46 protein-coding genes, 1 tRNA gene and 1 pseudogene (1 of these 48 running past the window's edge) are annotated in these 57,671 nt (G+C 61.7%); 21 read left to right on the forward strand and 27 right to left on the reverse strand.

Going from position 1 to position 57,671, the window contains the following annotated elements; translation table 11 throughout:
* Position 1: 1 nt before the first annotated feature.
* Positions 2-802, reverse strand: a pseudogene (locus tag H2509_RS21335) (IS5 family transposase).
* 79 nt (positions 803-881) lie between these two features.
* Between H2509_RS21335 and H2509_RS19485 the strand changes: the two are divergent.
* Positions 882-1,277 carry a DDE-type integrase/transposase/recombinase gene (locus H2509_RS19485; RefSeq protein ID WP_182168146.1) on the forward strand — a complete coding sequence of 132 codons (396 nt, stop codon included), beginning with the start codon at positions 882-884 and terminating at the stop codon, positions 1,275-1,277.
* A gap of 170 nt (positions 1,278-1,447) precedes the next feature.
* Here H2509_RS19485 and H2509_RS19490 read toward each other — a convergent pair whose 3' ends face one another.
* Positions 1,448-2,461 (reverse strand): glycosyltransferase, encoded by a 1,014-nt coding sequence (locus H2509_RS19490; RefSeq protein WP_209002093.1) that lies wholly within the window; start codon positions 2,459-2,461, stop codon positions 1,448-1,450.
* Positions 2,462-2,704: 243 nt separating this feature from the next.
* Positions 2,705-3,127, reverse strand: coding sequence for an Lrp/AsnC family transcriptional regulator (locus H2509_RS19495; RefSeq protein ID WP_182168148.1), 423 nt, complete (start codon positions 3,125-3,127; stop codon positions 2,705-2,707).
* Between the two features lie 137 nt (positions 3,128-3,264).
* Here H2509_RS19495 and rocF point away from each other — a divergent pair, with 137 nt between their 5' ends.
* From rocF to speB, 3 genes are all read left to right on the forward strand, one after another.
* Entirely contained in the window at positions 3,265-4,221 is a 957-nt protein-coding gene (rocF, locus tag H2509_RS19500; RefSeq protein WP_408022691.1) for an arginase, read from the forward strand.
* A 17-nt stretch (positions 4,222-4,238) separates the two neighbouring features.
* The gene (gene rocD, locus H2509_RS19505) at positions 4,239-5,450 is read left to right on the forward strand and encodes an ornithine--oxo-acid transaminase (protein WP_182168149.1); all 1,212 of its coding nucleotides are present in this window, start codon (positions 4,239-4,241) and stop codon (positions 5,448-5,450) included.
* Between the two features lie 88 nt (positions 5,451-5,538).
* Positions 5,539-6,495, forward strand: a complete 957-nt coding sequence (speB, locus tag H2509_RS19510; protein WP_182168150.1) for an agmatinase — start codon at positions 5,539-5,541, stop codon at positions 6,493-6,495.
* A 1-nt stretch (position 6,496) separates the two neighbouring features.
* On the opposite strand, the gene H2509_RS19515 is transcribed toward speB, so the two are convergent.
* Both H2509_RS19515 and H2509_RS19520 read right to left on the reverse strand, forming a co-directional pair.
* Positions 6,497-7,075 (reverse strand): DUF6653 family protein, encoded by a 579-nt coding sequence (locus H2509_RS19515; protein WP_209002095.1) that lies wholly within the window; start codon positions 7,073-7,075, stop codon positions 6,497-6,499.
* Positions 7,076-7,282: 207 nt separating this feature from the next.
* Positions 7,283-9,088, reverse strand: coding sequence for a PHA/PHB synthase family protein (locus tag H2509_RS19520; protein ID WP_182168151.1), 1,806 nt, complete (start codon positions 9,086-9,088; stop codon positions 7,283-7,285).
* Between the two features lie 297 nt (positions 9,089-9,385).
* On the opposite strand from H2509_RS19520, the gene H2509_RS19525 reads away from it, so the two are divergent.
* The 5 genes from H2509_RS19525 (at position 9,386) to recJ (ending at position 15,484) form a co-directional block, all read left to right on the forward strand.
* Positions 9,386-9,790: a hypothetical protein gene (locus tag H2509_RS19525; RefSeq protein WP_182168152.1), complete on the forward strand. Its 405-nt coding sequence runs from the start codon at positions 9,386-9,388 to the stop codon at positions 9,788-9,790.
* Positions 9,791-10,008: 218 nt separating this feature from the next.
* The gene (locus H2509_RS19530) at positions 10,009-11,226 is read left to right on the forward strand and encodes an LL-diaminopimelate aminotransferase (protein WP_182168153.1); all 1,218 of its coding nucleotides are present in this window, start codon (positions 10,009-10,011) and stop codon (positions 11,224-11,226) included.
* Between the two features lie 27 nt (positions 11,227-11,253).
* Complete coding sequence (locus H2509_RS19535) at positions 11,254-12,579, forward strand: homoserine dehydrogenase (RefSeq protein WP_182168154.1); 1,326 nt, start codon at positions 11,254-11,256, stop codon at positions 12,577-12,579.
* Positions 12,580-12,656: 77 nt separating this feature from the next.
* Positions 12,657-13,652, forward strand: coding sequence for a class II fructose-bisphosphatase (gene glpX / locus H2509_RS19540; RefSeq protein ID WP_182168155.1), 996 nt, complete (start codon positions 12,657-12,659; stop codon positions 13,650-13,652).
* A 14-nt stretch (positions 13,653-13,666) separates the two neighbouring features.
* Entirely contained in the window at positions 13,667-15,484 is a 1,818-nt protein-coding gene (recJ, locus tag H2509_RS19545) for a single-stranded-DNA-specific exonuclease RecJ (protein WP_182168156.1), read from the forward strand.
* Here the strand turns inward: recJ and glmU are convergent.
* Entirely contained in the window at positions 15,471-16,832 is a 1,362-nt protein-coding gene (gene glmU / locus H2509_RS19550; RefSeq protein ID WP_182168157.1) for a bifunctional UDP-N-acetylglucosamine diphosphorylase/glucosamine-1-phosphate N-acetyltransferase GlmU, read from the reverse strand. The genes recJ and glmU overlap by 14 nt on opposite strands.
* Before the next feature lie 246 nt (positions 16,833-17,078).
* On the opposite strand from glmU, the gene H2509_RS19555 reads away from it, so the two are divergent.
* The gene (locus H2509_RS19555; protein ID WP_182168158.1) at positions 17,079-17,888 is read left to right on the forward strand and encodes a DUF2793 domain-containing protein; all 810 of its coding nucleotides are present in this window, start codon (positions 17,079-17,081) and stop codon (positions 17,886-17,888) included.
* Positions 17,889-17,945: 57 nt separating this feature from the next.
* Here H2509_RS19555 and H2509_RS19560 read toward each other — a convergent pair whose 3' ends face one another.
* Both H2509_RS19560 and H2509_RS19565 read right to left on the reverse strand, forming a co-directional pair.
* Positions 17,946-19,664, reverse strand: coding sequence for a methyl-accepting chemotaxis protein (locus H2509_RS19560; protein ID WP_182168159.1), 1,719 nt, complete (start codon positions 19,662-19,664; stop codon positions 17,946-17,948).
* A 194-nt stretch (positions 19,665-19,858) separates the two neighbouring features.
* Positions 19,859-20,602: a PAS domain-containing protein gene (locus tag H2509_RS19565; RefSeq protein WP_182168160.1), complete on the reverse strand. Its 744-nt coding sequence runs from the start codon at positions 20,600-20,602 to the stop codon at positions 19,859-19,861.
* 413 nt (positions 20,603-21,015) lie between these two features.
* Here H2509_RS19565 and H2509_RS19570 point away from each other — a divergent pair, with 413 nt between their 5' ends.
* The 4 genes from H2509_RS19570 (at position 21,016) to H2509_RS19585 (ending at position 25,355) form a co-directional block, all read left to right on the forward strand.
* Positions 21,016-22,350 carry a nucleotide sugar dehydrogenase gene (locus tag H2509_RS19570; RefSeq protein ID WP_328805133.1) on the forward strand — a complete coding sequence of 445 codons (1,335 nt, stop codon included), beginning with the start codon at positions 21,016-21,018 and terminating at the stop codon, positions 22,348-22,350.
* Positions 22,351-22,402: 52 nt separating this feature from the next.
* Positions 22,403-23,227 (forward strand): GNAT family N-acetyltransferase, encoded by an 825-nt coding sequence (locus H2509_RS19575; RefSeq protein ID WP_235975121.1) that lies wholly within the window; start codon positions 22,403-22,405, stop codon positions 23,225-23,227.
* Between the two features lie 12 nt (positions 23,228-23,239).
* Entirely contained in the window at positions 23,240-24,427 is a 1,188-nt protein-coding gene (locus H2509_RS19580) for an amidase (RefSeq protein ID WP_182168162.1), read from the forward strand.
* Positions 24,428-24,617: 190 nt separating this feature from the next.
* Positions 24,618-25,355: a hypothetical protein gene (locus H2509_RS19585; protein ID WP_182168163.1), complete on the forward strand. Its 738-nt coding sequence runs from the start codon at positions 24,618-24,620 to the stop codon at positions 25,353-25,355.
* Positions 25,356-25,426: 71 nt separating this feature from the next.
* Here H2509_RS19585 and H2509_RS19590 read toward each other — a convergent pair whose 3' ends face one another.
* From H2509_RS19590 to H2509_RS19610, 5 genes are all read right to left on the reverse strand, one after another.
* Positions 25,427-26,281, reverse strand: coding sequence for an ABC transporter permease (locus H2509_RS19590; protein WP_182168164.1), 855 nt, complete (start codon positions 26,279-26,281; stop codon positions 25,427-25,429).
* A gap of 9 nt (positions 26,282-26,290) precedes the next feature.
* Positions 26,291-27,556, reverse strand: coding sequence for an ABC transporter permease (locus H2509_RS19595; RefSeq protein ID WP_182168165.1), 1,266 nt, complete (start codon positions 27,554-27,556; stop codon positions 26,291-26,293).
* Between the two features lie 69 nt (positions 27,557-27,625).
* The gene (locus tag H2509_RS19600) at positions 27,626-28,726 is read right to left on the reverse strand and encodes an extracellular solute-binding protein (protein ID WP_182168166.1); all 1,101 of its coding nucleotides are present in this window, start codon (positions 28,724-28,726) and stop codon (positions 27,626-27,628) included.
* Positions 28,727-28,899: 173 nt separating this feature from the next.
* On the reverse strand, positions 28,900-29,991 hold the full coding sequence (locus tag H2509_RS19605; protein WP_182168167.1) for an ABC transporter ATP-binding protein: 1,092 nt from the start codon (positions 29,989-29,991) through the stop codon (positions 28,900-28,902).
* Between the two features lie 235 nt (positions 29,992-30,226).
* Complete coding sequence (locus H2509_RS19610; protein ID WP_182168168.1) at positions 30,227-31,768, reverse strand: trimethylamine methyltransferase family protein; 1,542 nt, start codon at positions 31,766-31,768, stop codon at positions 30,227-30,229.
* Positions 31,769-32,027: 259 nt separating this feature from the next.
* Between H2509_RS19610 and H2509_RS19615 the strand changes: the two genes are divergently transcribed.
* From H2509_RS19615 to H2509_RS19625, 3 genes are all read left to right on the forward strand, one after another.
* Positions 32,028-34,538, forward strand: a complete 2,511-nt coding sequence (locus tag H2509_RS19615) for a GcvT family protein (protein WP_182168169.1) — start codon at positions 32,028-32,030, stop codon at positions 34,536-34,538.
* Between the two features lie 187 nt (positions 34,539-34,725).
* A complete protein-coding gene (gene bmt, locus H2509_RS19620; protein WP_182168170.1) occupies positions 34,726-35,730 on the forward strand; it encodes a betaine--homocysteine S-methyltransferase in 1,005 nt (334 codons plus the stop codon).
* Positions 35,731-35,933: 203 nt separating this feature from the next.
* Positions 35,934-37,418 (forward strand): SulP family inorganic anion transporter, encoded by a 1,485-nt coding sequence (locus H2509_RS19625; RefSeq protein ID WP_182168171.1) that lies wholly within the window; start codon positions 35,934-35,936, stop codon positions 37,416-37,418.
* A gap of 59 nt (positions 37,419-37,477) precedes the next feature.
* Here the strand turns inward: H2509_RS19625 and H2509_RS19630 are convergent, their stop codons facing one another.
* The 10 genes from H2509_RS19630 to H2509_RS19675 form a co-directional block, all read right to left on the reverse strand.
* Entirely contained in the window at positions 37,478-39,517 is a 2,040-nt protein-coding gene (locus H2509_RS19630; protein ID WP_182168172.1) for an ASKHA domain-containing protein, read from the reverse strand.
* Between the two features lie 15 nt (positions 39,518-39,532).
* Complete coding sequence (locus H2509_RS19635; RefSeq protein ID WP_182168173.1) at positions 39,533-40,483, reverse strand: methyltetrahydrofolate cobalamin methyltransferase; 951 nt, start codon at positions 40,481-40,483, stop codon at positions 39,533-39,535.
* Positions 40,480-41,388: a methylenetetrahydrofolate reductase gene (locus tag H2509_RS19640; RefSeq protein WP_182168174.1), complete on the reverse strand. Its 909-nt coding sequence runs from the start codon at positions 41,386-41,388 to the stop codon at positions 40,480-40,482. The genes H2509_RS19635 and H2509_RS19640 overlap by 4 nt, the downstream gene beginning before the upstream one ends.
* Positions 41,381-41,683, reverse strand: coding sequence for a virulence factor (locus H2509_RS19645; RefSeq protein ID WP_182168175.1), 303 nt, complete (start codon positions 41,681-41,683; stop codon positions 41,381-41,383). Before H2509_RS19645 ends, H2509_RS19640 begins: the two co-directional genes overlap by 8 nt.
* A 202-nt stretch (positions 41,684-41,885) precedes the next feature.
* Positions 41,886-42,539, reverse strand: a complete 654-nt coding sequence (locus tag H2509_RS19650) for a DUF1638 domain-containing protein (protein WP_182168176.1) — start codon at positions 42,537-42,539, stop codon at positions 41,886-41,888.
* 6 nt (positions 42,540-42,545) lie between these two features.
* Positions 42,546-43,247 carry a corrinoid protein gene (locus H2509_RS19655; protein WP_182168177.1) on the reverse strand — a complete coding sequence of 234 codons (702 nt, stop codon included), beginning with the start codon at positions 43,245-43,247 and terminating at the stop codon, positions 42,546-42,548.
* Positions 43,248-43,496: 249 nt separating this feature from the next.
* On the reverse strand, positions 43,497-45,167 hold the full coding sequence (locus tag H2509_RS19660) for a formate--tetrahydrofolate ligase (protein WP_182168178.1): 1,671 nt from the start codon (positions 45,165-45,167) through the stop codon (positions 43,497-43,499).
* A gap of 158 nt (positions 45,168-45,325) precedes the next feature.
* Entirely contained in the window at positions 45,326-46,348 is a 1,023-nt protein-coding gene (locus H2509_RS19665; protein ID WP_182168179.1) for a GlxA family transcriptional regulator, read from the reverse strand.
* A gap of 435 nt (positions 46,349-46,783) precedes the next feature.
* On the reverse strand, positions 46,784-48,109 hold the full coding sequence (locus H2509_RS19670; protein ID WP_182168180.1) for an adenylate/guanylate cyclase domain-containing protein: 1,326 nt from the start codon (positions 48,107-48,109) through the stop codon (positions 46,784-46,786).
* A gap of 80 nt (positions 48,110-48,189) precedes the next feature.
* A tRNA-Val gene (locus H2509_RS19675) sits at positions 48,190-48,264 on the reverse strand.
* 562 nt (positions 48,265-48,826) lie between these two features.
* On the opposite strand from H2509_RS19675, the gene H2509_RS19680 reads away from it, so the two are divergent.
* Both H2509_RS19680 and H2509_RS19685 read left to right on the forward strand, forming a co-directional pair.
* Positions 48,827-49,285 carry a cache domain-containing protein gene (locus H2509_RS19680; protein WP_182168181.1) on the forward strand — a complete coding sequence of 153 codons (459 nt, stop codon included), beginning with the start codon at positions 48,827-48,829 and terminating at the stop codon, positions 49,283-49,285.
* 233 nt (positions 49,286-49,518) lie between these two features.
* Positions 49,519-51,219, forward strand: a complete 1,701-nt coding sequence (locus tag H2509_RS19685; protein WP_182168182.1) for a methyl-accepting chemotaxis protein — start codon at positions 49,519-49,521, stop codon at positions 51,217-51,219.
* Positions 51,220-51,360: 141 nt separating this feature from the next.
* On the opposite strand, the gene H2509_RS19690 is transcribed toward H2509_RS19685, so the two are convergent.
* The 4 genes from H2509_RS19690 to H2509_RS19705 form a co-directional block, all read right to left on the reverse strand.
* Positions 51,361-51,894: a type VI secretion system-associated protein TagO gene (locus tag H2509_RS19690; protein ID WP_182168183.1), complete on the reverse strand. Its 534-nt coding sequence runs from the start codon at positions 51,892-51,894 to the stop codon at positions 51,361-51,363.
* 52 nt (positions 51,895-51,946) lie between these two features.
* Entirely contained in the window at positions 51,947-52,627 is a 681-nt protein-coding gene (gene gph / locus H2509_RS19695) for a phosphoglycolate phosphatase (RefSeq protein WP_235975125.1), read from the reverse strand.
* A 64-nt stretch (positions 52,628-52,691) separates the two neighbouring features.
* Positions 52,692-54,473 (reverse strand): methyl-accepting chemotaxis protein, encoded by a 1,782-nt coding sequence (locus tag H2509_RS19700; RefSeq protein WP_182168184.1) that lies wholly within the window; start codon positions 54,471-54,473, stop codon positions 52,692-52,694.
* Positions 54,474-54,627: 154 nt separating this feature from the next.
* On the reverse strand, positions 54,628-56,181 hold the full coding sequence (locus tag H2509_RS19705; RefSeq protein ID WP_235975127.1) for a methyl-accepting chemotaxis protein: 1,554 nt from the start codon (positions 56,179-56,181) through the stop codon (positions 54,628-54,630).
* Positions 56,182-56,642: 461 nt separating this feature from the next.
* Here H2509_RS19705 and rpiA point away from each other — a divergent pair, with 461 nt between their 5' ends.
* Positions 56,643-57,338, forward strand: a complete 696-nt coding sequence (gene rpiA, locus H2509_RS19710) for a ribose-5-phosphate isomerase RpiA (protein ID WP_182168186.1) — start codon at positions 56,643-56,645, stop codon at positions 57,336-57,338.
* A gap of 181 nt (positions 57,339-57,519) precedes the next feature.
* Positions 57,520-57,671: the beginning of a DUF2059 domain-containing protein gene (locus H2509_RS19715; RefSeq protein ID WP_182168187.1), read on the forward strand. Its footprint extends 376 nt past the window's final position; 152 of the gene's 528 nt are visible here — the first part of the coding sequence; it begins with the start codon at positions 57,520-57,522; its stop codon lies beyond the right edge, outside the window.

A 57,671-nucleotide genomic window follows, 5' to 3' on the forward strand; every position in this document is an offset into this window, starting at 1 on the left:
GCTATGGCCAATTGACAAAAGAAGGCAACCAGAGCCTTGCGGCGGCGAGGCATAGGAAGCCGAGGAAGGATCTGGCGGTTTTGTCGTAGCGGGTGGCGATGCGGCGGAGCTGTTTGAGCCGATTGAACATGCGCTCGATGCGGTTGCGGTCCTTGTGGGCGCGATCGTCGCATTTCGCAGGCGCCAGGTGGTTCGACCTGGGCGGGATGACCGGCAGGATACCCTGAGGAAGTAGCGCTTCGCGGATGGTGTCGCCGTCATACCCCTTGTCGGCCAGCATCAGGCGCGGTCCGCCAACCGGCATCTCCAACAGGGACTTGAAGGCGTTGTGGCCGGAAGGCCCCTCCGCCGGTCAGGACGATATCAAGAGGGCGTCCCTGACCGTCTGATCGGGCGTGGATCTTGCTCGCAAAGCCGCCGCGGCTTCGACTAAAGCCCTCCTTATGAGTCCCGTCCTGCGGACTGCGCCGGCTGTCTGCGAATGGCCCCGGACGGATGTGCTATCGACCATGTGCTGCCAATCGTCCGTCAGCCCCATCTCGACAAGCGTTTCCAAAAGAGCATCCCACACGCCTTGTTCCGCCCACCGCCGGAAGCGAACATAGATCGAATTCCATTTGCCGTATCGTTCATGCATGTCGCGCCACGGGCAGCCCACCCGCAACACATGCAGCATGCCGTTGAGATAACGCCGGTTGTCCTGGGCAGGTCGCGCCCACCGTCCGCGCTCGGACGGCAGAAGCGGTTCGATGACGGCACATTCCATGTCCGTAAGATCGCCGCGAAACTCTACTCTGGCCAAGAATGCCTCCTGAAAAGCAGTCTTGAATCAGAACCCGCCTGATTTGGAAATCCCTTTTGTCAACAGGTCCTAGGATTTCGTGCCGGATGCCTTTACGAACGGGCGCCGCTCCCGGGTTCTGGCCGTCGTCGACAATTACAGCCGTGAATGCCTGGCGCTGGTGGCTGATACCTCTTTGTCCGGCCTGCAGGTCACCCGTGAACGCGATGCGCTCATTCGTCTGCGCGGCAAACCGTCCACCGTGGCCTCCGACAACGGAACCGAATTGATCAGTATGACCCTTCTCAAACTGAGTCAGGAGACCGGTGTCGACTGGTATTCCATCCAGCCTGGCAAACCGACGCAGGACAGGTTTGTCGAAAGCTTCAACGGCAGCTTCAGGGACGAGTGTCTGAATGAAATGCTGTTTTCGTGGTCACCGCGTGGAGGGAAGACTACAATCGCAACAGCCCCCAATCGTCCCAGGGCAATCTAACGTCCTACAAATTCGCCATGAAAGTGACGCCGCAAACACGCGCCGCATGAGGCAAAAAATCAAACAAAGGGCTCCGTGCCGAACTGAACGGCAATCAAGACTCAGGCAAAAACGAAATTGAATACATATTAATGGATGCATTTTCTTCGAAAAGACAATAGATAATTTTTTTATCTTAATAGGTCGTCGAAATGCATGCTGCAAACTAAATCTGAGAAATTTTCATCTACGTATTGTTTTATTGTTGATTTTTTTATATCAAATAAAGCTTCCATATTATTAACATTCCACTTGTTATGTCTGTCTTCGGCAATTGAAACTTGCTCAATACCTTCTGGGAAGCCAGAAAGACTATGCTTTGTCCCAAATACAGGTTTTCCGTGAGCGATAGCCTCGATAGCCTTAATTTTCAAGCCTCCTCCGAACCTGACCGGCGCGAGAGATATATCGACTTTTTTATAAAACTCGACAACATTCCTCACTACGCCCAGCAATGATATATTTTTTGAAGAGTAGCCGACTTTACCAATATTTGAAGAAAGTGCTCCCGCAATAACGACCTGTTCGAGGTTCAAGATCTGTGTTTTATAAAACTCAAAGCCATCAATATTCGGTTTTGCTGCAGAGCCAATAATTCCAAAGGACTTGGAATTAGGGCCAGAGACATTCGCATTGAAGCTGAAATTTGGCGGTATATACTTAACGTTCGTTAAAGAGTTCTCCTTGAGATATTTTTCCTCGTTTGTGTTAATGCAGATTATTGCATCGTATGCCGAAAGTGAAGCTATCTCATCAGCTTTTGTGGTCTGATAAGGAGCAGAATAGCCCATTTCTTCGAATGCTTGCTGCCTTAAATGCATTACATCATGAATTTCGCAAATCTTAAATGCTCGCACTCCCTCTAATATTTTGTCGAATAAATTGTAGCTGCTGTAAATGAACTTAAAATTTTGCTTGTTAAGAAAGTCTTGAATTTCATTGATCGCGCTATTAGTAAGCCCTGCGCCCAACGTCACCGTCGTCCCGGGTAATGGGCTTTTTTTGTTGCTCCTTGTGATGAAAATAACGTGGATATCATCCACGATTTTCCGGAGCAGTGTATATCTATTACGAATTAGGGAACCGCAGCCTAGGGGCTCTTCCCAAAACGGATGGTGGCACAGAAAACAGAGTTTGCTTCCCATTTATTATGATCCGCTAATTTTCTGCTCAGATTTATTTCTGTTCTTCATCGTTGGGCGGCCTCAACTCCATAATACTTAGATGTAGACCTATGGGAGTCATCAAATTTTCGGCCAAGTGGACATCGGCGACAAATTTCAAACTTTCTTTGCCCGGGATTTATCCCGATTCCTGAGAGAAAGGCAAATTCAGAGCCATAATTGGTGTGCCAATAAAGCTACTCTTCGATGTGGATGGATTGCCCGCTATCCCTTCCGTGAGGCCAGCAGGATGCTGGTTTCCGTGGATGCGATGCCGTCGAGAAGGCGGATGGTCGACAGTAGCCTGTCGAAATTCTCCAGGGTGTCGGTCTCGATATCCGCGACGACATCCCAGCGGCCGTTAGTGGTGTGCAGGGCGCGCACCTCGGGAAAGCCGTAGAGGCGGCGCAGGATCGCCTCGGCGCGATGGCCTTCCACCTCGATCATCATGACCGCGCGGACGCGATTTGCGCTGCCGTCCTCGCGCAGGCGGACCGTGAAACCCTGGATGACGCCGTCGGCGACAAGCCGGTCGATACGCGCCCGCACCGTTGCCCGGGACACCTTGAGATCGGCGGCGAGCGTTGCCACCGGCTGGCGCGCGTCGTGGCGAAGCAATGAGATGAGCTGGCGGTCTAGGTCGTCCATGCGGTGTCACTTTGCCAAGTGTGCGTTGTCATAGTGCTAAATCATACTGCGCAAAGTGCCAAATCTCCAACTATTCGCCAACTCCGATTGCTGCGATTCTCCGGGAACGAATGCAGCAGGAAATGCGGGAGCGGTGGATGACGACAGATCGAAAGGCCACGCCGATCGGCATTCTCGGAGTGCCTCTCGAGGCGGGGACGGGACGGCGTGGCGCGTCGATGGGACCGCAGGCCCTGCGGGTTGCAGAACTGCCCGAGCGACTTGAAGCGCTCGGCTGGCGCGTGACGGATTTCGGCGACGTTGCTCCAATTGCGGCCGGCGACGTCGGCAGGCTCGAATTCGAGGGCAAAACCTATCTGCCGGAGACGGTCGCCGGCTGGGTGAGACCGCTGGCGCGCAAGGCGCATGAGGTCGCGGCGTCCGGCCACCTGCCGATCTTCCTCGGTGGCGATCACAGCCTCTCCATGGGATCGGTAATGGGCGTGGCGCGCCACTGGCGGGAAAAGGGGCGGCCGCTCTTCGTGCTGTGGCTCGATGCGCATGCGGATTTCAACACGCCGTCGATTTCACCCTCGGGCAACATGCACGGCATGTCGCTGGCCCTGCTTGCCGGCGAGAAGGAACTGGCGCCGGTCTTTGCCGGGGAGCCGACCGTGGCGGTGGATCCCGCGCGCATGTGCATCTTCGGCGCGCGCTCGATCGATCCGGGCGAGCGGGAGCTTCTGAAGGCGCGCGGCGTTACGGTGATCGACATGCGCCAGATCGACGAACACGGCGTTTCCGTGCTGATGCGCCGCTTCCTGGAGCGGGTGCAGGCGGAAGACGGCGTGCTGCATGTTTCACTCGACGTCGACTTCCTCGATCCCTCCATCGCGCCAGGCGTCGGTACCACCGTCCCGGGCGGCGCCACCTATCGCGAGGCGCATCTGGTGATGGAGATGCTGGAGGATTCCGGCCTTGTCGGCTCGCTCGACGTGGTCGAACTGAACCCCTTCCTCGACGAGCGCGGACGTAGCGCGACGGTGCTAGCGGAACTCGTCGCCAGCCTTTTCGGACAGGAAGTCATGGATCGGCCGACGCAGGCCTTTAGCTGAGATTGTTGGAGGAAGAAATGAGCCGTCTGCCGGAAGATTATATCGACGCCGAACACCGCCTTGGCGCGCATAACTACAAGCCGCTCGACGTGATCCTGACCAAGGGCGAGGGGATCTGGCTCTGGGACGTGGAGGGCAATCGCTATCTCGACTGCCTGTCGGCCTATTCGGCGGTGAACCAGGGGCATTGCCATCCGAAGATCTTCGAGGCGATGGTCAAGCAGGCTTCCAAGCTGACGCTGACCTCGCGGGCGTTCCGCAACGACCAGCTTGCTTATTTCTACGAGGAGATCGCGGCGCTTACCGGTTCGCACAAGGTACTGCCGATGAACTCGGGCGCCGAGGCGGTCGAAACGGCAATCAAGGCCGTGCGCAAGTGGGGTTACGAGGTCAAGGGCGTGAAGAAGAACGAGGCGGAGATCATCGTCTGCTCGGACAACTTCCATGGCCGCACCATGGGGATCGTCGGCTTTTCGACGGATCCGGTGGCCAGGCAGGGCTTCGGCCCCTTCGCGCCGGGCTTCCGCGTGGTGCCTTTCGGCGACTTCGAGGCGTTTGCGGCGGCCGTCACGCCGAACACGGTCGCTTTCCTAGTTGAGCCGATCCAGGGCGAGGCGGGCGTCGTCATTCCGCCGGCCGGCTATTTTGCCAGGGTGCGCGAGCTTTGTACCGAGAAGGGCATCACGCTGATCCTGGACGAGATCCAGACCGGGCTTGGCCGCACCGGCAAGCTTCTGGCCGAAGAGCATGAAGGCATCGAGGCGGATGTGACGCTGGTGGGCAAGGCGCTGTCCGGCGGCTTCTATCCGGTTTCGGCGGTCCTTTCCAATTCCGAGGTGCTGGGCGTTCTCAAACCCGGCCAGCACGGGTCTACCTTCGGCGGCAATCCGCTTGCCTGCGCGATCGCGCGAGCCGCGCTGAAGGTGCTGGTGGAGGAAGGCATGATCGAGAATGCCGAGCGCGAAGGCGATTATTTCCGCAAGGGCCTTGCCTCGATCCGCTCCAACGCGGTGCGCGAGGTAAGGGGGCGCGGGCTGATGCTTGCCGTCGAACTGCATCCGGAAGCTGGCGGAGCGCGCCGCTATTGCGAGGCGCTGCAGGCGGAAGGCATCCTTGCCAAGGATACACATGATCATACGATCCGCATCGCGCCGCCGCTCGTCATCCGCCGCGAGGATGTCGACTGGGCGCTGGAGCGGTTCGACAAGGTGCTGACGCGTCTTTCCTGAAGGAGGCGGATTGAACCGTACCGGCTTTTCAGCTTACCTCCCGGCCGCGCTATAATCGCGTCGACCTTTTTTCGGGAGAGACTGTGACATGGAAAGCCGTTACCCGCGCCCGACCGACAACGCGTTTCTCGGGGCTTCGCTGAAAGGCGGGTCGCACGAGCCGACCTATGGCGGCGCGCTCTCCTTCATGCGTCGCCGTTATTCCCGCGATCTGGACGGCGTCGATCTGGTCGTCTGGGGGATTCCCTTCGATGCGGGCGTTTCCAACCGTCCTGGCGCGCGCTTCGGCCCGCAGGCGATCCGGCGCGCCTCGGCGATCTTCGACGGTGACCCGCAATACCCCTTCGGCTTCGACCCGTGGGAGGTGCTGGCAGCCGTCGACTACGGCGACGCCGTATTCGACTATGCGCTGCATGCGGATATCCACGGCCATATCGAGCATCAGGCGCGGGAAATCCTCGATAGCGGCGCACATCTGTTTTCGCTCGGCGGCGATCATTCGGTCACCATGCCGCTGCTGAGAGCCCATGCCGCGAAGCACGGGCCGCTGGCACTGGTGCAGTTCGACGCGCATCAGGACACCTGGGGCGACGGCGGTGACCGGCTCGATCACGGCTCCTTCGTGCTGAATGCGGTGAACGAAGGCGTCATCGACGCGGACAGGTCGATCCAGATCGGCATCCGCACCCATGCGCCGGTCGATTGCGGGATCGAGATCCTCTACGGCTACGACTTCGACATGCTGGGCGTGAAGGGCATCGCCGAGAGGATCCGCGAGCGCGTCGGCGATGCGGCGGCCTACATGACCTTCGACATCGACTGTCTCGACCCGGCCTTTGCGCCGGGTACCGGAACGCCGGTCGCGGGCGGGCCGTCGTCGCGCGAGGCGCTCTCGGTGCTGCGCGATCTCGGCGGGGTCAACTTCGTCGGCGGGGATATCGTCGAAGTGGCGCCCGCCTATGACCATGCCGACATCACCGCGATCGCCGGAGCGACCGTGGCGCTGACCTATATCGGCGTGCTGGCGGAGAAAAGGCGGATGTGAGTCAGCCGGCGCGCTGAGCGTCGTTCTGCCGATCGCGGCCGTTGTCGTTGTCCGGAATCTGCGTCCAGGACCGGTACAGGGGATGCGCATCCCGCATCAGGTCGTAAAGGCCGGCCATGACGTTGAGAAAGGCGAGTTTGCCGCAATAGGTCAGCGCGGTGCCGGCGATAATCAGCGGGATTGAGGGCCACACGGCACCCCACAGCCCGATGACAAAGCCGATGCCGGCGAGCAGGGAAAAGCCGAGCGCCTTGCGGTTGGCATCCTGCGGCACCGGCACGATGGCACGGTTGAGCCAGACCCGTTCACCAAGGACGGCGCGCGCGTGCCAGCGATCGAAGCGCCGGGGGGCCGGAAAGACGCGCGGATTGAGCCAGAGCCAGACGGCGACGACGCCGATGCAGGCAAGCGCGAGTGGCCAGCCCAGCTCTACATGCGACCAGATCGCGAGATAGAGGATGGGCAGGGTGGCGAAGCGGGTCCACACGCTCCAGCCGCTGGCGTGCCGCTTCCAGACTTCCGAATCCATGCCGAGCATACGCAGACGCCCCGGGTCCATCGGGCGCAGGAGCCGGCTCACGGGTCGAGGGTGCTCCGCTCTCGGGGCTGCGAGTTTCGAATTTGTCTCGTACGGCAGAGACATTTGCCGCCTCGGGCGTCGATTGGTCGGGAATTCGGTCAGACTACCCAAAATACAATCACCGGAGCCGCGGGCTCAATTGGAAAATCCCTAAAAATGCCCGCGCAAAGGGTATGCGGCAGGTGGATATACGGCCAGGCGGTTGCTTCAAACGCGCATTTTCACATAGCTGCCAGGGGCTTCCTCGAGGATCTTCATTCGCTTTGCGCCGGGCTTGCGCGCCTTCACAAGTTCGCCGTCATGTGTGCGGATCCACTCATCCCAATGCGGCCACCACGAGCCGGGATATTCCTTCGCCCTGGCGATCCAGTCTTCCAGCTCGCCCTTCAGCGAGGGGTTGAGCCAGTACTGGTACTTGTTCTTGTCCGGCGGATTGACCACGCCGGCGATGTGACCCGAGCCCGCGAGTACAAAGGTAACCGGCCCGCCGAAGGACTTTGAGCCGAGGAACACGGATTTCGGCGGCGCGATGTGATCCTCGCGCGCGGCGAGATTGTAGATCGGCGTCCTGACCTTCGAGAGATCGAGCTTCTCGCCGGCGATTTCCATGGTGCCCTTCGTCAGGCGGTTCTCCAGATAGCAGTTGCGCAGATAGAAGGAGTGGTTCGCCGCCGGCATGCGGGTGGAATCCGAGTTCCAGTAAAGAAGGTCGAAGGGGAAGGGTTCCCGGCCCTTGAGGTAGTTGTTGACCACGTAGGGCCAGATCAGGTCGTTGGAGCGCAGCAGGTTGAAGGCGGAGGCCATCTTGCTGCCTTCCAGATAGCCTTTTTCCTGCATCCGCCGCTCCATGGCGGCGATCTGTTCCTCGTCCACGAACACCTTCAGATCGCCCGCATAGGTGAAATCGACCTGCGTGGTGAAGAAGGTCGCGGTCCTGATGCGGTCGTCGCCGATCGCCGCCATATAGGCGAGGGTCACGGCAAGGAGCGTTCCGCCAACACAGTAGCCGATGGCGTTTACCTCTTCCACGCCGGTCGCCCGCCTGACCACGTCGAGGGCTTCCAGAATGCCCTCGCGCATGTAGTGCTCGAAGCTCTTGCGCGCCTGCCGCTCGTCCGGGTTCACCCACGAAACGACGAAGACCGTATGCCCCTGGGCGACGGCCCAGCGGATGAAGGACTTCTCGGGATTGAGGTCGAGAATGTAGAACTTGTTGATCCAGGGCGGCACGATCAACAGGGGCCGCTTGAGCACTTCCGCTGTCGTCGGCTCGTACTGGATGACCTGGCAGACGTCGTTCTGCGCGATCACCTTGCCGGGTGTCAGCGCCAGGTTTTCACCGACGCGGAACTTCGTCGGGTCCGACTGACGGATCTTCAACTCGCCCTTGCCGGCCTTGATATCCTCTGCAAGCAACTTCATGCCGCGCACGAGGTTCTCGCCGTTCGTCTCCAGCGTTTCGCGCAGGAGCTCCGGATTGGTGAGCACGAAATTCGACGGCGACAGGGCGTTGGCGATCTGCTTGACGTAGAAATCGGCCTTGTGGCGGGTGTGTTCGTCGAGGCCGCTTGCGTCCTGAACCAGCGTTTCCGCCCATTGCGACGTGATCAGGTAGAGCTGCTTCACGAAGTCGAAGAACTGATTTTCGTTCCATTCGGGATCCTGGAAGCGCTTGTCACGCGGATCAGGCGCAATCGAGGGATCGGCCTTCTCGCCCATCATTCGCTTGAGCGAGGAATTCCAGAGGTTCACGTAGTTCGTCCAGAGCCGCGATTGCGCCTCGACCGCCCGCTGCGGGTCCGACATCCAGTATTCGCCGACCTGGGACAGGGTCTTGAAGATGGACGACAGATCGTCGGCCATCTCGTTCTTGATCTCGCCCTTTTCGCGGGGCTCGATATAGGCGGCAAATGCCTTTCCCGCATTCTCGACCACTTTCGCGAGGTTCTGCGCGAAAGCCTCGGGGTTTTTCACGATATACTGAAGAAGCGGATTCTGACGTTCTTCGGTCATCGTTCAGCGTCTCCCCGGGTAGTTTCGTGTGCCTTGAACGGCGTTCTGCCCACATAATAGCGCGTCATGACAGGGGGCTGACAAGATGGTGAAAGCTGGCCCCTTTTCCGAATTGCACCAAAGGAGTAAAGAATGTCGCCCATTGCCGGTAACCGGTGCATGCACCGGCCGGTCGGGATCGGGATGATTGGTGAGAATCAGACCGAATTCCGGTATTGTGCGAATTGTGTTGACGTTGAGGCAAACGATTCCCTGCATTCGGTCTCGACGGCTCGGCTCTGTAAGGAGCTTTGGAAGGTGACGACTATGCGTGCTCGCGCACTTCTGCCCGTTCTTGCTGCCCTCGCGGTCGGCGCATGCGCGCTCGATCCGAACGAGACCCTTATCGAGGCACTCGAAACGCCGCAGGCCGCAACGGCGAGCACGGCATCCGCACATCCGCTGCCGGCACCCGACCAGGCAGCCGCAACGTCACCGCTCATCCACGGCACGCAAAACGGAACCGGCGCGGCGCAGGAAGGCCTGCTGTCCTATGAGGAGCAGACGGCAACGCGCTCCTCGCTCGAGGCGCTGGCGAAGTCGCGCGCATCCGGTCAACCGTCGGCGTCGACCTCCTCCGTCGATGTGTTGCGCAAGCTTGGCGCCACGCATGGCGATGCCGCTATCGCAGACATCGAAGGCGCACCCGCGGCGGCACAATAGCCGCTCCGCGAGGCCCTCCCATCCGATCCCGGACAATCGGATCGAAGCGCGGGCCTTACGGGCCACGCGCCGAGAAAACTTGCTTTCCCGTACGAAATGGACGATGCGCAAGACTGCGCGGACTGTTAAACAATCGCCCGCGGGACAGAGTGTCCCGCATGGTCTGAAACCCGCCCGGCGAGAAGAGCCGGCGCCCTGACATATAGAAGGCCAGTGCCATGGAAGACTTCTACAAGACGCGGCGACTGCCGCCCTATGTCTTTGAACAGGTCAACCGCTTGAAGGCAAAGGCACGCGCAGCAGGCGCCGACATCATCGACCTGGGCATGGGCAATCCCGACCTGCCGACACCGCGCCACATCGTCGAAAAGCTGGTGGAGACCGTGCAGAACCCGCGGACGCACCGCTATTCGGCCTCCAAGGGCATTCCCGGCCTCCGCAAGGCGCAGGCCGGCTACTATGCCCGCCGCTTCGGCGTGAAGCTCAATCCGGATACGCAGGTCGTCGCCACCCTGGGGTCCAAGGAAGGCTTCGCCAACATGGCGCAGGCGATCACTGCCCCGGGCGACGTGGTGCTGGTGCCCAATCCGAGCTATCCGATCCACGCCTTCGGCTTCCTGATGGCGGGTGCGGCGTTGCGATCGATCCCGTCCGAGCCGACACCCGAAGTATTCAGCGCGCTGGAGCGGGCGATCATCCATTCGGTGCCGAAGCCGATCGCGCTCATCCTCTGCTATCCGGCGAACCCGACTGCCTATGTGGCTGACCTCGACTTTTATCGCGATGTCGTCGCCTTCGCCAAGAAGCACGAAATCTTCATTCTGTCGGACCTGGCCTATTCGGAGATCTATTTCAACGACACGCCGCCGCCTTCCGTGTTGCAGGTGCCGGGCGCGATCGACGTGACGGTCGAATTCACCTCGCTGTCGAAGACCTTCTCCATGCCGGGCTGGCGCATGGGCTTCGCGGTCGGCAACGAGCGGCTGATCGCCGCGCTCGCGCGGGTGAAGTCCTATCTCGACTACGGCGCCTTCACGCCGATCCAGGTGGCGGCGGCCGCCGCCCTCAACGGCCCGGACGATTGCATTGCCGAGACGCGCGACATCTATCGCAAACGCCGCGACGTGCTGGTGGAATCCTTCACCCGGGCCGGCTGGCCGATCCCGGCTCCCGAAGCCAGCATGTTCGCTTGGGCGCCGATCCCCGAGAAGTTTCGCTCGCTCGGAAGCCTTGAGTTTTCCAAGCTTCTCATCGAGAAGGCCGATGTGGCGGTATCGCCAGGCATCGGTTTCGGCGAGTACGGCGACGACTATATCCGCATCGGCCTTGTGGAGAACGAACAGAGGATCCGGCAGGCGGCGCGCGGTATCCGCCGTTTCCTTGAAACGGCGGACGAAACGTTGCACAACGTGGTCCCCGTCAGGGCATCCCGCTAACCCATAGAACCCGGATCGACTTTTCAAATGGCGAATGACTTGCGTTTGGGCGTCGCAGGCCTTGGTACGGTCGGCGCATCGCTGGTGCGGCTTGTAAGCGAGAAATCGGACGCGCTGGCAAGGCGCTGCGCACGCGGCGTCCGCGTTACCGGGGTGAGTGCGCGCAGTCGCGGACGGGATCGCGGTATCGATCTTTCCGGCATTGCGTGGTTCGACGATCCGGTGAAGCTTGCGACAAGCGGCGAGATCGACCTCTTCGTCGAGCTGATGGGAGGTGACAGCGGGGCAGCGGAAGAAAGCGTGCGTGCGGCGCTTTCCTCCGGCAAGCATGTGGTGACGGCCAACAAGGCGCTGCTGGCAAAGCACGGCGTGGAACTGGCGAAGCTTGCCGAAGAAAACGGCGTCAGCCTCAATTTCGAGGCGGCGGTGGCAGGCGGCATTCCGATCGTCAAGACGATGCGCGAAAGCCTTGCCGGCAATCACGTGAACCGCGTCTACGGCATCCTGAACGGCACCTGCAACTACATCCTGACCCGGATGGAGCGCGAGGGTCTGGCCTTTGCCGAATGCCTGGCCGACGCGCAGCGGCTTGGATACGCGGAAGCCGATCCGACCTTCGATATCGAAGGCTTCGACACGGCCCACAAGCTGGCGCTGCTGACGAGCCTGGCCTTCGGCTGCGAGATCGACGCCGGCGCAATCTATGTCGAGGGCATTTCCTCCATCACCATCGCCGATATCGAGGCGGCGGACGAACTCGGATATCGTATCAAGCTGCTGGGCGTGGCCCAACGCACCGAGACCGGCATCGAACAGCGCGTCCATCCGACCATGGTGCCGAAGTCCTCGGCGATTGCCCGCATTGACGGCGTGCTGAATGCGGTGGCGGTGGACGGCGACACGGTGGGCGAAGTGGTGCTGGTCGGTCCCGGTGCCGGCGGCAATGCGACCGCCTCGGCCGTGGTCGCCGACATTGCCGACATCGCCCGCGGGGATCGTACGCCGACGCTCGGCAAGCCGGCCGCGGAGCTGGAGCCCTACAAGCCCGCCGGCATGCGCAAGCATGAGGGCGGTTACTATATCCGCCTTTCCGTCTACGACCGTCCCGGCGCTTTCGCCCGGATCGCGCAGGAAATGGCTACGCAAAACATCTCGCTGGAATCGATCGTGCAGCGCCGACGCGCGGTCAGGAGTGACGCGCCAGGGTCGAGCCAGCCGGCCGAACCTCAGCCCGTCATCCTGATCACATACGAGACGACGGAGGCGGCGATCCGCGAGGCGCTCGAGATCATTGCCAGCCAGAACGTCATCGCCGACAGACCGCAGATGATCCGTATCGAAAAACTGTCGTGAGTTGGGTATAGGCATGGGCGGCGGATGGCCGATCCTGCCGGAACGATCCGCTGCCTGCCTGTGACCGGGAGCCCTGAATGTCGAAGATTGAAGTCGGAAAGAGCGAAGTGCTGGACCGTATCCTGACGCTGGAACTGGCGCGCGTGACGGAACGCGCCGCGGTGGCGGCGGCACGGCTGCGCGGGCGCGGCGACGAGAAGGCAGCCGACCAGGCTGCGGTGGACGCCATGCGCCGCGAGCTCAACCGGCTGCCCATCGAAGGCACGGTGGTGATCGGCGAAGGCGAACGCGACGAAGCGCCGATGCTCTATATCGGCGAGGAGGTGGGCACGCGGCAGGGGCCGAAGGTGGATATCGCCCTCGACCCGCTGGAAGGCACGACCATCTGCGCCAAGAACCTGCCGAATTCGCTGGCCGTCATTGCGCTGGCGCCGGCCGGGGGGCTGCTGAACGCTCCCGACAGCTACATGGAAAAGATCGCGATCGGCCCCGGTTATCCGCAGGGCCTTGTCGATCTCGACGCGCCGATCGCCGAGAACCTGAATGCGCTGGCCAAGGAAAAGGGCGTGCCAGTGGGCGAAGTGACGGCCTGCGTGCTCGATCGTCCGCGCCATGCCCGGCTGATTGAGGACATCCGCGCGGCCGGTGCGTCCATCCGCCTGATCGGCGACGGCGACGTTGCCGGGGTGATCCACACGACCGATCCCGACGAGACGGGTATCGACATCTATGTCGGCATCGGCGGCGCGCCGGAAGGCGTTCTTGCGGCTGCCGCCCTGCGCTGCATCGGCGGCCAGATGCAGGGCCGGCTGGTGATCACGCGCGACGAACAGGTGGAACGCGCGCATCGCATGGGAATTTCCGATATCAAGCGGAAATACATGATGGAGGAAATGGCGAGCGGCGACGTGCTTTTCGCAGCGACCGGCGTCACCGACGGCAATTTCCTGCAGGGCGTGAAATTCGGCCGTCGCAGCATCACGACCCATACCGTGGTCATGCGCTCCACTACGGGCACGGTTCGCTATATCAAGGCGCAGCACACCCATACCGAGAAGTTCCTCCTGGATTGACTGGCAGAGGGAGAATGCAGGCGGCAGGGGATGAAGGCGAAAGGCGGGTCGTCCTCGGCGTCACGCGCTCGGCTTCCGGTCGCGTCTGGCGGGAGCGGCTCGATGCGGGTGAAAATGCGCAAGCGTTGACGATCGCCCAGCGGCATGGGCTGCCGGACGTCGTATCCCGCGTATTGGCCGGGCGTGGCGTCACGGCCGATCAGGCGCTGGAATTCCTGGAACCCTCGATCCGCGACCTGATGCCGGATCCCTCCAGCCTGACCGGGATGGACCAGGCGGCGTTCCGGGTCGCCGACGCGCTGGAGCGGGGCGAGCGGATCGCGATTTTCGGCGATTACGACGTCGATGGGGCGACATCATCGGCCCTGTTGTCACGCTACCTCGCGGCGCTCGGTATCGAAAGCCGCATCTATATTCCAGACAGGATCATCGAGGGTTACGGCCCCAACGGCACGGCTATCGAGCAGCTGAAAGCGGAAGGTGCGGGGCTCCTCGTCTGCGTCGACTGCGGCAGCACCTCTTTCGAGGCCTTCGACGCGGCGAGCAAGGTCGGCCTGCCGGTGGTGGTGCTCGATCATCATCAATGCGGCGTCGAACTGCCCCGTGTGGAAGCGCTCGTCAATCCGAATCGCCAGGACGATCTCTCGGGGCAGGGGCATCTCGCCGCCGTTGGCGTGACGTTCCTTTTCCTTGTGGCGCTGAACCGGGAATTGCGTCGGCGCGGAGCCTTCAAGACGCGGCGCGAGCCGGACCTCCTGGCGCTGCTCGATCTCGTCGCTGTGGGAACGGTTTGCGACGTGGTTCCGCTCAAGGGCCTGAACCGGGCCTATGTGACGCGTGGGCTGGGCATTCTGCATCGGCGGATGAATTCCGGTCTCGCGGCCCTGTGCGATACATCGCGGGTGCATGGCAAGCCGACGCCCTATCACCTGGGCTTCCTGATAGGCCCCCGGATCAACGCGGGAGGACGGATCGGTGACGCCGCGCTCGGCGCCCGCTTGCTGACGACGGAAGATGCGGAGGAGGCACGGGAAATTGCCGCCGTGCTGGAGGGCCTCAATCAGGAGCGGCAGGCGGTGGAAGCCGCCATGCTCGAGGAAGGCGAGGCGCAGGCTTTTGCCGCACTGCAGGCCGGCGATCCCTCCGTGCTTCTCACAGGCTCGCAGGGCTGGCATCCGGGCGTGGTGGGGCTGGTAGCCTCACGGCTGAAGGACCGTCATCGCCGGCCGGTTTTCGCCATCGCCTATGACGATGCGGGCAAAGGCACCGCGTCGGGCCGTTCGGTTGCCGGTGTCGACCTCGGCAAGGCAGTTCGCGCGGCCGTAGAGGCCGGCATTTTGGTCAAGGGCGGCGGTCACGCCATGGCCGCCGGGTTGACGGTGATGAAGGATCGCGAGGCGGACCTTGCGGCATTCTTCGAAGAGAGGCTTGCGAACGACGTTGCCGTTGCGACAGCCGAACACGAACTGAAGATCGACGGTGTGGCGACAGCGGCTGGCGCGACGGTTGACCTGCTGCACAAGATCGAAAGCGCCGGGCCCTATGGCGCGGGGCATCCGGAGCCCGTCTTCGCGTTGCCGAGCCATCGGCTCACGTTTGCCGATGTGGTGGGCAACGGTCATATCCGCCTGTCAGTCTCCTCCAATGCCGGGGAAAGCCTCAAGGGGATCGCCTTCAAGGCCGCCGACACGCCGCTCGGCCAGTTCCTGCTGGGCCGGCGCGGCATGCCGCTACATCTTGCCGGTGCCCTGTCGATCGATACCTGGCAGGGAGCGGAACGGGTGCAGCTTCGCGTTCTGGACGCCGCCGACCCGACGCTCAATCGCCCTTGAGCGCCCGTTTGGCTTTCTGAAGGCGTGAGCGGATCTCGGCCGCCCGTCCGGGCTTCTCGCTCTGCCGGGCACGGCCAAGCGCCAGGGCATCTTTCGAAACGGTGTCTGTGATCGTGCTGCCCGCAGCAATATAAGCGCCGTCGCCGATCGTAACGGGGGCCACCAGCGTCGAATTGGACCCGATGAAGGCGCCGGCGCCGATATCGGTGTGGTGCTTCAACACGCCGTCGTAATTGCAGGTAATGGTGCCGGCGCCGATATTGGCCTTCGCGCCGACGCGGGCGTCGCCGATATAGGTCAGGTGATTGACCTTCGCACCGGCCTCGACAGTGGCGTTCTTGATCTCGACGAAATTGCCGATATGTGCTGCCTCGCCGATCCTGGCGCCCGGCCGCAGGCGGGCGTATGGCCCAAGCGTCGCCGCGGCACCTACATCCGCCCCTTCCAGATGGCTGAAGGCGCGGATCCGTGTGCCGTTTTTCACCACTACTCCCGGCGCGAAGACGACGTTCGGCTCGACAACCACGTCACTGCCGAGGACCGTGTCGTGGGAGAAGAAGATCGTCTCGGGCGCGACGAGCGTCGCGCCGTTATCCATGGCGGCGTTGCGCATGCGGTTCTGGAAGACGGCCTCGACGGCCGCAAGCTGGGCGCGGGTGTTAATGCCCTGAACCTCGTCTTCCGGCGCGCTTTCAGTCATCACCGAGAGGCCGCGTGCGCGCGCGATCTCGACCGCATCGGTGAGATAGAACTCGCCCTTGGCATTGGCATTGCCGATGGCTTCCAGCAGGGAAGCGAAATGGGGCCCGCGAAAACCCATGATGCCGGAATTGCAGAAGGTGATCCTGCGCTCCGTTTCGGAGGCGTCGCGCTCTTCGCGGATCGCGGCCAACTGGTCGCCATCCATGACGAGGCGGCCGTAGCCGAAGGGGTTCGCGGCCTCGAAGCCGAGTACGGCGAGGTCCGCGCCTTGGTCAAGGCGGGCGCGGATCCGCTTGAGCGTGGTGGTTTCGACCAAGGGCGTGTCGCCGAACAGCACGAGCACGTGATCCGGCGTATCTGCCAGGGCCCTGGAGGCGGCGCGTGCGGCATGCGCGGTGCCCAGGCGCTCTGCCTGGATGTGGCAGCTGGCATTCGGGGAGAGCCTTGCGACGAGCGCCTCGACATTCTCCATGTCCGGCCCGATGACGACGGCGACACGGTCGATGCCGGCCTGCGCGACGGCCGTCAGCACGTGACCGAGAAGCGGCAATCCGCCGACTTCATGCATCACCTTCGGCAATGCGGACTTCATCCGGGTGCCGAGACCGGCGGCCAGGACAATGGCGAGGCATGAGGGCGTGGACATCGACTATCCCCGAGACTTGAAGGTTGCCGTTTCTTCCGATGCCGGACCGGCTGCGTCAAGGGGAAGCCGAACTCAATCCGTTTCGGACAGGTAGCAATGAGCGCCGAAGGTGGGCTGCGGCGAAGTTTTCCCCGGTAATACGGGGCAGACCTATCCTTTGCCTTGAATATAGCGAGGCAGGACATGACCACTCCCCATTACGCGATCGAGGAAGTTGCCGCAGCGCAGGCCCAGAAGCACGTCACCGTGAACGAAGCCCTGCATGTCATCGATCAGGCCATGAATCTGGTGGTGTTGCGGAGAGACCTGACCGAGCCGCCCGCCGATCCTGCGGAAGGCGACAAATATGCGATCGCGTCGCCGGCATCCGGGGCGTGGACAGGCAGGGAGGGACAGATTGCCGTCCTCGTCAACGGCATCTGGCATTTCTTCACCCCGGAGACGGGATGGCGGCTCTACGATCAGGCGACGAAACAACTGCTCGTCTGGGATGGATCTGAATGGAAGCCCCTGCTTGAGACCGAGGTACCGCAGTCTTTCGGCGTCAATACGGGGGCGGATTCCTATAATCGGCTGGCCGTGAAATCCGACGCGGCGCTGTTGTCGCACGACGATGTCACACCCGGCTCGGGCGACATGCGCCTCGTCGTGAACAAGAAGACCCAGGGCAATACCGCATCGCTGATTTTTCAGACCAGCTACTCCGGGCGCGCCGAGGTCGGTAATTCCGGTTCGGACGCTCTGGAACTGAAGGCCTCGGCCGACGGTGCGGCCTGGGTCGACAGCCTGCTGCTCGACCCCGCCGGTCACACGTTTCGTGTCACATTGAACGGTCAGGAACGCAGCCGATGGACCGCGGCAGGGCTCGGGATCGGTACCTTGTCGCCAACGTCACTTCTTGACGTGAACTCGGACAGGATGCGCCTGCGCAATCCCCGAACGCCGGCGTCACCAACAGATTCCGGCAATCAGGGCGACATCTGCTGGGATGCGAATTTCGTCTATGTCTGCACGGCCGCCAACACATGGCGTCGTGCTGCACTGAGTACCTGGTGAGAGGATAGGGAACGGGCACGCGGAGAAGCCACGTGCCCGCCCGGGTACTTGCTGCCGTTATGCCGCGCGTACGTTGGCGAGGAACTTCTGCAGTTCGCCGTTTAGCAACTGCGACTGGGTCGCAAGGTCACGGGCGGAAGCAAGCACCTGGCTTGCCGCCGAACTCGACGCCTGTGCAGCTTCGGTAACTCCGGCAATATTGGCGGTGACTTCGTTCGTGCCGATTGCCGCCTGCTGGATGTTGCGCGCCACTTCTGTCGTTGTGGCCCCTTGTTCCTCGACCGCTGCGACGATTGCCGACGCAATCTGGCTGATATCGCCGATCGTGCTGCCGATGCTGGAAATCGCGGTTGCCGCTTCTCCCGTCGACGTCTGCATGCTCGTGATCTGGGCCGCGATCTCCGCCGTTGCGCGCCCAGTCTGTTCCGCCAGCCCCTTGACTTCCTGGGCGACGACGGCAAAGCCCTTGCCTGCTTCGCCGGCGCGTGCGGCTTCGATGGTGGCATTGAGCGCCAGGAGGTTTGTCTGCGCGGCGATATCCTCGATCAGGCCGACGATCGCGCCTATCTTTTCGGCATCGCTCTGCAGTCCGGTCATGCGGGCATTGGTGTTGGCGGCCTGTGTCACGGCACGTGAGGCGACTTCGGTCGACTGATCGACCTGACGCCCGATTTCGGCTGCCGATCCGGCAAGCTCCTCAACCGCTTCAGCAACAGTGCGCACGTTTGCCGCTGCCTGGCTGGCGGCCGAAGCGACGGCTGCTGCCTGCGCATTCGTTTCCTCAGCGGAAGACGTGAGGGTTTCGGCGGCCTGCTGCAACTCTCTTGCCGCCTTCGATACGCCGTCGACGACCTGGCCTACTGCCTGCTCGAACTCGTCGGCCATGCGCGTGCGCTGCGCCCGCCGTTCTTCCCGGACCAGCAACTCGGCTTGGGTTTGCTGATTCAGTTCCTCCCTTGCACGGTCGACCGCCTTCCGCTTGATTGCCGCCACGGCCCGGCCGAGGTCGCCGATCTCGTCGGTGCGGCGGGCCTCGGTGATCTCCACGTCGAATTCGCCTTCGGCGATACGGACAAGCGTGGCTCCGAGGCGGCGCAACGGCCGCACCAACTGGGCGAAGCCGATATAGCTTGCAATCAGAACGCCAAGAACGAACCCAACGCCCGCCGTCACTAGGACGATCCTCATCATCAAATTTTTAAAGGATGCGATCTCGGAACGGATTGAGTCGAGGTTAGCCTGGTTGAGTTTGACGAGTTCGTCGATCTCGGCTTGATAGGACTTGCGATTGGCGCGGTTTGCTTCGTTATTGCCTTGTTCGTTGGCCGCTTCGGGGCCGACTTCGGTTCCAAGCCGGGCGGTTTCCGAACGGAATGCGCGAAACTCCTTCGTGCGGCGCACGACCTGGTCGAACGCCTGACGCCCCTCCAGCGGGACTATCTTCTCCCAGATCTCAAGGTGTTGGTCGATCAGGTCCAGGTTCTTCATAAGGCCCTGGGCGAACTTGGCGGCCTCTTGGCGGCCTCCCGAGGCGTAAATGCCGCGGGATTCCATGACCACCGCCGTCACGAGCCTGTTCAGATGCTCGCCGTTATAGGCCCTTTGGGATGCATTTTCGAAATCGGCGAGCTGAGCGTCATACTCGGAAATCACGTGCAGCGTGGCACCAACGATCAGTGCCACCACGAAACCCATTGCGGCGACGATCATGTAGATCTTGCCGCTTATACCCAGTCCGTTTCGCCGCTGCTGTGAGACTGCGTCTGTCATGCTCATGTTTTCCATCCAGCCACGTGTTTGAGCCGCGTGGATCACAACCACTTGATCCATCAGACATTTTCAGAAATCATCAAGGGTGGAAGCTAATTCGCGGTTGATGGCGGCATGCATATTGCGCGTGAGACAGTGCATGAAATGAGCGCTTTCGGTTCATTTCCGCCAGGACGCCGGTAGGCATGAACGGTTCGCATTCAAGGGCGTGGCGACTGCCATGTATCGTGGACCAGGCGGATACCCGGCCGTCCGCTGGGGTCGGCGCAAAACTCGACGCCCTCGGCCGACAAAGCCGCTACCAGGGCGGAAATCGTTCCTCGGCGTACGGCGCTATCCCGGCGCCGCGACTCGACGCGGCGGATCGTCGACTCCGATACGCCCGATGCGCGGGCCAGTTCCGGGATCGACCAATTCACCAGTCCCCTTGCCGCGCGAAACAACGCGCCACCAATATTTTCCGGCAGTGCGGCCCGGCAGGAAGGCTCCGCCTGCCGCTCGGCGTTGGCCCGATATCTTTGCTCCCACAATATGCGCGCCCGTTCGGCTTCGCGACGCTCGGTCTGATCGACGAAAACGCCCGCCGCCCGCAGCGGCGCGCCCACATCTCCGTGGATGGTCTCGAAACGGAAATGCAGCCAGCGCAGGCTGCCGTCGGCGCGTAAGATCCTGCATTCGTGGTCAATCAGGAGCATGTCGCGCAGGGACTGAGCGATATCGGGCAAGAGCTGCCGGTCGATCGGGTGAATGAGATCGGCGAAGACTGCAAAGGACGGCTTCACGTCTTGTGGCGACAGACCAAGCATGCGGTAAAGCCCGGGTGACCAGACATCCACGCCTTCGGCCAAATTGCAGGACCAGGTGCCGATCTCGGCGGTTTCCTCGATGAGCTTCAGATAGTGGTAGGAAGAAAAGCCGGTAGGCCGGTTGCGGGTCAATCGCATGGCGATACCATGTTCGAGCGTCCGCGTGCCAAGCGCTCAGATATTTTCCGCAAGTGCGGTCGCCAGGATGGATGAAAGCGTGTCGTCTTCGGCATTCTTATGAAACGGCTTTTGAGCGTGGAATGAAATGTGACAATGAAAATAGAGGCTTCTTGCGTTGCAGCAAAGGGTTGCGCCGCCGCCATTACCGCTTGTGATAGGCCGGAAGGAGGTAGACCCGCCTTGTTTTGAGAAAGCCGGCCATGCTACAGGCGAAGCGATGCTTTTGCGGGCTTCGCGCTTTCCAATGAGTTGAGGGCGAATGCCTAATCAAAAGCCATAGATTTCAATGGCTTAGGTACGTTCTTGCTGGATCGCCGCGATCTGACGGGAACTGGCCTGGCCGCAATCTTCAAAGCCGAGGAGATGCCCCTGTGACCGCCCGTCCAATCAAGCCGGAAAGCACACTGGGCAGGACGATCGAGAGATTGGCGTCGCGCCAGTCGCGGATCGGGATCATCGGCCTTGGCTATGTCGGCTTGCCACTCGCCGCGCGTTTCAGCGAAGTCGGCTTCGCCATCACCGGTTTCGATGTCGATGCGGGGAAGATCGCCGAGCTCAATCGCGATAACGGCTTCACCAAATATGTTGGCCGCGAGACGGTGCAGGTGCGCTTCGAAACCGACTTCCTGGCGACCGACGACTTTGCAAGAACGGCCGAATGCGACGCGCTGATCATCTGCGTGCCGACGCCGCTCGGCAAATACCACGACCCGGATATCGGCTATATTCTCGACGCCGCGCGGCGCATCCACCCGTATTTGCGCGAAGGGCAGATCGTTGCGCTGGAAAGCACGACTTACCCCGGCACGACAGAAGGCGACATGTTGCCGGAACTCCTGCGCGAAGGACTTTCGGTGGGCGAGGATTTCTTCGTCGTCTATTCGCCGGAGCGCGAAGACCCCGGCAATGCCAAGTTCGATATCCGAAGCATTCCCAAGGTGGTATCCGGGGTTACGGAAAACTGTCTTGCCGCTGCCGAGGCGCTCTATGGCGCGGCGGTCGATAATCTCGTGCCGGTTTCCTCCACCCGTGTCGCGGAGATGACCAAGCTGCTGGAAAACATCCATCGCAGCGTCAATATCGGCCTCGTCAACGAGATGAAGACTGTGGCAGACCGGATGGGGATCGATATATTCGAGGTGATCCGTGCCGCCGCCACCAAGCCCTTCGGCTTCACGCCCTACTACCCGGGACCGGGCGTCGGCGGCCACTGCATTCCGGTCGATCCGTTCTATCTGACCTGGAAGGCGCGCGAATACGGCATTCACACCCACTTCATCGAGCTTGCCGGCGAGATCAATCAGGCGATGCCGGATTTCGTCGTCGAGAAGCTGATGCATGCCCTGAACGAGGAAGGCAAGGCGCTCAAGGGCGCGCGCGTTCTCGTGCTCGGCGTCTCCTTCAAGAAGAATATCGACGACATGCGGGAATCGCCGAGCCTGCACGTGATCGAGGGGATCGCGGCAAAGGGTGGCAGGGTTTCCTATGCCGATCCTTTCGTGCCGCGTCTGAAAGCGGGGCACGGCGTTTCGTCGTCCTACGAAAGCCTGCACGCGGATGCGGCGACGATTGCCGCGCATGACGCCGTGGTGATCGCGACCGACCACGACAATTTCGATTACGATATGATCCTGCGGGAAGCGCGGCTGATCATCGACACGCGCGGCCGGTATCCGGCAACGGAAGCGAAGGTGACACGGGCCTGAGCTTGCGCTTGCAGCAGGGGAGGCGCGAAAGATGCGGATCGAATATCGCCCCATGAGCAAGGAGGACCTTGCGCTTGCGGTCGACTGGGCAGCGCATGAAGGCTGGAATCCCGGTCTGGAGGATGTCGAGGCGTTCTATGCTGCGGATCCCGGCGGCTACCTCATGGCCTATGCCAACGGAGAACCGGCGGCTTCAATCTCCATCGTTCGATATGGGGAGAGCTTCGCCTTTCTGGGGCTCTACATCACCCGCAAGGACTTGCGCGGGCAGGGCATCGGCCATGGCCTGTGGCGGCACGCGATTGCCAGCCTCGGCGACAGGACCATCGGCCTCGATGGCGTTGTCGAGCAACAGCCGAACTACCGGAAATCGGGTTTCGAATACGCTCATCGCAATGTGCGCATGAGCGGCATTTCCACGGCCGACATGCCGGTCGATCAGCGCATCGCAACGATCGGGAGGGGGCTTCATCGGACTGTCGTTTCCCACGATCGCGAGCATTTCCCCGAAGAGAGGGAGAATTTCCTGAAGGAATGGCTGGCTCCGGGCAGCGCCTCCCGTCGCGGATTTGCGGTCGTCGAAGACGGCGACATGAAGGGTTACGGGACGATTCGCGCCTGTCGGGACGGCTTCAAGATCGGTCCGTTGTTCGCCGAAGGCGAGGAGGTTGCCGATCTTCTGTTCCGCGCTCTTGCCGGAAGCGTGAGAGGGCAGGAAGTTATCCTTGATATTCCGGAGCCGAATGCAGGAGCCCAGGCGCTTGCGGAGCGCTATGAGCTTTCCCCGGTCTTCGAGACGGCGCGGATGTACAAAGGCAAGCCGCCAAAGCTGCCGCTGGAGCGGATCTTCGGTATCACCACTTTCGAACTCGGATAGGACTACGCCTTCATGCTGGCGCATCTCGACCGCTATCGTGCCTTCCTTCCCTATCCTCCGGCAGAGGTCGTGAGCGCGCCAACGGGCCCGCTTGCCGGCTTGCGCCTGGCAGTAAAGGATCTTTTCGACGTTGCGGGATATCCAACCGGTTGCGGCAACCCCCTGAAGCTGGCCGCAAGCGGCATCAAGCAGGACCATGCGCCGGTGGTGAAGCGCCTGCTCGATGCCGGTGCAGAGTTCTGCGGCAAGACCCATACCGACGAACTCGCCTGGTCGCTTTACGGGGTGAACGCGCATTTCGGGACACCGGTGAACCCTGTCGCGCCAGACCATATTCCCGGTGGTTCGTCTTCCGGCTCCGCCGCCGCTGTCGCCGGGCATCTTGCCGACATAGCCCTTGGCACGGACACGGGCGGCTCGGTGCGAGCGCCTGCTGCATTCTGCGGGCTGTGGGGCATTCGACCGACGCACGGCCGGGTCGCGCTCGACGGCTGCATGGCGCTGGCTCCAAGCTTCGATACCTGCGGCTTTTTCGCCCGGGATGGCGAAACGCTGAAGCTGGTTGCTGATGTGCTGATGGATGCGGATGAAGCGCCTTTTTCGAAGCAGAGGCTGTTGCTTCCTCAAGACCTGCTCGCGGGTGTCTCCGGCGAGGGGAGCAATCTGGTCGATCTGGCCTTACGGCGGATCGGGACTGTGTTCGGGCCGCTGGAAAGGGTGTCTGTCTATGACGGGCAGCGTGAAGCGCTTTATTCCGCCTTCCGCAACATCCAGGCCTCCGAGGTGCTTGCCATTCACGGTGAGTGGCAGGAGACGATGCATCCTCCGCTCGGTCCCGGCATTGCCGAGCGTTTTGCCTATGCCCGGTCACTGTCGTCCCATGCGGTGAGGGCCGCCGAGGAGTTGCGTATGGACTTCACCCGGCAAATGAAGGAGTTGCTCGGCCCGAACGGCATCGTAATTTCGCCGGTCGTGCATGATGCGCCGCTGAGGCTCAATGCGGGAGAGGCAGCGTTCGACAGCTATCGCCATGACGCCATGAAGCTTCTGTGCGTCGCTGGACTCGCCGGGTTGCCGCAGGTCGTTTTTCCGCTTGGGCGAGCGAATGGCGCGCCGTTCGGGCTTTCGGTGATCGGTCCGCGCAACTCCGATCGCAGCCTTATTGAGGTAGCGCGGAACATTTCGGAGGCTGTCGTTTGAGCCACGGAATTCTGCGAGACCTGGCGGGGACGGTCTCTTGGAATTGTCACAATTCTGTCATTTCCTCCGCCCGCTCGATGCCGTTAGGTGAGAGCATCAGACTCACGAATTCTTCTCTAGGCGCGCTTGCTGCGTTGCCAGGGATATTATTGGCGACCGATATTGCGGTCGCCTGTGCAAGGCCGGACACATGACAACTCTTCGCCAATTCGACGCGTCAGCCTCCGAAGCGGGTTCCCAATCGGTAATGCTGAAAGCGGTCTTCTACGTGGCGCTGCCTACCATTGCCTTTGTCCTGCTGTTTTGGACGGCATTCACCCATCTGGATTTCTACCACGCCAGTCTGGAGCGGGAGACCGGCTGGCTGGAGATTTCGCATATCATCCTGCCGCTTATCGCAGCCGGCATGGCATTGCGGCTCGTTCTGAAGTTCCGCAAGGACCGCCAGTGGACGCTGATGGCAATCGCCGGTCTCGCGGTCCTGGCCGGCCTCTTTATCGCCGGAGAAGAGGCAAGCTACGGTCAGCATTTCTTCAAGTGGAAGGCGACCGGCGTCTTTGAAGAACTGAATGACCAGCAGGAGACGAACCTGCACAACATCGGCACGTGGTTCGACCAGAAACCGCGCGCCCTGCTCGAAGTGATCACCATCCTGGCAGGACTGGTGGTTCCCTTCATGCAGGAGAGGGTGAGAGGATGGCTGCCGCGCGTCTTCAAGCCCTTCGTGACGGGCTTCTGGTTCATGCCGATCGCAATCCTCATCCAGCTAAGCGAGGTGCCGAAGCGGCTCGGACTGATGGCTGCGGGCTATTTTCCTGCCGTTCGCTACAGCGAAATCCAGGAATGCTTTCTCTATTACTTCCTAATCCTGGCCCTGTGGCATGTGGCCGAGCGCTACAGGCTGGCCCGCGCGGCGGGAGAGTTGTAGCGTCCGACGAGGACCGAAATGCAAGAATACGCGAAGCCGCTGCGCCTCTGGCCAGCGGCTTTTTCTCGCAATCAAGCGGGTGACAGGCCGCGCAACCGTTCCGAGCGGCGACGCAACATCTCCAGCGTGGTGAGCAGCGCGATCGACAGCGCCACCATCACCGAAGCGACTGCGAGGATCGTCGGTGAAATCTGCTCCCGCAGACCGGTGAACATCTGCCAGGGCAGGGTCTTCTGGCTGGCCGATCCGAGGAAGAGCACGACCACCACTTCGTCGAACGAGGTGATGAAGGCGAACAGCGCCCCCGACACCACGCCGGGAATGATCAACGGCATCTGAACCCGGAAGAATGTCTTGACCGGATCCGCTCCCATGCTTGCGGCCGCACGGACAAGGCTGCGGTCGAAGCCGACCAGCGTGGCCGTCACGGTGATGATGACGAAGGGCGTGCCGAGCGCGGCATGGGCCAGCACCACGCCCCAATAAGTTCCCTGCAATCCGATCCGCGAATAGAAGAAGTACATGCCAGCCGCCGAGATGATCAATGGCACGATCATCGGCGAGATCAGGATGGCCATGATCGCCGGCCGGAACGGGACGTGGCTCTGGGAAAGGCCGATCGCCGCCAGCGTACCGATGCCCGTGGCAAGCAATGTTGCGACCGGTGCGATCAGGAAGGAATTGGTCAGCGCCTGCTGCCAGTCGGGATTGGTGAAGAAGTCTTCGTAGTGCTTTAGCGAATAGCCGGCCGGCTCGAATGCAAGCATTTCCCGCGTGAAGGTGAAGAAGTCCTGGGCGTTGAAGCTCAGCGGGATGATCACCATGATCGGGAAGATCAGGAAGAAGAAAATCAGCGCGCACAGGATGCGGAAGCCGTAATACCACGTGCGCTGGCCTGCGGAGGCATAGGGAGGAAGGCCTGACATTGTTTGTCCCTATCCGAGTTTCACATTGTCGATGCCCACGATCCGGTCGTAGACGTAGAAGAGCAGCAGAACCATCGCCAGCAGGATGACGCCGAGCGCGGCCGCGAGGCCCCAGTTCAGCGACGAGGAAATGTGGTAGGCGATGCGGTTGGAAATGAAGATGCCCTCGGTACCGCCGACAAGCTCGGGCGTGATGTAGTAGCCGATCGACAGGATGAAGACGAGGATCGCGCCAGCGCCTATGCCGGGCACCGTCTGCGGGAAATAGACCCGCCAGAAAGCGGTCCAGTCCGTGGCGCCAAGGCTTTTTGCCGCCCGCACATAAGAAGGCGATATCGTTTTCATGACCGAATAGAGCGGCAGGATCATGAACGGCATGAGGATATGCGTCATGGCGATGATCGTGCCCGTCTGGTTGTTGATGAGAACCAGACGATCGGTATTCGAGACCAGGCCCGCCCATACCAGTGCGTCGTTGATGACACCCTGCTGCTGCAGCAACACCTTCCAGGCGGACGTGCGCACGAGAAGCGACGTCCAGAACGGCAGCAGGACGAGGATCATCAGCAGATTGGAATAGCGAAGCGGCAAGGTGGCCAGCAGATAGGCGATCGGATAGCCGAACAACAGGCAGGAGAAGGTGATGATGAGGCTCAGCATCATCGTGCGAGCGAACAGCAACAGATATAGCCGCTGGTTCTCGGGCTTCATTTCGATCCCGTCAGGCGTTACCTGCGCGTCAACGGCGTTGAGGAAATATCCCGCGGTGTATGGAGGCGAGAAGCGCTTCAGGATCTGCCAGGTTTTGACGTCGCCCCAGTCCTTGTCTGCATTGATGAACTGCTCGGCGTAGCTGCCGTCTTCCATGCGCTTCACGCGTCGACCGGTGGTGCGGAAGAGGCTCGACATGCCCGACGCTTCATAGTTGAGCCGCGAGCCGAGACGCGTATGCGTCTTTTCCTCCACCGCGATCAACAGATCGTCGTGGAGAGCCTGGAAGACGGTCTCGTCAGGCAGGTTGCCGGATGTTTCGTCCCATTGGGCCAGCGCCACCACGGTCTTCGGCAACGTCTCGGCGACGATCCTGTTGTCGATTGATCGAAACAGCATGTCGGCGATCGGCGCGAGGAATGTGACGACGATGAAAACGAGCAGCGGCGCGATCAGCATCAGGGACCGCAGCTTTTCGCGCCGCAAGGCGCGGGCCAGACTTGCTTTGAGCGGTTTGCCGTCCCGGGTCGTCAGGACGGGAGCTTCAGCGGTCAGGTCAGTCATGCTCGCACGCCGTTCTTGTTATGAAGGAGCGGGCAGGGGGATCGCCCCCGCCCGCCGCATTTGCTCGGATTACCGGGTCAGCCAGGCCTGGAACTTGGCGTCCAGGTCGTCGCGATGATCAGCCCACCACTCGTAGTTATAGAGGAAGGTGTTCTGCGCATTGGCCGGGTCGGTTGGCATGTGCGGTGCCATGTCGATGCCGAGTTCCGCGTGCTTGCCGACGAGAGGTGCCGAGGACTGGCGCGCCGGACCGTATGAGATGTACTTGGCCTGATCGGCGAGACGCTGCGTGTCGGTCGCGAATTTCAGGTAGTCCATCACCATCGCCAGGCGATCTTCAGGCAGCCCGGCCGGTACGATCCAGCCGTCGAGATCGAACACCTGCGCGTCCCACAGCATCTTAACCGGCTGGTCCTGCTCCTCGATCAGGGAGAAGAGGCGGCCGTTGTAGGTGGAACCGATGACGACTTCCTTGTCGGCGAGAAGCTGGGGCGTTTCGGCGCCGGCCGACCACCAGATCACCTGGTCCTTGATGGTATCGAGCTTGGCAAGAGCACGATCGACGCCTTCATCCGTTGCCAGGACGTCGTAGATTTCGTCCTTTGGCACGCCATCGCACAGGAGGGCCCACTCGACGTTGTTGATCGGGCGCTTCTCGAGCGAACGCTTGCCGGGGAAGTTCTCGAGGTCGAAGACCGCGCAGATATCCTGTGGCTCCTTGCCGTTCCACTCCGCAACGTCGGTACGATATCCGAAGGTGGTCGAGTAGACGATCTGCGGGATGTAGCAGTCCGAAACGATCATCGGGCCGAAGTCTTCCGACGCCGGAGTGCCATCGGGCGCCGGTGCCAGGGCTTCATCGTGGTTGATCTCCATGGCGAGGCCTTCGTCGCAGAGGCGGATAGCATCCGCGGCAACCACATCGACGAGATCCCAGGTGATGTTGCCGGCCTCGTTCATGGCGCGAAGCTTGGCGACCGCTTCGTTGGACGACTCATCGTTGATGATGTTGATGTCCGGATTCGCGGCCATGTACGGCTTGTGATAGGCGTTGTTCTGGCTTGCGGAGTAGGCTCCACCCCAGGAGACGATCGTCATGTCCTTCGCCACCGCCGTGCCGCCGATCAGCGCACAGGCGGTTGTTGCTAGAATCAAAGCTTTCAATCTCATGCTCTTTTCCCCTTATCCGGTTTTTTAGGTTGAAGGTCAGGCGTTTGGTTCTTGTGTTCTCCTGCCTTTCGATAAACGCCCTCCGGCGAAGAGGACGCGGATTTCGTGCAGTGATGTCGTTGCCGCCTTGCCCGGGACCGCATCGGTGGCGCGGCCTTGCGCCCAGTGCCTGATTACTGGACGAGGTCGAGGGCCTTGCAGTCGGCGGCGGCCCAGCCGATCTCGATATCCTGGCCTTCGGCGAGCCGGCGGCGTTCGCCGCGGTTGCGGACCTTGACGATGAAGTCGTTATTGCCTGCAACGCTCATGCGGATCCGGATATGGTCGCCGAGATAGATCAGTTCCTCGATCCTTCCGGTGACCTTGTTGTCCATGCCGCCATTGGGTTCCAGTTCGACACGCTCGGGCCTGAGCGACAGCGTCGTGCCCTTGCCGACGCCATCGACGTTGACTTTCTCGGCCCTGAGCTCGGTGCCGTCGGCAAGTGCGACCTGACATGTGGCGCCGTTAAGCTCCTTGACGGTGCCCGTGAGCTTGTTGTTCTCGCCGATGAACTGCGCGACGAAGGAGTTCTGCGGATTTTCGTAGAGATCGTCCGGTCCCGAAAGCTGCTGGATGACGCCGTCGTTGAAGACGGCGATGCGGTCCGACATGGTCAGCGCTTCCGACTGGTCGTGCGTGACATAGACGACGGAAACGCCGAGGCTCTCGTGGATGTGCTTGATCTCGTACTGCATCTGCTCGCGCAGCTGCTTGTCGAGCGCTCCAAGCGGCTCGTCCATCAGCACGAGATCCGGCTCGAAGACCAGCGCGCGGGCCACGGCGACGCGTTGCTGCTGGCCGCCTGAAAGCTGCGCCGGGCGGCGGGCGCCGAAACCGGCCAGTTCGACCATTTCCAGGGCGCGCTTGACCTTGGCTTCCTGTTCCGCCCTGCCGATCTTGCGCACCTGCAGCGGGAAGGCGAGGTTCTCCGCCACCGTCATATGCGGGAAAAGGGCGTAGTTCTGGAACACCATGCCGATGCCGCGCTTGTGCGGCGGCACGTTGTTGATCGGTTTTCCGTTCAGGAAAATCTCGCCATGAGTGGCGGCTTCGAAACCGGCCAGCATCATCAGGCAGGTGGTCTTGCCGGAACCGGAAGGTCCCAGCATCGTGAGAAACTCGCCGCGTTTGATGTCGAGATTTAGGTTTTTTACGACCAGCGAGACACCGTCATAGGACTTTTGAACCTCGCGGAAGGAAACAATTGAATCCTGATCGTCCACGGCCTGCTACCTGTCCCCCATCGTCTCGCCAGAGCAGCATGTTGCCGCTCTATTTTATCGTTGATCTGCTCTCCTAAACGTACCGCCAAAGTCTACGAAATCAACCCCAGCTGGGGAAAAATGCAAATCATCAGAAATGCCTGTGCATTAATAACGATTACGCCTCGCCAGGCGCGCGTGCAGATTGGCGCCTGGTGCATGATTATCTAACGAACGCCCGACAATGTACCTTACACTACACATTGCTGTCTGGGAATTCGGATTTTCGTCTTCTCATGAAATCAGTAAGCGCCTCGTCTATACTTTCATTCAGAGCGGGTGCTTCGTAACTTTCAAGCATAGTCTTCCAGCGTTTATTGGCGCGCTGAGCCGCGTCCAGGCTGCCGTCGGCCAGCCACTGCTCGTAGGAGTTGTTGTCGGCGATCTCCGAGCGGAAGAAGGCCTGCTCGAAATTGCGCTGGGTGTGCGCGGCGCCAAGGAAGTGCCCGCCGGGGCCGACCTCCTGGAGCGCGTCCATCGCCTGGGCTTCCTGCGAAAGGTCGATGCCGTTGGCGAGCACGTGCATCATGCCGAGCTGGTCCGCATCGAGCACGAATTTCTCGTAGGACGAGCACAGTCCGCCCTCCAGCCAGCCGGCCGCATGAAGGCAGAAATTCACGCCCGATAGGACCGTCGCGGTGATGGTCTGGGCCGATTCCTGGGCGGATTGCGCATCCGGCACTTTGGAAGACGTGAATGAGCCGCCCGAGCGGAAGGGCAGGTTGAGCCTGCGGGCGAGCTTCGCTGCGCCGTTCAGCAGCAACGTGCCTTCCGGCGAGCCGAAGGTGGGGGCGCCCGACTGCATCGAGATCGAGGAGACGAAGGCGCCGAACACGACGGGCGCACCCGGCCTGATGAGCTGCGTCAATGCGCAGCCGGTGAGCGCCTCCGCCAGCACCTGCGACAGTGTGCCGGCGACGGTTACCGGGCTCATTGCGCCGGCAAGGATGAAAGGCGAGACGATGCAGGCCTGGTTGGCCGCGGCATAGACCTTCAGCGCGCCCAGCATCGTGCCATCGAAGACGAGCGGCGAATTGGCGTTGATGAGCTGGATCATCACGCAATTGGCATCGACGAATTCGCGCCCGAAGACGAGCCGTGCCATCTCCACGGAATCTTCCGCGCGCTCCGCCGCCGTCACCGAGCCCATGAAAGGTTTGTCGGAATATTTGATATGGGAGTAGACCATATCGAAATGGCGCTTGTTGACCGGCAGGTCCACCGGCTCGCACACGGTACCGCCCGAATGGTGCATCCAGGGCGAGGCATAGGAGAGCTTCACGAAATTGCGGAAATCCTCGATCGTGCCGTAGCGTCGGCCCCGATCGAGATCGGTAACGAATGGTGGTCCGTAAACGGGCGCGAATACCAGGTTCTTGCCGCCGATTTCGACATTGCGGGCCGGATTGCGGGCGTGCTGGGTGAATTGCGACGGTGCGGTCTTGACGATATCTCGCAGCATGCCTTTCGGGAAGCGCACGCGCAGGCCGGAGACGTCGGCGCCGGCTTCTTTCCAGATATTCAGCGTTTCCGGATCGTCGCGGAATTCGATGCCGATTTCCTGCAGGATCGTATCCGCATTGGCCTCGATGATCTCGAGCCCTTCGTCGGTCAGGAAATCGATGACCGGGATATTGCGGGTTATGTAGGGGCGTCCGAGCGATCCGTGGCCGCCTTCACGCTGCTCTCGCCTGGCCGCCCGGCCGCGACGCAAGCTGCGCGCCTCCTGTTCCGTCATTCTTTTTGGTCCTTGCCCTGGGCAGTTATGAAAAAGTCGGTTTACTGTGCTCCCGATGCCTGGGGAGATAAGGCGCGAAAGCGGCGTCGCCTTACCCAAAAACGTCATGCCGGCGGCGCCGCGAAGCCGGTGCCCATGCCGCGTTGACGATACTTCCTGTCGCCCCGTGGTGGTCGGCCGGTCGCTCCGTTTCCTAGGCTTGCGGGAAATTCAGGGAGACGGCGTTCCGGCTTCGGGGCGGTCAGCGAGGAAAATGGCGATGAAGAGTCATGCGCGTGTGGTGGTGGTCGGTGGCGGCGTTGTCGGCGTTTCCACGCTCTACCATCTCGTGAAGAAGGGCTGGTCGGACGTTGTGCTGATCGAGCGCAAGGAACTGACCTCAGGCTCGACGTGGCATGCCGCCGGCCTGCTGCCGCTCTTCAACATGAGCTACTCGGTCGGCCAGATCCACAAGTACTCGGTCAATCTCTACGGCAGGCTGGAGGAGGAAACCGGCCAGCATGTCGGTTTGCGGCAGGTCTCCAACATCCGTCTAGCGCGCACGAAAGACCGCTGGGACGAGTACATGTACTATGCCGGCGTTGCGGAGACGATCGGCGTCAAGCTGAACGTGCTCACGCCCGAGCAGGTGAAGGAAGTCTGGCCGCTTTGCGAAACGGACGGTCTTCTCGGCGCGATCCAGCACCCGGATGACGGCTATGTGCAGCCGGCCGACCTCACCCAGGCGTTCGCGAAGGGCGCCCGCGCGGGAGGTGCCGAGATCTACCGCTACACCACGGTGACCGCGATAACGCAGAAGCCGAATGGCGAATGGGTCGTGTCCACCGACAAGGGGGACATCACCTGCGAGCATGTGGTCTCGGCGACCGGCAACTTCGCCCGCAAGACCGGCGAAATGGTGGGCCTCGACGTGCCGGTGATCCCGGTCGAGCATCAGTACATCGTGACCGAACCGCATCCGGCGATCGTCGCGCGGCAGAAAGCCGGCCTGCCGGAAATGGGCGTGCTGCGCGAGAGCGATTCCTCCTGGTACATGCGCGAGGAAAATGGCGGCCTGCTGCTTGGACCTTACGAGGTTGGCGCACCCTGTTGCTATGTCGACGCTCCCACGGACGACAGCGAATACGAGCTGTTCCAGGAGGATCTGGAGCGCCTCGAGCCGCATATCGAGACCGCGATCGCGCGCGTGCCGGCTTTCGGCGAGGTGGGTGTCAAGAAGGTCTACAACGGCGCCATCGCCTATACGCCGGACGGCTCGCCGATCATCGGACCGGCGTGGGATCTGAAGAACTTCTGGCTCAATGAAGGCCATTCCTTCGGCGTGACGGCTGCGGGCGGCGCCGGCTGGCAGCTTGCGGAATGGATCGTCGAGGGCGAGCCGTCGATCGACATGATGGGCGTCGATCCGCGCCGCTTCGGCCCCTATGCGTCGCGCGGCTATCTGAAGACGAAGAACGAGGAGGCCTATGCCAACGTCTTCACGGTCCACTACCCGGACGAGGAGCGTCCGGCGGGCAGGCCGCTGAAGCAGGCGCCGTGCTACGACCGCATGAAGGCGCTCGGCGCGGTCTTCGGCACGGTCTACGGCTGGGAGCGCCCGAACTGGTTCGCGCCCAAGGATCTGGCACTGACGGAGGCGGATCTTCAGAGCCCCGACGTGCTGCTGAACCACAATCATTCGCCGGCCCTGGCCGACGGCCGCATCGTCGAGAAATACTCCTTCCGCCGTTCCAACTATTTCGAGCATGTGGGTAATGAATGCCGGCATGTTCATGAAAAGGTTGGGCTTCTCGATATGTCGGCCTTCGCCAAGTGCCTGATCAGCGGACCGGGCGCGGCGCAATGGCTCGACCGGATCCTCGCCAATCGCATCCCGAAGAAGATCGGCCGCATCGGCCTGTGCCACCTTCTGACAAAACAGGGCGGCGTCCGCAGCGAGTTCACCGTCTACAAGACCGGGCCGCAAAGCTTCTACCTGGTGTCGGCCGGAGCTTTCGAGCGCCACGACCATGACACGCTTCAAAAGCTCCTGCCGGCGGACGGTTCGGTGAGGATGGTGCCGATAACAACGGCTTACGGCGTGCTGGTTCTGGCCGGACCTCGTTCGCGGGATGTGCTGCGGAAGCTGACGGATGCCGACCTTTCGAACAAGGCCTTCCCGTGGCTGTCGGGGCAGCGCATCAGCGTTGGCCATGCGGTGGCGGATGTGCTGCGCGTCAACTTCGTCGGCGAGCTTGGCTACGAGTTGCATCATCCGGTCGAGATGCAGAATGCGCTCTTCGACGCGATCATGGCGGCCGGCGAGGAGTTTGATATCCGTCCTTTCGGCATCAGGGCGATGGATTCCATGCGCCTAGAAAAATCCTACCGGTTGATCCCCCGCGAGCTCTCCATCGAATATTCCGCGCTGGAATCCGGCCTCGAGCGCTTCGTGCGTCTCGACAAGGAGTATTTCCTCGGCAAGCAGGGGCTGCTCGACTGGCATGAGCGCGGATTCACCTGGGGCTTCGTGACGCTGGAGGTTCATGGCGTGACCGATGCCGACGCGCGCGGCAACGAAGCGATCTACCGGAATGGAGAACTGGTCGGGCGCGCGACATCGGGTGGCTATGGCTGGCGCGTTGGCAAGAGCCTTGCCCTGGCCATGGTACGTCAGGATCTGGTCGAGCCAGGCGCCGAATTCGATATCAAGATCCTCGGTAAGCTGCACAAGGCGACGGTCGTTCCGGAAAGCCCTTTCGATCCGGAAAACGAGGCGTTGCGGGCCTGATCGGGCGGTTCCGCCCGATCTTCGAAAACTTTTCCGCTCCGGATGGAAAGATCGCAATGCCGGTGCTTTCCATCCGGACATTTCCGGCTATACGTCTGCGGAAAATCTTTCAATTCGACACCACTGCGTTTCGGCCGGCGCGCGAAAGCGGGCTGATCCTTCAGCGGGTGGTGCGACGGAGGCGTTCTTGCCCTCGATTCAGGAACTGTTGCGGGAGAAGGGTACGCTTCTCGCCGACGGAGCGACAGGCACGAACCTGTTCGCCGTAGGCCTTGCGTCCGGCAATCCGCCGGAGGAGTGGAACGTCACCGAGCCGGACAAGGTGAAGGCGTTGCACCGTTCCTTCGTGGAAGCCGGCGCCGATATCATCCTGACCAATACGTTCGGTGCCAATCGGCATCGCCTCAAGCTGCATCGCTTCGAAGGTCGCGTTCGAGAGTTCAACGAGGCCGGCGTGGCGCTTGCGCGGGAAGTCGTTGCCGAGGCGGGGCGTCCGGTCGTCATCGCCGGTTCGGTCGGACCGACCGGAGAGCTTTTCGCTCCGCTTGGCCAGTTGACCTATGACGGGGCCGTCGAGGCCTTTCGCGAGCAGATCGAGGCCCTGAAACAGGCGGGGGCCGATGTCGCCTGGGCCGAAACCATGTCGGCACCCGAGGAGATGAAGGCCGCGGCCGAGGCCGCGGCTTCCGTCGGCATGCCTTTCGCCGTGACTGCAAGCTTCGATACTGCCGGCAAGACGATGATGGGGCTTTCGCCGAAGGGTATGGGCAGTCTTTCCTCGGACTTTGCCTGCGAACCGGTCGCTCTCGGCTCGAATTGCGGTGTCGGTGCCTCCGACCTGCTGGCAGCCGTGCTCGAGATCACAGAGGCCTATCCGGATGCCGTGGTCATCGCCAAGGCCAATTGCGGCATCCCGGAAATCCGTGGCGGCGACGTGGTCTATACCGGGACGCCGGACCTGATGGCACGCTATGTCCATCTGGCGATGGATGCCGGCGTGAGGATCATCGGCGGCTGTTGCGGGACCTCGCCGCAGCATGTCGCGGCAATGCGGCATGCCATGGACACGCACCAGCCGGAAGGGCGCCCGGACGTGTCGCGGATCGTTGCCGAGATCGGGCCGTTGGTTGCCCCGCCGCGTCTCGTTGGCGATGAGCCTGTGGAGAGACGGAACCGGCGGCGGCGAGGTTAGAAGCTACAAGCATTCACGAATTTGTCGCCTTGCCGACATTGCAATGCAGCAACGATCTGGTCTAACAGGGCTTAAGCTATTCCGGCCGGGGTCAAGCCCGGTCGTATCCCGATCCGGCACCGTACCGGATTCTTCCCACCATACCAGCCGCCGCGCCGGGATCTCCCAGTCCCGTGGTCGCGGCCGTCTGTTCTGGAGAGTTCATGTTTTCACTTCACGCCTATCGGAACGAATGGTTCGGCAATGTGCGCGCCGACCTCCTTTCCGGGCTCGTCGTCGCCCTTGCGCTGATTCCCGAAGCCATCGCCTTCTCCATTATTGCGGGGGTCGATCCGAAGGTCGGCCTCTATGCCTCGTTCTCCATCGCCGTGATCACCGCGATTGCCGGCGGCAGGCCCGGCATGATCTCGGCGGCGACCGCCGCCACAGCCGTTCTGATGGTGACGCTGGTGAAGGAGCATGGGCTGCAGTATTTGCTGGCAGCCACCGTGCTCGCCGGCTTCCTGCAGATCGGCGCGGGATTGCTGCGGCTTGGCCAATTGATGCGCTTCGTATCGCGCTCGGTGATGACCGGCTTCGTCAACGCGCTCGCCATCCTGATATTTCTCGCACAGGTGCCGGAACTGATCGGCGTTCCCTGGTTGACCTATGTGATGGTGGCCGCCGGCCTCGCGATCATCTACCTCTTTCCTTATGTAACCAGGGCTATTCCGTCGCCGCTTGTCTGCATTCTCGTGCTGACGGCGGTCGCGATCGGCTTCGGCCTCGATCTGCGCACGGTTGGCGATATGGGCGAACTTCCGTCCACGCTGCCGGTCTTCCTCGTTCCGCAGATCCCGCTGACTTTCGAAACGCTGACGATCATCCTGCCGTATTCGGCCGCGGTTGCTGCCGTCGGCCTGCTTGAATCGCTGATGACCGCCTCCATCGTCGACGAGTTCACCGACACGCTGAGCGACAAGAATCAGGAATGCATCGGCCAGGGCATCGCCAACGCCGCCACCGGCTTCATCGGCGGTATGGCGGGTTGCGCCATGATCGGCCAGTCGATGATCAATGTGAAGTCCGGCGGACGCGGCCGGTTGTCGACTTTTGCCGCAGGTGTCCTGCTTCTCTTCCTCATCGTCGTGCTGGGCGACTGGGTGCGGCAGATCCCGATGGCAGCCCTCGTCGCGGTGATGATCATGGTGTCGGTCGGCACCTTCAATTGGGCGTCGATCCGCAATCTCAGGCAACACCCGCGCTCGTCGTCGCTGGTGATGCTGGCGACGGTCGCCTGCGTGGTGATCACGCATAATCTGGCGATTGGCGTTCTGGTCGGCGTGCTTCTGTCCGGTATCTTCTTTGCCGGCAAGATCGCGCGGATCTTCCAGGTGCGGTCGGATCTCTCGACGGACGGCAAGACCCGGACTTATGTGGTGGAAGGGCAGCTATTCTTCGCATCGGTCGAGGATTTCAGCGCGGCCTTCGATTTCAGGGAACAGCTCGAAGGGGTGAAGATCGACGTCAGTCGCGCCCATATCTGGGACATCTCCAGTGTTGCCGCGCTCGACGCGATCGTCCTGAAGTTCCGCCGCGAAGGCATCGCGGTGGAAGTCGTCGGATTGAATGAAGCAAGCGAGACGATCGTCGACAGGCTTGCCATCTACGACAAGCCGGGCGCGCCCGAACGCGCCATGGGGCACTGACAGGGCTATCGCCGCTTCGGGATAACTCCCCGGAGCGGCGCTCTAAGCGGCCGGGGATATTAGGCGCGGCGCCTGCGGCGCCGGCCTGATCCGGCTCCGTCGCTGCCATCGACGGCTTCGGCGTCACGAGGCGCGGGCAGGGGCACTGTCTTGCGCAATTCGGTGAAAGGATCGACTTTGTTCGGCAGCGCCATGGCGTTGACGAAATGCTCCTGGAAGCGCGGTTCCATGGCGGTCTCGATCTTCTCGATCTCCCGCACGACGCGCTCGATCTCCCGCCGCTTGCCCCGGTTGATCAGCGCGATCCGCGCACCGGTGCCGGCCGCGTTGCCGACGCTTGCCACCTGGTCGAGATCGCAATCGGGGATCAGGCCCAGCACCATTGCGTATTTTGTGTCGATATAGCTGCCGAAGGCACCCGCGAGCCTGATACGCTCGATCGGCGCGCCGCCGAGCTTGTCCTGAAGCAGCTTCACGCCGGCATAGAGGGCGGCCTTGGCGAGCTGGATCGAACGGATGTCGGTCTGCCGGATGGTGATCGGCGTCGTGTGATCCGTGACGTGATAGGCAAAGGTGCGGCCTGCCTGCACGATACGGTGACTGCGGCTTGCTGCCGAGCCGTCGATCAGTCCGTCCTGCGTCAGGACGCCGGCGAGGAAGAGCTCGGCTACGGCCTCGATGATCCCCGAGCCGCAAATGCCGGTCACGCCGACCGCCTCGACCGCTTCCGCAAATCCTTCCTCGTCGGACCACTGATCGACGCCGATCACCTTGAAGCGCGGTTCAAGCGTCTGCGGGTCGATGCGGATGCGTTCTATGGCGCCGGGAGCCGCGCGCTGTCCGCAGGAAATTTCGGCGCCTTCGAAGGCCGGGCCGGTAGGCGAACTGGCGGCAAGCAGCCGGTGTCTGTCGCCGAGGATGATTTCCGCGTTGGTGCCGATATCGACAAGCAGGGTCAACGGCTCGGCTTCATGCGGCTGCACTGCGAGCGTTGCGGCGGCTGCATCCGCGCCGACATGGCCCGCAATGCAGGGGAGGACATAGACCCTTGCGCCGGTGTTCAATTCGAGGTCGAGGTCGGCGGCGCGGGATTGAACCGCATCGGAGACGGCAAGGGCGAAGGGAGCTCCGCCAAGTTCCGTCGGGTCGATGCCGAGGAACAGGTGGTGCATGATCGGATTGCCGACGAAGACGGTGTCCAGAATATCGCCGCGCTCCGCCCCGACATCGGCCACGAGCTTGCCGACCAGCGCGTTGATGGCCTCGCGCACGGTGCGGGTCAGGTCCGGCAGGCGCTGCGGGTTCATCTGCACATAGGACACCCGCGACATCAGGTCTTCGCCGAAGCGGATTTGCGGATTGGACGTGCCGGCGGACGTGACCGTCCTGCCGCTGACGAGGTCGCAAAGATGGGCGGCAATCGTCGTCGAGCCGATATCGACGGCAAGGCCGTATACGGTGTATTTGGCGCCCGGCCAGATCGCGACGACGACGGGCGGTGCGGCATCGTCCTGCCAGATCGCGGCCGTCACGCTCCAGTTTCCGGTACGCAAGACCGACTGCACCGTGGAAAGCAGCCGGGGTTCGATCGCGAGCGCGCTTTCTCCGGTCTTGGCCTTCAGCCGGTCGAGCAGGCGATCCGCGTCTCCTCGCGGATTTTCCATATCCGGTTCGTCGACGACGACGCGTACCAGCTGGACGGCGCTGTTGACCTCGACCGTCACGTTTTCGGCGCGCTTGCGCACGACCTGGCGGTTCATTTGCGCTTCGGTCGGGATATCGACGACGAGATCGCCTTCGATCGTCGCCTGGCAGGAAAGGCGGCGCGAGGCCGCCATGTCGCGCAGGCTGCGGTATCGCGTCTCGATTTCCGTCGCGCCGCCAAGATGGGCGTCGGACGAAACGATGCCCTCCTTGGCGAAGGTTCCCTCCGAGACGCTGATCTGGCAGCGGCCGCAAATGCCGCGACCGCCGCAAACCGATTCCACATAGACGCCGAGCGAGCGCGCGGCATCGAGCACCGGCGTTCCGACCGGGAACGTGCCGCGCCGTCCGCTTGGCTGGAAGACAACTTTTGCCATTTTCTGGCTGGCGTTCATTTAGGTCTTCATCCCTCAGGCGCTTGCACGCCGCCGGCCCTCGCGTCCGCCGCGCCGCCTGGCACCTGCACTGTCCGCAGCCGGCACCGCAGAGACACCGGCCACCGGCGAATGGTCGCGATAGGTCATGATCCAATTGTAGCAGTTGGCGTCATTTCCGGTCAGCACGTTGGCGGCCCGCACCATCTCCATCTCCTGGGGACGGCAGGGGTTCATGATCGCGCTGGTCATGCCGGAAGCGATGACCATCGGGATGAAGGCGGCATTGATGCCGTGGCGGTGCGGCAGGCCAAAGGAGATGTTCGACAGGCCGCAGGTCGTATTGACCTTCAGTTCCTCGCGCAGGCGGCGCAGCAGGCGGAATACCTGCTGTCCGGCGGTGGCCATGGCGCCGATCGGCATGACGAGCGGGTCCACCACGATGTCATGGGCCGGGATGCCGTAGTCGGCGGCGCGCTGCACGATTTTCCGCGCCACTTCGAACCGCACGTCCGGATCCTCCGAAATGCCGGTCTCGTCGTTCGAGATGGCAACCACCGGCACGTCGTACTTCTTGACGAGCGGCAGGATCGCCTCGAGCTTCTCATCCTCACCGGTCACCGAATTGACCAGCGGTCGGCCCTTGGCGACCTTGAGCGCGGCCTCGATCGCCGCCGAGACGGAACTGTCGATCGACAACGGAACGTCCACGAGACCCTGCACGATCTGAAGTGTCTCGACCAGAAGCGGCGGTTCGGTTTCGTTCGGATTGACCGCCGTCACGCCGGCATTGACGTCGAGCATGGTGGCGCCTGCCGCGACCTGCTCCAGCGCGTCCTTGATCACGGTCTCGAAATTTCCCGCGGCCATCTCGGCGGCCAGCTTCTTGCGGCCTGTCGGATTGATGCGTTCGCCGATCACGCAAAAGGGCTGGTCGAAACCGATGGCGATTTCCTTCGTTGCCGAAGCGACGATCGTCCGCGTCATTGAGCTACCTCGTGGGTTTGGGGAGCGGCTTCACCGCAAAATGTCCAGCTGTCGCGGGCGACCAGCCATTCGGATGTCTTCTTCAGCCCGCCGAAGGGATAGACGTGGATCTGCTCCAGCTGCGTTTCGGGTCTTGCGGCGATGCGCGCTTCGAGCGGGTGCACCATCGTTTCCGGGTCGTAGCCGGACAGCATCGAGACGACGGCGCCGCCGCGCTTCTTGAGGAAGTTGATGGAGTTCTCGACCCCGGCGAAGGCCGCAAATTTCAGCAGCGTCGTCATCTTGGCGGGGCCGGCAACGCCGATGTGAACGGGGAAGCGGTTGCCCCAGCTCTCCAGCTGGTCGAGCCAGACGTTGACGGCGTGCGGGTCGAAGCCGAATTGCGTCACGATGTAGAAATGGGCATCGCTTTGCGCGGCCAACTCATGCTTGCGCATCAGGAAAGCGCGGATCGTCTCCGCCGGAATGGCAGGCGCGCCTTCCGGATGTCCCGCGACGCCGATCCGCTCGATGCCGAGTTCGTTCAGAAGGCCGGTCTCGATCAGCGCGACCGACGAGGTCAACGGACCGCTGCGCTCCGCTTCGCCGGCGATCGTCAAAACCTCACGCACGCCGGCTTCGGCAACCAGCCCGCGGATTCGACGATCGAAGGCGTCCAGCGACGGAAACCGGCGCGCCGCCAGGTGCGGTACGGGTATCAGCCCGGCCGCATGGATCCGGCGCGCGGCAAGCAGGATATCCTCCTCCGCCGCATTGCCGAGGTCGGTGAGATAGACCCGCGTCAGCCGCGGGATAACCTCCAGCACTTCCGGCTTTTCCAGCACCTGGCGGGGCGAGACCTCCGTCGAGGCTGCCATATGGCCAAACGCATTGAGGCGGGGATCGGGGAGACGGATATCAGGCATTATCGAACCCTCCAGCAGCGATCAGCGCCTTGAGGCGCTCGGCGGTATAAACGGCGTCGATTTCGGTCAGCGCCTTGTCCGCCGCCGCCTCCAGATCGCCTGCAATCTCTTCCGGGGAACCACGTCGCCATTCCGCGAGATAGGCGTCGCTGTCCTTCACTCCGACCGACATGGCGCAGCGGTCGATGGCCTGGATAAACCTCTCCGGCAGCTCGCGTCGCGCAGCCTTCCGGCCTGCCCGGACAAGGATCTGGGCCGGGATGTCGCGCCAGTAGACGATGATTCTCTCAGCCATCAGTTCGCTCCGGAATTTCCGTCATCTTGCCCGTCGCGCCTGCAATCTTCGGCTTTCAGCCGACACAGGCAGTTCCAAATGCGACGTTGCCCGTCGCGTATACTTCACGCTTCAGTATTTCTTTTCGGAAATAGATGGTTGACCGCCGGTGCGGGAAGTCTTTGTGTCCAAAAAATGCAGAGAAAGCGGCCGATCTATGCTTTCAGGCAGCCTGGGTTTGCCGGAGAAAGTCATCGAGCAGGCCGTAGCCGGTGCGTCGCTTTTCCAGTCGCAGCCCCAGACGATCCGCGGCCGCATGTGCCCGCTCGTCGAGGTCCGCGTCATCGTCCTGCGCCAGATGGAGCAGGCGGGTGTAGTGGCCGAAATAGAGATCGCGGAGCTCTGGATAGACGTCGAGACCGAGCGGCCGGATAACCAGCGTTTCGAAATGGCGGGCAAGGAAGTCGGTCAGGTAAAACGTCCCAAGCTCGCTCTCCTCCTCGGCCGCAAAGGCCTCGATACCGGTATAGAAGGCATAGCAATGCGCGCCTTCAATGCGCTCTACGCCTTCCTCGGCAACGACCTTGTCAAGCTGCCCGCCGGTGCCGCAGTCGCCGTAGCCGACCAGCACCTTGCCATAGGTGCTCTTGGCGGCTCGCACCGCGGCGCGGACGGCTTCCGGTATCTTTTCGGGTCGATTGTGCAGTTGAGCCGGCAGGCACTGCAGGTCGACATGCGAAAGGCCGTTCTTCGCGATGACCGCGAGGCATTCCCGCGCCAGCGCGCCGCAGGCGATGATGAGCACGCGTCCGGCCGCATCCCCCGAAAGGGGGACCGTTCCGTCGGGTAGAGGGGCTGGCCAGACCTGCGCGGTCATCTCGAACTACGCTCCCCTGGCAAGCTGATTGTGCTTGCGCGCAATCAGGTCCTTGGCCATTTCCACCGTCACCGCCGCATCGCGGCAATAGGCGTCGGCGCCGATTGCCTGGCCGAACTCCTCGTTCAGCGGCGCGCCGCCCACCATGACGATGTATTTGTCGCGAATACCCTTCTCGATCATCGCGTCGATAACGACCTTCATGTAGGGCATCGTGGTGGTCAGAAGCGCCGACATGCCGACGATGTCCGGCTGGTGCTCCTCGATCGCCGCAAGGTAGTTCTCGACCGGATTGTTGATGCCAAGGTCGATCACCTCGAAGCCGGCGCCTTCCATCATCATGGAAACCAGGTTCTTGCCGATGTCGTGGATGTCGCCCTTCACCGTGCCGATGATCATCTTGCCGACCTTGGGCGCGCCGGTTTCGGCAAGCAACGGCCGCAGGAGACCCATGCCGGCCTTCATGGCATTGGCGGATAGCAGGACTTCCGGCACGAAAAGAATGCCGTCCCGGAAGTCGATGCCGACGATACGCATGCCTTCCACCAGCGCCTCGGTCAGCACCCTGTAGGGCGTCCATCCTCGCTCGAGCAGGATTTCCACGCCTTCGACGATCTCGTCCTTGAGACCGTCATAGAGATCGTCGTGCATCTGCTCGACGAGTTCCTCGTCGGAAAGGGACCTGAGATCGAGATCGTCTTCGGACATTCAACACTCCATGAGCGTCGATCGATTCCCTACGGCGGCCAATTGACCTGGCCGGGTCGCAAGTATTCGTTCGCGCCTCTTAAAGCCACGTTGTTTAAAATCACTCTGAAGATGAGGAAGCCTTCCGGATGTCTTTAAAACGACACGGCAGGTCGTGCCTGCGACAAGTAACCGGCGATGGCAACAGGGAGGAACGCAATGGCCGGCGGAGAGCGGTAGCCCAAGCCGCCGGCCATGCTTTCGGCAAGCCTAGAAGAGGCCTTCGATCTGGCCCCGCTCGTCCAGCCTGATCTGGTTGGCCGAGGGTATTTTCGGCAGGCCCGGCATCGTCATGATCTCACCGCAGATGACCACGATGAAGCCGGCGCCGGCCGAAAGCCTGACCTCGCGAATCGGAACGATATGCCCGGTCGGCGCGCCGCGAAGGTTCGGATCCGTCGAGAAGGAATATTGCGTCTTTGCCATGCAGATCGGCAGGTGGCCGAAACCGTCGGCCGACCACTTCTTGAGCTGGTCGCGGATCGATTTGTCGGCGGCAGCGTCGTCGGCGCGGTAGATGCGCCGGCAGATTGTCTGGATCTTCTCAAAAAGCGGCATGTCGTCGCCATAGAGCGGGGCGAATTGGGCCGCGCCGCTTTCGGCCAGTTGCACGACCTTGCGCGCCAAGGCCTCCGTGCCCGCCGATCCGTCGGCCCAGTGCGTGCAAAGCACCGCTTCGACACCGTGCGTGGCCGCATATTCCTTCACCGCCGCGATTTCTGCTTCGGTATCGCCGGTGAAGTGATTGATGGCCACGACAACCGGCACGCCGAACTGTTTGACGTTGTCGATGTGACGACCAAGATTGGCGCAGCCCTTTTTCAGCGCGGCGACGTTTTCAGCCTTGAGATCCTCGCGGGCGACACCGCCATTCATCTTGAGCGCACGCACGGTAGCCACGATGACGGCGGCGGACGGCTGCAGGCCGGCCTTGCGGCACTTGATGTCGAAGAATTTCTCCGCGCCCAGATCGGCGCCGAAGCCCGCCTCGGTCACTACATAATCGGCAAGCTTCAGTGCCGTGCGCGTCGCGATCACCGAATTGCAGCCATGCGCGATATTGGCGAAGGGGCCGCCGTGGATGAAGGCCGGATTGTTCTCCAGCGTTTGCACCAGGTTCGGCTGCATCGCCTCCTTCAGCAGCACGGTCATGGCGCCGTCGGCTTCCAGGTCCCGGGCGGTGATGGCGGTGCGGTCGCGCCGGTAGCCGATGATGATGTCGCCGAGACGCCGCTGCAGGTCCGCGAGATCGTGCGACAGGCAGAGGATCGCCATGATCTCGGAGGCGACCGTGATGTCGAAACCGGCTTCGGCAGGGAAACCGTTCGCCACGCCGCCAAGCGACGTAACGATCTGGCGAAGGGCCCGGTCGTTCATGTCCATCACCCGGCGCCAGGTAATTCGCCGCTGGTCGATCCCGAGCGCATTGCCCCAGTAGATGTGATTGTCGATCAGGGCGGAGAGCAGATTGTGCGCCGAGGTGATGGCGTGGAAGTCGCCTGTGAAATGGAGGTTGATGTCCTCCATCGGCACCACCTGGGCATGGCCGCCGCCCGCCGCGCCGCCTTTCATGCCGAAACACGGGCCGAGAGACGGTTCGCGCAGGCAGATCGCGGCCTTCTTGCCGATCCGGTTCAACCCGTCGCCAAGGCCCACCGTCGTCGTCGTCTTGCCTTCGCCCGCCGGCGTCGGATTGATTGCGGTGACCAGAACAAGCTTGCCGTCAGGACGGCCGTCGAGCGACGCGATGAAATCGGCCCGGACCTTGGCCTTGGTCGACCCGTAGTTCTCCAGTGCGTCCTGCGGGATGCCGAGCTTTTCTCCGATCTCCGAGATCGGTCGCATCTTTGCCGCGCGGGCGATTTCAATGTCGCTTGCCATGTGCTGTCTCCCTGCCGGCGCCGCATGCAGTCAAATGCGGATTTGCGCAACCGGATTGTTCCTCGATGGGGAGGCTAGGGGAGGGGCGAGCCCATGACTATTGAAAATACGACGCGGCTTTCTCCGCAATCGACTTTCTCGCTGGGCGGATAGTCGGTTCAGGAAATCGTGCTGGCCGAGGTCGAAGCCTTGCGCTTGGCGCCCTGCGTCCAGAAATAAGAGTGACGTTCTTCGGTCGGCGTGCAGCTATAGCGCTCCCGGTAGCATTTGGTGAAATGCGACGTCGAAGCGAAACCACACGCGATCGCCACGTCGAGCACGGCGCGATTCGTTCGGCGCAGAAGGTCGCGGGCCGTCTCCAGGCGCAGCTTCAGATAATACTGGCCCGGCGTGCAATCGAAATGCCGGCGGAATAGCCGCTCAAGCTGGCGGGGGCTGAGATTCACGGTCAGGGCCAGCTGCTGGCACGACAGGGGATCCTCGATATGCATGTCCATGATGCGGATGGCGTCGAGGATCTTGATATTGGCGATGCCGGTACGGGTCTCCAGGTCGTGGCGCTGAGCCGATTCGCCGGAGCGAATGTTCTGGTAAAGCGCCACTTCCGCGATCTCGTGGGCAAGATGGGCGCCGTGACGAATGGCAATCATCCGGAGCATCATGTCGAGCGCGGCCATGCCGCCGGCGCAGGTAATGCAATTGCGGTCGATGGCGTAGATGTCGCCGGTGACTTCGACATCCGGGAATTCTTCCCGGAAGGAGCGAAGGTTCTCCCAATGAATCGTACAGCGGCGGCCTTCGAGCAGATTGTAGCGGGCAAGAACATAAGAACCCGTGCAGACGGCACCGTAGGTCCGCCCGCGCGCATTCAGCTTGCGCAGCTTCGTGCCGAGTTCCTTGTTGAGCGGAATCCGCTCGACATCGATCCCCGCGCAGACAAGCGTGATATCGGCGTCCTCGAGGTCCTGCATCGACGCATCGACGGAGACGCGGCAGCCGTTGCTTGCCTCCACTTCGCCGCCATCGACCGAGTAGGTCTTCCACTCGTAAAAGCTTTCGCCCAGCACCCGGTTGGCCAGCCGCAAGGGTTCGATCGTCGATGAAAATGCGATCATCGAAAAGCGATCGAGAAGGATCAGGGCGACCCGATGCTTTTCCTGCTGTCCAACGCCGCCGGCCATGCCAAGACCTCTTCACGCCAACTGGACTTGCCGACTTCCGCTTCGCAAGAGGCGGCGGAACAGTCGACCATTCCTTATTAGATAGGGCAAGAGTGTGTAAGGCAAAGGCCGATGTCAAATAGTAATGCTATACATATCTGTGATTATATTATGGAGTGCCGGCCAAGGGCGGCTGTGTGTTCAGTATATAACTTCTGACTTTGCGATTTATATTGGTAATCGTAGCGGCCTGATACGTTGAGCGCTTTACCTCTGGTTCTCGTGCGACGCATTGTCGTAAAACCGACATGAATTCGGGTCAGTCGAACGAGGCAATGTTTTCGCGCGTCTCATTGTGAATTGGCACGCCGGATTGCTCTGCCGGTCAGCCGTACTTTTCTTTGATCGTTCGAGTTCTGCTTCCGGCCGGCCGATTATTTGCAGCTTCGGACAGAATTACCGCAGACCAAAAATTCGCACCGGAGCGCTGAGGCCGCGCATGCGATGGGCGCCGAAATCCCTCAGTGTCTCATCGAGGCGCATTGCCACGGGCTCCGTCAGCAGGACAGCGTGGCCGAGCTCTTTTGTCAGCGATTCCGTTCTGCTGGCCAGGTTGACCGCCTGTCCGATCACTGTGAAGTCGAGGCGGTCCGGCGAGCCGACATTGCCGAAGAAGGCTTCCCCTTCATGCAGCGCTATCCCGGTGCGAAGAGGATGCCATCCATCGATTTTGTCCAGGGGACCCGGCTTTTCCTCATTCAGCATTGTAATACCCGCCAGCGCCATGCGCGCGGCCGCCACCGCGTTTTGGGCAGACTGCCGTGCCTCGTCTTCATCCTCGAACGGGAAGACCGCAAGCAGCCCGTCGCCGATGAATTTCAGCACCTCGCCTCCGCAGGCGATCACTGCACCGGCCATTTGTTCGAAATAGGCGTTGAGAATTTCGGTGACCGCCGCCGCCGGCACATGATCGGAAAGATCCGTGAAGCCGCGCAGGTCCGATACCCAAAGGATGGCGCGGATCGGTTCGCCCGATCCGCGCCGGATCGTACCGCCCAGGACCTTCCCCGCGGCAGCCCCGCCCAGATAGGTTTCAAGCGAGTTGGCGGCCACCTTGAGCGCGATCTGCCGCTCCAGGTGAAGAGCGAATATCTGAAACAGCCGACGCAGGAGCACGACCTGATCGTCCCGCAGGCCGCCGGACTGGCGCGTCGCGAGGGTGGCGGCGTTGTGGTAGGCGCCGCCGGTGACGAGCGGGACGGCCACGTAGTCCGTAAAGCCTTGCGAGGCGAGATCCCGGGTTATGGGGAAGCGCTTTGCCTGCTCTGGATCGCTGATGTCGATACGCAAGCGCTCGCCGAGTTCGATGACCCGGTAAAGCGTATTCTCCAGGAAAGCTCCTGTCTGGCGCGAGCTGTCATCGACTTTCATTTCGTCGGCAAGTCCGTCGATGACGTTCCAATTGTAGGCGAAGCCCATCAGGAGCGGGTGTAGCGTGCCGATATGAATGGTGGACCGGTCTACCGGCAGGCCGCAGGCGACCAGTCGCCAGACGAAATCCTCGAAAAGCTCGAGCAGGTCGTCGCATTGTACCGCCTTCGTCAGCAGCCATTCCTCGAACTCCGCAATGGATAGCCAGTCTGGAGCACAAGTCCGGCCGCGTGCCGACCGCCGCAGCAGGACCACTCCACGGGGATAGTCTCTGGGTGCCGGATCCAGGGGCGCGAAGGACTGTCGGGCTTTCATGGTGCAAGCGGTCTTCTTCAGCTGCCAGCGCGACATGATACGCGAATCGTCGCCGCGCGGAAACCGCGCCGACGAAGCAAGGCCTGCATCAAGGTATTGAGATTTTTAGGAAAAGATGGTGGGCGATACTGGGATTGAACCAGTGACCTTTCCGGTGTGAACGGAACGCTCTCCCGCTGAGCTAATCGCCCTGTCGCAATCGTTGCGTGGCGGTTATCTATTCTAGGCCAGTTGGTTAGGCAATAGGCAATCTAAAAAAATACCGGCCGGTTGAAACCGCCTCCCGTACACCATTTGGAACTCTGTGCTTTTTCGTTCACGGCGGGCAGTGGAAAACGGCTCTGCGGCACGGATTTCGTTCACTTTGCCTTCCGCCTTGCCGCGATGCGTGCCGTGCCGAATTCCGGCCGCGATACCGCTCGGGCAGTGGTAAAAAATTTTTCTCTTGACTTAACGCCGCGTAACTAAGTTTTCCTTCCTATTGACCAGCCATCTTAAGCGTTATGGCGAGTATATCTCGTTTCGATGGAGGAGGATGTTGAACGATTATCTCTTCAGATTGCAAAAAATTTATGCAATGAGGTGTTAATTTTCATTAATAAATTTGGATAACTATGCGAAAAAACATGAATATTCTGTCTGTGGATTGCATTGCGAATTAACGCGAATTTAATACGTTGCCGCCAGTTATGATTGCAAAAAAAAGAAGTTCAATCACTGGAAGAAGTAACAACGATCGCGAAGGAACATCCAATGCAATCTCTCAAGGCGTCTATCCTAGGGTTAGTGGGTACCCTTTTACTTCTTGGGCAGGTCAACGCCGCTGGTGACCGCGGGACTGCCGATGAGGCCTCCTCAATGCTGGGGAATGCGGAGGCTCACTACAAGGCGGTTGGACGGGATCAGGCCCTGAAGGATTTCTCGGAAAAAGGCTCGAACTGGGTCGATCGCGATCTTTATGTCTTCTGCATGGACGATGCCGGAGTAATCACCGGTCACGGAGCGAATAGCGCCCTTGTGGGGCGCGATCTGTCGGGCCTGAAGGATGCCAACGGCAAGAAGTTCATAGTCGAGATCATCTCGACTGCAAGGGCAGGCGGCGGCTGGGTCGATTACCTTTGGCCGAACCCCACCACGAACAAGCTGGAATCGAAGTCTTCGACCGTAAAGGGGTTCGGCGACGATATTTGCGGCGTGGGAATCTTCAAATAGCGCTGCCCAATGGCGGGAGCCAGCCGCTGACGCTGCATGAAACCTTCCCGCATCGAGAAAGGAAGCCGGTGGGCGCGTTCACCGATCGGCTTCCACCCACCGGGAACGAATCGTACCTGTTCGAGTTCGTCTGAGTGGCCACAGATCGCCCCCCGCGGCAATCCGGCAGCCCCGTGCTTTCGGACATTGCCGTCGTCCCCTCCGGATTGTCTTTTCGTACGCGGAGACCGCTCATGAAATGGTTCGCCAGCCTGGCTTTGGCAAAGAAGATGTTTGTCGCCCCAATCTTCCTGCTGGTCGGATTGGGGCTCGTGTCGGCCATTTCCCTGATTACAGTTAATCAGCAGAAAGTGGCCCTGGATACGCTGAACAACGTTCAGATCAAGGCCTTCGCCGATATGGCCGATGTCAAGGATACCCTTTCGTCAGGGCAGCTGGCGCTCTATGCGCTCATGAACATCGTCGCGAACGATTCCGACGCCACCCGGATCAATGCGCTGCTCGAAGAAGCGAACGCCGAACTGAAATCGGTGGTCACGAAGTTCGAGGCGCTCGATCTCAGTGCCCTTGGCAATGACGAATTGCTCGCCCTCCAGCAGGAAGCGATAGAGCACGCCCGCCAGTTCCAGGATGCAGCGCTCTCCACATCCGACATGGCGATCATCGACGTCACGGTCGCGAATATCACACTCAACACCACGGTCGAGCGCTTCCGTGTGCTTGAAAAGGATGTCGCTGCCCTCAATCAGGCGGTCGACCGCCTGCGCGGTGAGGCCACCTTGGCCACGTTGGAGGGGGTCGGGGAAGCGGAGCGGTTGCTCCTGATCATCGTCACGGTCGTCGCCGTGGTCGGCATCCTGATCAATTGGCTGGTCTCCCGGATGATATCGCGGCCGGTTGTGCAGATGATCGGGTCGATGACAGCACTGGCCGCGGGCGACACGGCCGTTGAAGTGCCTGACACGGCGCGCCGCGACGAAATCGGCAAGATGGCTCAGGCGCTCGCCGTGTTCCGCCGGAACATAACGGACATGCAGCGCATGGAGGAAGAAAAGGTCGACCACGAGAGACGCGAGACGGAAGCGAAGCGCGCGAGCATGAATGCGCTCGCCAATGACTTCGAGGCGCGATTCGTCGGGATCGTCGAGACCGTCGCTTCGTCGTCTTCCAGGATGCAAGGCACGGCCCGGTCGATGTCCGCTGTGGCGGAGTCGACCCGCGAACGTGCTGCCGAGGTGGCCACGGCCGCCGGAAACGCGTCGAACAACGTGCAGACCGCCGCATCCGCAGCGGAGGAAATGGCGGCTTCCATTGGCGAGATCAATCGTCAGGTCAGGGAAGCTGCCGAAGTGTCCAACCAGGCGAATGCCGAAGCTGTGCGCTCGAACGACTCGGTCAAGGGATTGGCCGAAGCCGCCGCCAGGATCGGCGAAGTGATCGACCTGATCCGTGGCATTGCCGAGCAGACCAACCTGTTGGCGCTGAACGCCACAATCGAGGCCGCGCGCGCGGGAGAGGCCGGCAAGGGCTTCGCCGTCGTGGCATCCGAGGTCAAGAACCTCGCGACCCAGACCGCCAAGGCCACCGAGGACATCAGCGGCCAGATCGCCGGCATGCAGGCTGCGACCGGGCATGCAGTCGATGCGATCAAGGCAATCAGCGGCACGATCGGCCGGATTAAACTGATTTCCGACACCATCACGGCCGCCGTCAACGAGCAGGGCCTTGCGACCCAGGAAATCGCCGCAAGCACTCAACAGGCGGCGAGGGGAACGGAAGAGGTCGGCGAGACGATCAGTGTCGTGGCGCAGGCTGCCTCGGAAACCGGGGGCGCGGCGCAGGAGGTCCTCGGCGTTGCCGAGGAGATGTCCGAGAACGCACAAATCCTTCGCACGCAGGTTGAAGAGTTCCTCAACCGGGTTCGTGCGGCTTAGCGTGATTTCCGATTGCGCAATCGACTCCTCATCTGCGGGAGGCGCACTGACATGAAGCACTTGCCGCGAAGACGGGACTGTCTTTGCGGCGAGGTCCCGCGCTGAAACGGGCGGCGCGTCCGGTTTCGCGCGCCGTCACCGTCACCATCCGCAGGCTTCGCGAAGCGGTTCAATCTCTTCGGCGAGTTCGGAAACGTCGAACGCGACCTTTATGCTGCGTGCCCGGTTACGGTTGGGCGTGACTTCGATCGCAAGGCTGCCCGCCTTCAGGATTTCCTCGAGAACGGGCAGGGCGCTGCGCTCTTCCCATAGGCCCAGATATTTGTTGCTGGGCGAAGCCTCGAACTGCCAGGTTCCGATCGCCTGTCCGTCCAGGCTGTAGCGGATGAGGCCGAATTCCCTGCCTTCCATGAATTCGTCGACGAAATGGAACCACAGCGACGTGTGGCCGCGAAAACAGCGGATATTGATTTCCGCGAATTTCCAGTCGTCGAAATATTCGTTGTGGAATTTTCCCCGGGACGACCGCTGCAGCGTGATGGTGGCCGAGCCGTCCTGCGCCGAGCCCTCTTCGCGCACGAGCCAGCCGCGTTGGGCCGGCTCTATCGTCTGGGCGGCCGCAGGATGGCCGCACGTCAATACGGTAACGAGTGCGAAGACGGGAAGCCGCATCATCGTCTTCCTCGAGGTTCGGCCGTCGTCGCCGCAGCGAGGCGGGCAGCGCGTTTCAGCTCGCGACCGCCGCCCGAAGGCTTTCCACCGCCGGCCACAGGTCGTCGAAATGGGAGATGATCCGGTCTGGGGAAAGCTCGCTGACCGGCACCGGCGTATAGCCGAACGTAACCGCGACGACCGGGATCCCGGCGGCGCGCGCGGCGTCGATATCCGTCTGGGAATCGCCCACCATCACCGAGCCTGCGGCCGTGCCGCCCGCCTGTTCGATGGCGCCAAGGACCGGCATCGCATCCGGCTTCGGCTTCTCGAACGTGTCGCCGCCGACAATCGCGTCGAAGAGGTGCGACATGCCGAGGGTCTCGATCAGGGGTCGGGCGAGGCCCTCGATCTTGTTGGTGCAGATTGCCGTTTTCCAGCCCGTGTCGCGGAAACGCTCGAGCGCGGCAATGACACCTGGGAAGGCATGGCTTTGAACGGCGATATTTGCCGCGTAATACTCCACGAGACGCTCGTAAAGGGGCTCGATCAGCTCCGCATCGGCTTCGACGCCATTTGCCGCCAGACCGCGCTGCAGCAGGGAGCGGGCGCCATGGCCGACCATCGTGCGCACCCGCTCGGGATCGATGGCATTGTAGCCTGCGCCTTGCAGGGCGAAATTCAGGCTGGCTGTCAGGTCACCCATGGTTTCGACGAGGGTGCCATCGAGATCGAAGACGAGAACGGGACTGGTCAAGCGGGTTCCTCCTGGATTTGGGCGGAAGGGCTATACGCTTTCCGCCCGCCTCGCAAGAAGAGGCTTAGCCCAGATTGTAGGCTGTCCGGAAGCCGCCATAGTGGCGACCGTTGACGAAGATCGGGGCGTCGGCCTCGCTCATCCAGACGATCTTGCCGCCGCCCATGTCGCGTGGCCAGGCCTGCAGCAGGAACGGGCGGGTATTGCGGACCGCGGTCAGGCCGGCGGTGTCGTTGTAGAAGCGCCGGTGCCGGCTGTGCGCGGCGTTCCAGAGCGGATCGTTCGGCCGTTGCGGCTGGGAGAATGCCTTGTTGTGGACGGACAGGAAGGCGTTTCGATCCAGCGAAACGCAGAAGATCATTCCCGATGAGGCGTATTTGGCGAGGATTTCCTCCTGGATCGGCGGGATGATCTCTTCCAGCACCTTCATGGCGCGGGTCTGGTATTGCATGGGGTCGGTGCCGGGGATTTCGCAATATTCCGTGTCAAACAGCGCTTCCAGCGTGATCATGCGGCTGGCGAGCGCCTTTTCCATCGCCTTGCCGATACGGGCGGCTCCGTCCTGCGCGACCTCTATCTTCCACTGGGCTTCGCTGATGATGCCGGCAATCACCTTCTGGACGGCGGCATTTTCCGCGTCTCCCATGTTTTCGAAACTGCAATGCAGTCCGTGATGGGAGCGATTGGCGATGCGCACTTCAAGCCGCCCGATACCGGATATATCGACATGGCCTCTTGCGCCGGCGGAGGCTTTTGTTTCGCCCGCTGGAATGAGCAGGGCTCCGCCGGCGGAAATATCCCGCGTCTTGGCGGAAATCCGCTCTCCGTTGACGGTCAGCTCGGCCGAACGTTCGATCGGATAGCGGTCGTGCTTGCGGCGGTTTCCAAGCGCGCTCTGGCGGATCATCATCGTGAAGCGGCGGTTCAGGTCGGCGCTCAGGGCCGCCATTTCGTCGCTCGCCTTGTTGGCGGCGGAGCCTGCCTGTTCGGCCAGATCGGTCGCGTTCACGATGGTGTCGACCTTGTCGACGACCGCATTCACGAAATCGGCGGTCCGGTGGGCTGCCGCGCCGATTTCGTGGGTTGAGGCGACCTGGTTTTGCACGCTCTCGACGACGACGGCGAAGTTGGGCCGGATTTCGCCAATGACCTGAATGATGCGGTCGACCGCCTGGATGCTCGTTTCGGCGGAGCTTTGCAGGCGGTCGATATTCGCGACGATGACATCGGTCGCTCGTTGCGTTTCCACGGAGAGCGCCTTTACTTCGCCGGCGACGACAGCGAACCCTTTGCCCGCTTCGCCCGCGCGCGCGGCCTCGATTGTGGCGTTCAGGGCAAGCAGGTTGGTCTGTTTCGCAACGTCGGAAATGAGCCGGACGACATTCGCGATATCGTCGACGGCATCCTTCAGTTCGCGAATACCGGCACTCGCCGTATCGGCGATCGAACGGGCTTCGTCGGCAAGCGCGCTTGACTGGCTCACCTGCGCATCGATCTCGTTGCTCGCCGTCGCAAGCTCGTTGATCGCCTCGGCCAGTCCCTTGGCGTTTTCGTTGGTGGCGTCGGATTCCGTGCGCAGCCTCAGCGATTCCTGCCGTATTTCGGCAAGGCGCTCGAACTGCTCGCCGATCCTGCCCCGCAAACCGGTGGCCCCGGAAGCGATTCCCCGGGCCGCCGCCCGCAGATCGTCCTCCATCAGATCGAAGGTTTGCTCCATCTGCCCCGCAAGGTCGGCGGTGCCAGCGAGCTTGCTGTCGCAATTCGTCACGGGATCGTTTTCGATCTCGGCTGGCTGTGTGACTGCCAATTCCGTCTGTATCTGCTTTCTGCCGGCAAAGAAGCGCATTTACCTACCTCGATCCCGAAAATTTGACCGTATCGTAGGGATAATTGGCAAGTTGACTGAATCTTAGGTTAATTCACATGAGATATTAGAAAATTCATATAATAAAGATCGTGCTGCCTGCCCCCGCGAAGACTGGGCAGGCAGCTTCGGGAAATTACGAAAGACGATAGGCCGTGCGGAATCCGCCCCAATGGCGGCCGTCTACGAGGATCGGCGCATCGACCTCGCTCATCCAGATAATCTGCCCGTTGCCCATGTCTCTGGGATAGGTTTGCAGCAGGAAGGGGCGGGTGTTGCGCGCGGCGGAAAGTCCGGCCCGGTCGTCGAAGATGCGGCGATTGCGGCAATTGGCAGCGTTCCAGACCGGATCGTCCGGCCGCTGCGGTTTGGAATAGACCAGATTGTGGACGGGCAGGTAGCCGTTGCGATCGACACTGGCGCAAAAGGTCATGCCGGATCGCGCGGCGCCGGCCAGCACTTCCTCCTGGATGGGAGGCAGGATTTCGTCGAGTACCTTCAACGCGCGATTTTCGACCTGGATCGGGTTGGTGCCGGCAATCGGTCGATAGTCGGTGTCGAACAGATCGGCGAGCGTTAGGCGGCGGGTCTTGATTGCGTCCGCCATGGCGAGCGAAACCCTGGCTGCCGTTTCTGTTGCCAGTTGGATTTTCTGCTCGGCATCGCTGCGCACGCCCGCGATGATGCGCCTGACCGCGCTGTCGACGCTTTCCTCCAGGTGTTCGAACGCGCAATGCAACCCGTTGTCCGACCGGCCGACCACACGCACGCGCATGCGGCCGATGCGGGCAAGCTCCAGTTCGCCGCTGGCAGGGGGCTGCAGGCTCGTTTCACTGTCCGGCACAAGCAGTACACCGCCTTCCGACAGATCGCGTGTCTTGGCGCCGATCGTGGTCTGGCCGATCTTCAGGGTTGCGGCGATCTCGATCGGATAGCGGTCGTGCTGTCGCCGGTCTCCGGCCGAACTCTGCCGGATCATCATCGTGAAACGACGATTGAGTGCGGCACTCATTTCCGTCATGCCGTCGCTTGCTCCGGCTGCTGCCGATCCGGCTTTTTCGGCCTGGTCTGTCGCCGTGGCTATGGCATCGACCTTGCCGGCGACCTCCCGCACGAAATCCGCGGTTTGCCGCGCGGTCATGCCGATTTCCTGGGTAGCTGCGACCTGCTGGCGGACGCTATCGGCAACGGCGGCAAAATTCGGCCGGATATCGCCGATCACATTGATGATGCGATCCACGGCCAGGATGCTGCCCTCGGCCGAATGTTGAAGCCGTTCGATATTGGCGACGATCACGTCCGTCGCTTTCTGGGTCTCGACCGAAAGCGACTTCACTTCATTGGCGACCACCGCGAAGCCCTTGCCTGCCTCTCCCGCGCGGGCGGCTTCGATCGTGGCATTGAGCGCCAGCAGGTTGGTCTGCTTGGCCACATCGGAAATAAGCCGGACCACGTTCACAATGTCGTCAATTGCGCCTTTCAATTCATGGATTCCGGCGTTTGCCGTATCGGCAACCGTGCGGGCTTCCTCCGCAAGCTGGCTCGACTGTTTGACCTGGGTGTCGATCTCTGTGCTGGCGGTTGCAAGTTCCTCGATGGCTTCGGCGAGGCTGTTCGCGTTCTCGTTCGCCGCTTCGGCCTCCGATCTGAGCGTCTGCGTATCGCCGCGAATTTCCGTCAATTTCTGCATCTGTTCTTCGATGCGGTCGCGCAGTCCATCGGCGCCGGACGCGATATTGCGCGCTGCCGCCCGCAAATCCGACTCAATCAGATCCAGCGTATTGGAGAAATCCGAAGCCGATCTGGTGCTTTCAGGGGAACTCAATTCTATAGATGTCGTAAGGGAAGTATTTGATTCTTGAGAAACTATTGCCGCTTCGATCGTTGCGGAAGGTTTTGATTTTCCGAAAAAGCGCATGTATCGGGCTCCCGCTAGCCGCGAATGGTAGTTGTTGATGGCGTACTTTAAGTTCATCGGGCTAAAAGCATAGTTAACATCTCTCATTATATGAATATTTGCGTATCCTCCCTCCACGTTCCGGACCCGGATTGGCGCCGCCGCTTTGCCTTGCGCCTGCGCCATGCTAAACCGCGCCCGCGCGCCAGCTCGGGCCGGTGCGGATCGGATCGGATTGGGAAATAGGCGGGTTTATGAGCGACCAGATGAAGGCGAAGGCGGCGGCCGCTGCCCTTGAAGAGGTGAAAGGCGGAATGCGGCTTGGCCTCGGGACGGGGTCCACTGCCGAGCATTTCGTCCGCCTGCTCGGGCCGCGAGTGAGAGCTGGCCTCGACGTGGTCGGCGTCCCGACCTCGGAGCGAACCGCGGCGCTGGCGCGGTCGGAAGGTATCCGGCTGGCGACGCTCGAGGAATTGCCCGAACTCGACCTCACCGTGGATGGGGCCGACGAGCTTGATTCCGAGCTGGCCCTGATCAAGGGCGGCGGCGGCGCGCTTTTGCGCGAGAAGATCGTTGCAAGCGCTTCGGCGCGCATGATCGTGATCGCCGATGCATCCAAGAAGGTCGAGACGCTCGGCGCCTTTCCGCTGCCGATCGAGGTCGTTCCATTCGGGCTTGGCGCGACGCGCCGCGCAATTGCCAAAGTGTTGGAGGAGCTCGGATATACACCCAGGCTGAGCCTGCGCGGCGGCGATGCGAGCCCTTATGTGACCGACGGCCATCACCATATTTTGGACGCGGATTTGCGCCAGATAGGCGCGCCCCGCGCGTTGTCGGATGCGTTGCTTCGCATTCCCGGCGTCGTGGAGCACGGTCTTTTCCTGGGCTTGGCTGCGGCGGCCTATATTGCTGGCGATGCCGGCGTCGAAAAGGTCGAGCCGCGCCGCTGAGCTGGTCGGGCGGGCCGGCCCGGCGCGGGGAAGCGAGTTTGCACACCATAGGCCGTCGATCCTCGCAAAACTTCGGGCGACGGCTGCTGGATCAACCGACCTTCGATCGGAGTCGATTGAAGGTCCGGAATTCGATCGATACCAAAGTGCTGGACCAATACGGTTCTTGAGGGAGATTCTGATGTTCAACCGAGCCTACAAGCGTATCGCCGGCGGCCTCGCCGTGGCACTTTCCGCTGCCGTTCTCGCGACCGGCGCTTTTGCGCAGGAGCAGAAAAAGCCCGAGCCGGTTTCCGAAACCCACCTGCAGGCGGCCAAGGAGGCGGTTCTGGC

The organism is Stappia albiluteola, assembly GCF_014050225.1.
Classification (GTDB): Bacteria; Pseudomonadota; Alphaproteobacteria; order Rhizobiales; family Stappiaceae; genus Hongsoonwoonella; species Hongsoonwoonella albiluteola.

Coding starts and splice junctions, on each gene's coding strand:
- H2509_RS19590 (WP_182168164.1), bottom strand. CDS start 26,281: ATGTCAGGCCTTCCTCCCTATGCCTCCGCAGGCCAGCGCACGTGGTAT.
- H2509_RS19535 (WP_182168154.1), top strand. CDS start 11,254: ATGGCGAATGACTTGCGTTTGGGCGTCGCAGGCCTTGGTACGGTCGGC.
- H2509_RS19690 (WP_182168183.1), bottom strand. CDS start 51,894: ATGATGCGGCTTCCCGTCTTCGCACTCGTTACCGTATTGACGTGCGGC.
- H2509_RS19700 (WP_182168184.1), bottom strand. CDS start 54,473: ATGCGCTTCTTTGCCGGCAGAAAGCAGATACAGACGGAATTGGCAGTC.
- H2509_RS19575 (WP_235975121.1), top strand. CDS start 22,403: ATGAGCAAGGAGGACCTTGCGCTTGCGGTCGACTGGGCAGCGCATGAA.
- H2509_RS19600 (WP_182168166.1), bottom strand. CDS start 28,726: ATGAGATTGAAAGCTTTGATTCTAGCAACAACCGCCTGTGCGCTGATC.
- H2509_RS19650 (WP_182168176.1), bottom strand. CDS start 42,539: ATGACCGCGCAGGTCTGGCCAGCCCCTCTACCCGACGGAACGGTCCCC.
- H2509_RS19490 (WP_209002093.1), bottom strand. CDS start 2,461: ATGGGAAGCAAACTCTGTTTTCTGTGCCACCATCCGTTTTGGGAAGAG.
- H2509_RS19520 (WP_182168151.1), bottom strand. CDS start 9,088: ATGACCGAAGAACGTCAGAATCCGCTTCTTCAGTATATCGTGAAAAAC.
- H2509_RS19635 (WP_182168173.1), bottom strand. CDS start 40,483: ATGACGCGGACGATCGTCGCTTCGGCAACGAAGGAAATCGCCATCGGT.
- H2509_RS19610 (WP_182168168.1), bottom strand. CDS start 31,768: ATGACGGAACAGGAGGCGCGCAGCTTGCGTCGCGGCCGGGCGGCCAGG.
- glmU (WP_182168157.1), bottom strand. CDS start 16,832: ATGTCCACGCCCTCATGCCTCGCCATTGTCCTGGCCGCCGGTCTCGGC.
- rpiA (WP_182168186.1), top strand. CDS start 56,643: ATGAGCGACCAGATGAAGGCGAAGGCGGCGGCCGCTGCCCTTGAAGAG.
- H2509_RS19585 (WP_182168163.1), top strand. CDS start 24,618: ATGACAACTCTTCGCCAATTCGACGCGTCAGCCTCCGAAGCGGGTTCC.
- H2509_RS19625 (WP_182168171.1), top strand. CDS start 35,934: ATGTTTTCACTTCACGCCTATCGGAACGAATGGTTCGGCAATGTGCGC.
- rocD (WP_182168149.1), top strand. CDS start 4,239: ATGAGCCGTCTGCCGGAAGATTATATCGACGCCGAACACCGCCTTGGC.
- H2509_RS19630 (WP_182168172.1), bottom strand. CDS start 39,517: ATGAACGCCAGCCAGAAAATGGCAAAAGTTGTCTTCCAGCCAAGCGGA.
- H2509_RS19530 (WP_182168153.1), top strand. CDS start 10,009: ATGGAAGACTTCTACAAGACGCGGCGACTGCCGCCCTATGTCTTTGAA.
- H2509_RS19660 (WP_182168178.1), bottom strand. CDS start 45,167: ATGGCAAGCGACATTGAAATCGCCCGCGCGGCAAAGATGCGACCGATC.
- H2509_RS19595 (WP_182168165.1), bottom strand. CDS start 27,556: ATGACTGACCTGACCGCTGAAGCTCCCGTCCTGACGACCCGGGACGGC.
- recJ (WP_182168156.1), top strand. CDS start 13,667: ATGCAGGCGGCAGGGGATGAAGGCGAAAGGCGGGTCGTCCTCGGCGTC.
- H2509_RS19665 (WP_182168179.1), bottom strand. CDS start 46,348: ATGGCCGGCGGCGTTGGACAGCAGGAAAAGCATCGGGTCGCCCTGATC.
- H2509_RS19565 (WP_182168160.1), bottom strand. CDS start 20,602: ATGCGATTGACCCGCAACCGGCCTACCGGCTTTTCTTCCTACCACTAT.
- glpX (WP_182168155.1), top strand. CDS start 12,657: ATGTCGAAGATTGAAGTCGGAAAGAGCGAAGTGCTGGACCGTATCCTG.
- H2509_RS19645 (WP_182168175.1), bottom strand. CDS start 41,683: ATGGCTGAGAGAATCATCGTCTACTGGCGCGACATCCCGGCCCAGATC.
- speB (WP_182168150.1), top strand. CDS start 5,539: ATGGAAAGCCGTTACCCGCGCCCGACCGACAACGCGTTTCTCGGGGCT.
- H2509_RS19655 (WP_182168177.1), bottom strand. CDS start 43,247: ATGTCCGAAGACGATCTCGATCTCAGGTCCCTTTCCGACGAGGAACTC.
- H2509_RS19560 (WP_182168159.1), bottom strand. CDS start 19,664: ATGAGCATGACAGACGCAGTCTCACAGCAGCGGCGAAACGGACTGGGT.
- H2509_RS19495 (WP_182168148.1), bottom strand. CDS start 3,127: ATGGACGACCTAGACCGCCAGCTCATCTCATTGCTTCGCCACGACGCG.
- H2509_RS19685 (WP_182168182.1), top strand. CDS start 49,519: ATGAAATGGTTCGCCAGCCTGGCTTTGGCAAAGAAGATGTTTGTCGCC.
- H2509_RS19580 (WP_182168162.1), top strand. CDS start 23,240: ATGCTGGCGCATCTCGACCGCTATCGTGCCTTCCTTCCCTATCCTCCG.
- H2509_RS19680 (WP_182168181.1), top strand. CDS start 48,827: ATGCAATCTCTCAAGGCGTCTATCCTAGGGTTAGTGGGTACCCTTTTA.
- H2509_RS19615 (WP_182168169.1), top strand. CDS start 32,028: ATGAAGAGTCATGCGCGTGTGGTGGTGGTCGGTGGCGGCGTTGTCGGC.
- H2509_RS19705 (WP_235975127.1), bottom strand. CDS start 56,181: ATGCAGAAATTGACGGAAATTCGCGGCGATACGCAGACGCTCAGATCG.
- rocF (WP_408022691.1), top strand. CDS start 3,265: ATGACGACAGATCGAAAGGCCACGCCGATCGGCATTCTCGGAGTGCCT.
- H2509_RS19670 (WP_182168180.1), bottom strand. CDS start 48,109: ATGTCGCGCTGGCAGCTGAAGAAGACCGCTTGCACCATGAAAGCCCGA.
- H2509_RS19640 (WP_182168174.1), bottom strand. CDS start 41,388: ATGCCTGATATCCGTCTCCCCGATCCCCGCCTCAATGCGTTTGGCCAT.